The sequence below is a fragment of the Aeromonas sp. QDB56 genome (genome assembly GCF_027705505.1).
In the GTDB taxonomy this organism is placed as follows: domain Bacteria; phylum Pseudomonadota; class Gammaproteobacteria; order Enterobacterales; family Aeromonadaceae; genus Aeromonas; species Aeromonas caviae.
In genome coordinates this window covers 1-52271 of the sequence record NZ_JAPDBZ010000011.1, presented here as the reverse complement: position 1 = coordinate 52271, position 52271 = coordinate 1, and the positions used below count along the sequence as shown (strand labels likewise).

At 62.9% G+C, this 52271-nt stretch carries 46 protein-coding genes, 1 tRNA gene and 4 pseudogenes; 25 read left to right on the top strand and 26 right to left on the bottom strand.

Annotated elements, in window-relative coordinates; genetic code table 11:
* Window positions 1-77: 77 nt before the first annotated feature.
* Window positions 78-179: pseudogene (locus tag OKB81_RS20775) on the top strand (tRNA-binding protein); the annotation flags it as partial.
* An 83-nt stretch (window positions 180-262) separates the two neighbouring features.
* Here the strand turns inward: OKB81_RS20775 and OKB81_RS03405 are convergent.
* The 3 genes from OKB81_RS03405 to nudE form a co-directional block, all read right to left on the bottom strand.
* Window positions 263-1531 carry an aromatic amino acid transport family protein gene (locus tag OKB81_RS03405; RefSeq protein WP_029314815.1) on the bottom strand — a complete coding sequence of 423 codons (1269 nt, stop codon included), beginning with the start codon at window positions 1529-1531 and terminating at the stop codon, window positions 263-265.
* A 411-nt stretch (window positions 1532-1942) separates the two neighbouring features.
* Entirely contained in the window at window positions 1943-2755 is an 813-nt protein-coding gene (cysQ, locus tag OKB81_RS03400; RefSeq protein ID WP_270661784.1) for a 3'(2'),5'-bisphosphate nucleotidase CysQ, read from the bottom strand.
* 44 nt (window positions 2756-2799) lie between these two features.
* Window positions 2800-3408 carry an ADP compounds hydrolase NudE gene (nudE, locus tag OKB81_RS03395; RefSeq protein ID WP_160836634.1) on the bottom strand — a complete coding sequence of 203 codons (609 nt, stop codon included), beginning with the start codon at window positions 3406-3408 and terminating at the stop codon, window positions 2800-2802.
* A 147-nt stretch (window positions 3409-3555) separates the two neighbouring features.
* Between nudE and yrfG the strand changes: the two genes are divergently transcribed.
* Window positions 3556-4224 carry a GMP/IMP nucleotidase gene (gene yrfG, locus OKB81_RS03390; RefSeq protein WP_160836636.1) on the top strand — a complete coding sequence of 223 codons (669 nt, stop codon included), beginning with the start codon at window positions 3556-3558 and terminating at the stop codon, window positions 4222-4224.
* Between the two features lie 79 nt (window positions 4225-4303).
* Here yrfG and OKB81_RS03380 read toward each other — a convergent pair.
* Window positions 4304-5408 (bottom strand): annotated as a pseudogene (locus OKB81_RS03380) (NADH:flavin oxidoreductase).
* 116 nt (window positions 5409-5524) lie between these two features.
* Between OKB81_RS03380 and OKB81_RS03375 the strand changes: the two are divergent.
* Window positions 5525-6430 carry a LysR family transcriptional regulator gene (locus OKB81_RS03375; RefSeq protein ID WP_270805123.1) on the top strand — a complete coding sequence of 302 codons (906 nt, stop codon included), beginning with the start codon at window positions 5525-5527 and terminating at the stop codon, window positions 6428-6430.
* Here the strand turns inward: OKB81_RS03375 and tyrS are convergent.
* Entirely contained in the window at window positions 6425-7690 is a 1266-nt protein-coding gene (tyrS, locus tag OKB81_RS03370; RefSeq protein WP_160836638.1) for a tyrosine--tRNA ligase, read from the bottom strand. The genes OKB81_RS03375 and tyrS overlap by 6 nt on opposite strands.
* Before the next feature lie 145 nt (window positions 7691-7835).
* On the opposite strand from tyrS, the gene OKB81_RS03365 reads away from it, so the two are divergent.
* Entirely contained in the window at window positions 7836-8645 is an 810-nt protein-coding gene (locus OKB81_RS03365; RefSeq protein WP_128312964.1) for a helix-turn-helix transcriptional regulator, read from the top strand.
* Between the two features lie 48 nt (window positions 8646-8693).
* On the opposite strand, the gene exeN is transcribed toward OKB81_RS03365, so the two are convergent.
* From exeN to exeC, 12 genes and pseudogenes are all read right to left on the bottom strand, one after another.
* Window positions 8694-9452: a GspN family type II secretion system protein ExeN gene (exeN, locus tag OKB81_RS03360; RefSeq protein WP_160836640.1), complete on the bottom strand. Its 759-nt coding sequence runs from the start codon at window positions 9450-9452 to the stop codon at window positions 8694-8696.
* Entirely contained in the window at window positions 9449-9940 is a 492-nt protein-coding gene (gene exeM, locus OKB81_RS03355) for a GspM family type II secretion system protein ExeM (RefSeq protein WP_010675717.1), read from the bottom strand. Before exeM ends, exeN begins: the two co-directional genes overlap by 4 nt.
* Entirely contained in the window at window positions 9937-11121 is a 1185-nt protein-coding gene (exeL, locus tag OKB81_RS03350) for a GspL family type II secretion system protein ExeL (RefSeq protein ID WP_080767872.1), read from the bottom strand. The genes exeM and exeL overlap by 4 nt, the downstream gene beginning before the upstream one ends.
* Window positions 11122-11233: 112 nt before the next feature.
* A complete protein-coding gene (gene exeK / locus OKB81_RS03345; RefSeq protein ID WP_104452241.1) occupies window positions 11234-12259 on the bottom strand; it encodes a GspK family T2SS minor pseudopilin variant ExeK in 1026 nt (341 codons plus the stop codon).
* Window positions 12260-12348: 89 nt separating this feature from the next.
* The gene (exeJ, locus tag OKB81_RS03335) at window positions 12349-12990 is read right to left on the bottom strand and encodes a GspJ family T2SS minor pseudopilin variant ExeJ (protein ID WP_160836642.1); all 642 of its coding nucleotides are present in this window, start codon (window positions 12988-12990) and stop codon (window positions 12349-12351) included.
* 44 nt (window positions 12991-13034) lie between these two features.
* Window positions 13035-13379: a GspI family T2SS minor pseudopilin variant ExeI gene (gene exeI / locus OKB81_RS03330; RefSeq protein WP_010675721.1), complete on the bottom strand. Its 345-nt coding sequence runs from the start codon at window positions 13377-13379 to the stop codon at window positions 13035-13037.
* Window positions 13380-13453: 74 nt separating this feature from the next.
* The gene (gene exeH / locus OKB81_RS03325; RefSeq protein WP_160836644.1) at window positions 13454-14017 is read right to left on the bottom strand and encodes a GspH family T2SS minor pseudopilin variant ExeH; all 564 of its coding nucleotides are present in this window, start codon (window positions 14015-14017) and stop codon (window positions 13454-13456) included.
* A 47-nt stretch (window positions 14018-14064) separates the two neighbouring features.
* Window positions 14065-14496: a GspG family T2SS major pseudopilin variant ExeG gene (gene exeG, locus OKB81_RS03320; RefSeq protein WP_010675723.1), complete on the bottom strand. Its 432-nt coding sequence runs from the start codon at window positions 14494-14496 to the stop codon at window positions 14065-14067.
* Window positions 14497-14647: 151 nt separating this feature from the next.
* Window positions 14648-15868 (bottom strand): GspF family T2SS innner membrane protein variant ExeF, encoded by a 1221-nt coding sequence (gene exeF / locus OKB81_RS03315; RefSeq protein ID WP_045522076.1) that lies wholly within the window; start codon window positions 15866-15868, stop codon window positions 14648-14650.
* 1 nt (window position 15869) lies between these two features.
* Entirely contained in the window at window positions 15870-17375 is a 1506-nt protein-coding gene (exeE, locus tag OKB81_RS03310; protein WP_041211720.1) for a GspE family T2SS ATPase variant ExeE, read from the bottom strand.
* Window positions 17375-19429, bottom strand: a complete 2055-nt coding sequence (exeD, locus tag OKB81_RS03305) for a GspD family T2SS secretin variant ExeD (RefSeq protein ID WP_010675726.1) — start codon at window positions 19427-19429, stop codon at window positions 17375-17377. Before exeD ends, exeE begins: the two co-directional genes overlap by 1 nt.
* Window positions 19430-19450: 21 nt before the next feature.
* Window positions 19451-20299, bottom strand: a pseudogene (gene exeC, locus OKB81_RS03300) (GspC family type II secretion system variant ExeC).
* Between the two features lie 216 nt (window positions 20300-20515).
* Here exeC and hslR point away from each other — a divergent pair.
* The 7 genes from hslR to OKB81_RS03265 all read left to right on the top strand — a co-directional run bounded on the left by hslR (window position 20516) and on the right by OKB81_RS03265 (window position 27545).
* Window positions 20516-20914, top strand: coding sequence for a ribosome-associated heat shock protein Hsp15 (gene hslR / locus OKB81_RS03295; protein ID WP_010675728.1), 399 nt, complete (start codon window positions 20516-20518; stop codon window positions 20912-20914).
* Window positions 20915-21018: 104 nt separating this feature from the next.
* Window positions 21019-21903, top strand: a complete 885-nt coding sequence (gene hslO / locus OKB81_RS03290; RefSeq protein WP_160836648.1) for an Hsp33 family molecular chaperone HslO — start codon at window positions 21019-21021, stop codon at window positions 21901-21903.
* A 149-nt stretch (window positions 21904-22052) separates the two neighbouring features.
* Window positions 22053-23678 (top strand): phosphoenolpyruvate carboxykinase (ATP), encoded by a 1626-nt coding sequence (gene pckA, locus OKB81_RS03285; RefSeq protein ID WP_069784268.1) that lies wholly within the window; start codon window positions 22053-22055, stop codon window positions 23676-23678.
* A gap of 173 nt (window positions 23679-23851) precedes the next feature.
* Window positions 23852-24517: a GntR family transcriptional regulator gene (locus OKB81_RS03280; protein ID WP_029314822.1), complete on the top strand. Its 666-nt coding sequence runs from the start codon at window positions 23852-23854 to the stop codon at window positions 24515-24517.
* A gap of 33 nt (window positions 24518-24550) precedes the next feature.
* Entirely contained in the window at window positions 24551-26353 is a 1803-nt protein-coding gene (locus tag OKB81_RS03275) for an aminopeptidase P family protein (RefSeq protein WP_160836650.1), read from the top strand.
* 137 nt (window positions 26354-26490) lie between these two features.
* Window positions 26491-26943, top strand: a complete 453-nt coding sequence (locus tag OKB81_RS03270) for a GNAT family N-acetyltransferase (protein WP_041211723.1) — start codon at window positions 26491-26493, stop codon at window positions 26941-26943.
* 131 nt (window positions 26944-27074) lie between these two features.
* A complete protein-coding gene (locus OKB81_RS03265; RefSeq protein WP_010675734.1) occupies window positions 27075-27545 on the top strand; it encodes a glycine zipper 2TM domain-containing protein in 471 nt (156 codons plus the stop codon).
* 77 nt (window positions 27546-27622) lie between these two features.
* On the opposite strand, the gene OKB81_RS03260 is transcribed toward OKB81_RS03265, so the two are convergent.
* A complete protein-coding gene (locus tag OKB81_RS03260; protein WP_160836652.1) occupies window positions 27623-28576 on the bottom strand; it encodes a CYTH domain-containing protein in 954 nt (317 codons plus the stop codon).
* Window positions 28577-28745: 169 nt separating this feature from the next.
* On the opposite strand from OKB81_RS03260, the gene OKB81_RS03255 reads away from it, so the two are divergent.
* Entirely contained in the window at window positions 28746-29426 is a 681-nt protein-coding gene (locus tag OKB81_RS03255) for a TIGR00153 family protein (protein ID WP_010675736.1), read from the top strand.
* Between the two features lie 25 nt (window positions 29427-29451).
* Window positions 29452-30717: an inorganic phosphate transporter gene (locus OKB81_RS03250; protein WP_010675737.1), complete on the top strand. Its 1266-nt coding sequence runs from the start codon at window positions 29452-29454 to the stop codon at window positions 30715-30717.
* Window positions 30718-30818: 101 nt separating this feature from the next.
* Here OKB81_RS03250 and OKB81_RS03245 read toward each other — a convergent pair whose 3' ends face one another.
* Window positions 30819-32057, bottom strand: coding sequence for a multifunctional CCA addition/repair protein (locus OKB81_RS03245; RefSeq protein WP_045522083.1), 1239 nt, complete (start codon window positions 32055-32057; stop codon window positions 30819-30821).
* A gap of 229 nt (window positions 32058-32286) precedes the next feature.
* Between OKB81_RS03245 and OKB81_RS03240 the strand changes: the two genes are divergently transcribed.
* From OKB81_RS03240 to mltC, 5 genes are all read left to right on the top strand, one after another.
* The gene (locus tag OKB81_RS03240; RefSeq protein WP_160836654.1) at window positions 32287-33930 is read left to right on the top strand and encodes an ExeA family protein; all 1644 of its coding nucleotides are present in this window, start codon (window positions 32287-32289) and stop codon (window positions 33928-33930) included.
* On the top strand, window positions 33930-34613 hold the full coding sequence (gene exeB / locus OKB81_RS03235) for a GspB family T2SS assembly factor variant ExeB (protein ID WP_042882413.1): 684 nt from the start codon (window positions 33930-33932) through the stop codon (window positions 34611-34613). The genes OKB81_RS03240 and exeB overlap by 1 nt, the downstream gene beginning before the upstream one ends.
* A gap of 167 nt (window positions 34614-34780) precedes the next feature.
* Window positions 34781-35866: an A/G-specific adenine glycosylase gene (gene mutY / locus OKB81_RS03230; protein ID WP_042014850.1), complete on the top strand. Its 1086-nt coding sequence runs from the start codon at window positions 34781-34783 to the stop codon at window positions 35864-35866.
* Window positions 35863-36135: an oxidative damage protection protein gene (locus OKB81_RS03225; RefSeq protein WP_010675742.1), complete on the top strand. Its 273-nt coding sequence runs from the start codon at window positions 35863-35865 to the stop codon at window positions 36133-36135. Before mutY ends, OKB81_RS03225 begins: the two co-directional genes overlap by 4 nt.
* Before the next feature lie 119 nt (window positions 36136-36254).
* Entirely contained in the window at window positions 36255-37358 is a 1104-nt protein-coding gene (gene mltC, locus OKB81_RS03220; protein WP_010675743.1) for a membrane-bound lytic murein transglycosylase MltC, read from the top strand.
* Between the two features lie 57 nt (window positions 37359-37415).
* Here mltC and OKB81_RS03215 read toward each other — a convergent pair whose 3' ends face one another.
* Window positions 37416-37796: a YgiW/YdeI family stress tolerance OB fold protein gene (locus OKB81_RS03215; RefSeq protein WP_039040598.1), complete on the bottom strand. Its 381-nt coding sequence runs from the start codon at window positions 37794-37796 to the stop codon at window positions 37416-37418.
* Window positions 37797-38030: 234 nt separating this feature from the next.
* Between OKB81_RS03215 and OKB81_RS03210 the strand changes: the two genes are divergently transcribed.
* Window positions 38031-39038, top strand: a complete 1008-nt coding sequence (locus tag OKB81_RS03210; RefSeq protein WP_160836656.1) for an SGNH/GDSL hydrolase family protein — start codon at window positions 38031-38033, stop codon at window positions 39036-39038.
* A gap of 279 nt (window positions 39039-39317) precedes the next feature.
* Window positions 39318-40349, top strand: a complete 1032-nt coding sequence (ompA, locus tag OKB81_RS03205; RefSeq protein ID WP_160836658.1) for a porin OmpA — start codon at window positions 39318-39320, stop codon at window positions 40347-40349.
* A gap of 55 nt (window positions 40350-40404) precedes the next feature.
* Here the strand turns inward: ompA and OKB81_RS03200 are convergent, their stop codons facing one another.
* From OKB81_RS03200 to OKB81_RS03190, 3 genes are read right to left on the bottom strand one after another with little or no spacing between them, the layout of a single operon-like run.
* Window positions 40405-40974, bottom strand: a complete 570-nt coding sequence (locus OKB81_RS03200) for a PqiC family protein (protein ID WP_160836690.1) — start codon at window positions 40972-40974, stop codon at window positions 40405-40407.
* On the bottom strand, window positions 40974-42620 hold the full coding sequence (pqiB, locus tag OKB81_RS03195; RefSeq protein WP_160836660.1) for an intermembrane transport protein PqiB: 1647 nt from the start codon (window positions 42618-42620) through the stop codon (window positions 40974-40976). Before pqiB ends, OKB81_RS03200 begins: the two co-directional genes overlap by 1 nt.
* A complete protein-coding gene (locus tag OKB81_RS03190; RefSeq protein WP_160836662.1) occupies window positions 42613-43884 on the bottom strand; it encodes a paraquat-inducible protein A in 1272 nt (423 codons plus the stop codon). The genes pqiB and OKB81_RS03190 overlap by 8 nt, the downstream gene beginning before the upstream one ends.
* 176 nt (window positions 43885-44060) lie before the next feature.
* Between OKB81_RS03190 and hfq the strand changes: the two genes are divergently transcribed.
* A complete protein-coding gene (gene hfq, locus OKB81_RS03185) occupies window positions 44061-44420 on the top strand; it encodes an RNA chaperone Hfq (RefSeq protein WP_039040603.1) in 360 nt (119 codons plus the stop codon).
* Between the two features lie 136 nt (window positions 44421-44556).
* Here hfq and OKB81_RS03180 read toward each other — a convergent pair whose 3' ends face one another.
* The 3 genes from OKB81_RS03180 to dapA form a co-directional block, all read right to left on the bottom strand.
* On the bottom strand, window positions 44557-45147 hold the full coding sequence (locus OKB81_RS03180) for an HAD family hydrolase (protein WP_128341788.1): 591 nt from the start codon (window positions 45145-45147) through the stop codon (window positions 44557-44559).
* A 182-nt stretch (window positions 45148-45329) separates the two neighbouring features.
* Window positions 45330-46976, bottom strand: a complete 1647-nt coding sequence (locus OKB81_RS03175) for a sensor domain-containing diguanylate cyclase (protein WP_160836664.1) — start codon at window positions 46974-46976, stop codon at window positions 45330-45332.
* A 95-nt stretch (window positions 46977-47071) separates the two neighbouring features.
* Complete coding sequence (gene dapA, locus OKB81_RS03170) at window positions 47072-47944, bottom strand: 4-hydroxy-tetrahydrodipicolinate synthase (RefSeq protein ID WP_039040606.1); 873 nt, start codon at window positions 47942-47944, stop codon at window positions 47072-47074.
* Window positions 47945-48221: 277 nt separating this feature from the next.
* On the opposite strand from dapA, the gene rsmC reads away from it, so the two are divergent.
* From rsmC to OKB81_RS03150, 4 genes and pseudogenes are all read left to right on the top strand, one after another.
* Entirely contained in the window at window positions 48222-49250 is a 1029-nt protein-coding gene (gene rsmC, locus OKB81_RS03165) for a 16S rRNA (guanine(1207)-N(2))-methyltransferase RsmC (protein WP_160836666.1), read from the top strand.
* Window positions 49251-49397: 147 nt separating this feature from the next.
* A pseudogene (gene glgC / locus OKB81_RS03160) lies at window positions 49398-50618 on the top strand (glucose-1-phosphate adenylyltransferase); the annotation flags it as partial.
* Window positions 50608-52068, top strand: coding sequence for a glycogen synthase GlgA (glgA, locus tag OKB81_RS03155; protein ID WP_160836670.1), 1461 nt, complete (start codon window positions 50608-50610; stop codon window positions 52066-52068). The pseudogene glgC and the gene glgA, both read left to right, overlap by 11 nt.
* Before the next feature lie 116 nt (window positions 52069-52184).
* Window positions 52185-52270 (top strand) — tRNA-Leu (locus OKB81_RS03150).
* The last annotated feature ends 1 nt before the right edge of the window (window position 52271 follow it).

The window sequence follows — 52271 nt, the reverse complement described above, 5'->3', positions numbered from 1 at the left end:
AAACAGCCTTGCTCCCCCAACTCAAGTCGCATTTATGAATAATTAGTCAAAAATGTGCTTATCTGAACAGCATTGCCATCCAGTCGGAGTTTCTGCTGACCGGCTTCTATCGCCCGGATGGCGCCGTGCTGATCGTCATCCCCGAGCAGGCGGTGGAGAACGGCGCCAAGCTGGGGTGAGACGACGGCAAGGCAACCAGAGAGCAGAAGCAAGAGAGGCGACCCCCGGGGTCGCCTCTCTTGTTTGATGCTGACGGCCTGGCTTATTTCAGCAGGCTGAACAGCAGGGCCGAGACCGCCAGGGCACCGGTCAGCAGGATGAAACCGTTGACCCAACGGTGACGGAAGCGGGCCAGCGCCTCCACCTTGTAGATGGCCACCACCGGCATGATGAAGAGGATCATGGCGATGACGGGGCCGGAGAGGGTCTCCATCAACCCCAGAATGCCCGGGTTGATGATGGCGGCGCCCCAGATGGCGAAGAACATCAGGGCGATGCCGAGCTTGTCCGCCTTCGCCAGCGGCAGGCCGGTGGGCTTGGCGATCAGGCTTTTCAGGCTCTCGCGGGCACCGAGGAAGTGGCCGAGGAAGGAGGAGCTGATGGCGATGAAGGCGATGAGCGGCCCCAGGGTCACGATCACCGGGTTGTCGGTGATGTTGGCGAGATAGGAGAGCACGGAGACGTTCTGGGCCTTGGCCTCGGCCAACTGAGCCGGGGAGAGGCTCAGCACGCAGGAGAAGACGAAGAAGAGCACGAAGCCCACCAGCATGACGGTGGTGTTGCGCAGGATCAGGCCGCTCTTGGTTTCGGCCTGCTCCCCGTACTCCCGGCGCTGCACGTTGGCAAAGCCCGAGATGGCGGCGGCGTGGCTGAAGGCGAACACGGTGACCGGCAGCGCCAGCCAGACGGTGTTGAGGAAGCTGGTGCCTTCAAAGGCGGTCACTTCCGGCCACTGCCACTGGGGAATGAGGTAGCAGGAGAGGGCCAGCAGGATCGCCGCCAGCGGGTAGACCATGACGGCGAAGGCCCGCAGCATCGCCTTCTCGCCGGCCAGCATCACGGCGATCATGGCGAACACCAGCACGCCGGAGAGCATCACCCGATCCGGGGAGGCCAGACCGAGCTGATTGACCATGAAGCTCTCCACCGTGTTGGTCAGCCCGACACCGTAGATGAGCAGGATCGGGAAGATGGAGAGGAAATAGAGCGCCGAGATGAGGCGCCCGGCCATCTTGCCGAAGTGCTCCTCGGCCACCTCGGTGAAGTCGGCCTGGGGGCGCGACGACGAGAGCACGAAACGCGCCAGCCCGCGGTGGGCCAGGAAGGTCATGGGACCGGCCAGCACGGCGACGATGATGAGGGGCCAGATCCCCCCCAGACCCAGGTTGATGGGCAGGAACAGAATGCCGGCGCCGACGGCGGTGCCGAACAGGCTGATGACCCAGTGGGTGTCGTGGCGACGCCAGCCGGTGCTGGCCATGGTGGAGGGGGAACCGGACAGCTCCCGCGAGACGTCTGCAGATAAACTCATCGATAAATCACTTTTACGTAGTATTAAAATCTAAAAACATTGTGCTCCTTTAGCATTTAATTCTCAAAAGTGGAGGCTGGCAGATCTCACTGGCAAAGCCCTGTTCCACCAGTGAGATTGGGAGGAAATCTCACCCCGAATTATTCAATTAATCCTGATACAAACCAAAAGTTAGGAATATAAAACCAAAATTAAAACCCACGCCGATTTTTTGTTTCGATGAAATGCATGTTTTCAGAATTAACTGAAAATTATGCCAGTGCAGACAGATTGGATGTGATGATCCACTGCCGTTATCGCCATCACTAGCGAATCTCCCTGAAATCCCCGTAACCAGCCAGTGGATCACACCAATGCAATCAGGCGACCCTGTGGTCGCCTGATTGCATTCTCTGCGAGCTGGTCGACCCGTCAGTGGGCCAGAATGCGACCCCAGGCGAGATCCGGGTCCCCCATCACGATGAAGTCCGGGTTCTCCAGCGACTCGGTCTCGTTGTAGCTCAGCGGTTGCAGCGCCAGGCTGAGGATGCGGCCCCCTGCCGCCTCCACGATGCATTGGGCGGCAGCGGTATCCCACTCCCCGGTGGGGCCCAGGCGCACGTAGCAATCCGCCACGCCTTCCGCCACCAGGCAGGACTTGAGGGAGCTGGAGCCGAGCGGGATCAGCTCGTAGTGGATGGCCGGGTTGAGACGACGGGTCAGGTTCTCCAGTTTCTGGCGGCGGCTGATGGCCACCACCAGGGAGTCAGGCTGATCGTGTTCATGATGGATGGCGCTGATGGGGCGGCTCTCGCCGTTCGCCTCCTTGAAGGCGCCGTGACCACGCACCGCCCAGTAGAGCAGATCGGATTCGGGGGCGTAGATGACCCCGAGCACCGGGACATTGTCCCGCACCAGGGCGATCAGGGTGGCGAAGTCGCCGCCACCGGCGATGAACTCGCCGGTGCCATCGAGGGGATCCACCAGCCAGTACTGGCGCCAGTTCGCACGCTGGCTGAAGGGGATGTCGGCCGCCTCTTCGGTCAGCACGGGAACGTGGGGAGTGAGCGCCGCCAGCGCCTGTTTGAGGTAGGCATCGGCAGCAAGATCGGCACTGGTGACCGGGGTCGCATCCTCCTTCAACTGGCGTTCGAACTGACCGCCGCGATAGATCTCGTGAAGGATCCTGCCCGCCTCACGGGCGATCTCCTTGACCTCGGGTATCCAGGCCAACAACTCCTGCATGGTGCTTACCTCTGCCTCTGATTGCCAAACAGACCCTCTGCGGGCTAATTTCCCTGCTCCGCCAGCCATTTGCTGGCCAGCAGCAGGGCACTGATGCTGCGCGACTCGGTGAAGTCCGGTCGTGCCAGCAACTCGTCGATCCGGTTGAGGGGCCAGGGGATCACCTCGAGAGGCTCGGGCTCGTCACCGACCCGCTGCTCGGGGTAGAGATCCCGCGCCAGCAAGATGTCCATCCGGCTGGAGAAATACCCCGGCGCCAGCGACACCTGCTTGAGCAGGGTCAGGCTGCTCGCCCCGAAGCCCGCCTCCTCCATCAGCTCCCGGTTGCCCGCCTCGAAGGCATCTTCACCGGGGTCTATCAATCCCTTGGGGAAACCCAGCTCGTAGGAGTGGGTGCCCGCCGCGTACTCGCGCACCAGCAGCAGGGTGTGGGCATCGAACAGGGGCACCACCATGACGGCACCCCGATTGCCGCCGCGCATCCGCTCGTAGACCCGCTCCTCGCCGTTGGAGAATTTCAGGTGAAGGGACTCCACCTTGAACAGCCGGCTCTCGGCCACGATCTCGGCCTTGAGGATCTCCGGCTTGCTCTTGTCATGGGCCATGGTCTCGACACTGAGGTGGACGGGATTGCGCTTGTGGGGATCGCTCATCGGGGGCTGACTGCTCGTTAAAAAATCGTGTTTCAAGAGTAAACGACTCCCCTGCCGAACACCACGGGGCAAAGAGGGGAAAGATGTCTGAAAAATCCGTTATAATGCGCCCCGTTTTTCCCATCACCACAGACATCGCGAGGCCCCATGTCGACTCCCCTGCCCTGGCACCAGATTGATACCGTGTTGCTCGACATGGATGGCACCCTGATCGATCTCCATTTTGACAGCCATCTTTGGCAAACACTGGTGCCGGCGCGCTACGCCGAGCGACTCGGCCTGCCGCTGGCCGAGGCGAAGGCGCAGATAGACACTCACTATCATGCGGTCAACGGCACGCTCGACTGGTACTGCGTGGATTACTGGACCCGGACGCTCGGGCTCGACATCCGCGCCCTCAAACAGGAGATCCTGGAGAAGATCCAGTGGCGCCCCAACGTCATTCCCTTCCTGGCCGCACTCAAGGCCGCCGGCAAGCAGGTGGTACTCTTCACCAATGCCCATCCCGCCAGTCTGTCGGTGAAGGATGCACGCCTCGGCCTCGCCCAGCACCTCGATCTGATGGTGAGCACCCATGAGCTCGGGTGGTCGAAGGAGAGCCAGCACTGCTGGCAGGCACTGGCAGAGCGGCTGGCGTTCGACCCGGCCCGCACCCTCTTCGTGGATGACAGCGAGCGTATCCTGGCCGCCTCGGCCGAGTTCGGCATTGCCCACCAGTTCGGCATCCGTCACCCCGACAGCCAGATGCCGCCGCTCACCTTCCAGCACTTCCCGGCGCTCGAGGACTACGCCGACCTGCTCCCTCTCGGCGCCTGACACGCACAAGGCCCTCTTCACGAGGGCCTTGTCACATCAGCTCAACAGCCTGCCGAGCGCATACCGTTCATGAAAGCCCTCAGGCCGCATCGCGCGGGGCCAGCACCCCCATGCTGGCCAGGTAGTCGAGGACGCTTGGGGTGAAGCCAACCTCCGTGAGGTGCGCCGCCGTGAAAGGGGCTGCATGCAGAGGCAGGCCGCGGCTCACCCGTTCCATCCAGTCCGGATTGCCAAGGGCCGCCGTGCCCACCGCCACCAGATCGGCGCCGCCGGCCAGAGCCCGCTCCGCCGAATCTGCGTCGCTAATCTTGCCCGCCACCATGAGCGGCACCCGCCCGGCCAACCCGACCCTTACCGCCTCCAGCAGGGCGCCGCCGTCGGGATCCCCCGCCACCGCCTTGAATCTGTCCCCCATGGAGAAGTGCAGGTAGTCGAGCCCCTCGTCCGCCAGCAGGCGCGCCACCGCCAGCTGATGGGCCAGTTCGATGCCCTGGATATGGGCATAGCTCTCGGGGGAGACGCACCCCGACCAGGACGCCCCGGGGTAGACGGGCGCGAATGCCGCGCACTATCTCCACCAGGATCCGCCCCCGGTTGGCGAGGCTGCCCCCCCAGCGGTCGGTGCGCCGGTTGTGCAGGGGGTTGAGGAAGTTGCAGAGCAGGAAGTGGTGGGCTGCGTGCAGCTCGACCCCGTGCAGGCCGGCACCATGGGCCCGCTCGGCAGCGATCACAAAGGCGTCAATGAGCGTCAGAATCTCCTCCTCGCTCAGCCCCTTGACCCCGAGGGGGTAACGCCCGCCCGGCGCCAGCGCGCACGGGCCGACCGGCGCCCCGTCGTTCAGCTCGGGCAGAGCCCGCATCCCCCCGTGATGCAGTTGCACCACCGCCAGCGCCCCGGCCTGCCGCGCACTGTCGGCCAGGGCCGTGAAGACCTGCTGCTGAGCGTCCGTCATCAGGGCAGGCTGCCCCGCCCAGCAGCGCCCGCCGGGCTGCACCTGGGTGGCGGCGGCGATGAGCAGGCCGAAGCCGCCACGGGCGCAGCGCGCCAGCCAGTCGAGCTCGGCCTGGCCGGGATCACCGCCTGCGCCGCTCATGTTGTGGGTCAAAGGGGCCAGCACGGCCCGGTTCTTGAGCCGCAATCCGGCTCGCTCGAAGTGGAAGCTGTCGCCCAGTGTCTTGTTCATCGTCCTCTCCCGGGATCGCAATGGCATGGCGGCCACTATAAACCCGGGCCAGGAGGATATAATCAGGCACACAAGCAAGACATTCATTCCCAGCAAGACACAATAGGCCACCCCTCATGAGTCACCACAAGCTCGACACCCTCTACCTGATGCGCCTGCTGGTCGCCATCGTCCGCTGCGGATCCTTCGCGGCGGCGGCGGCCCAGCTCGGCATCACCCCGAGCAAGGCGTCAAAAGATCTGCGCCACCTGGAGCAGAGCCTCGGCAGCGTGCTCCTGAGTCGCACCACCCGCCGGGTGCAACTGACCGACGCAGGAGAGCTCGCTTACCGCCAGGCCGACCAGATGATCGCCCTGCACGAGCAGTTGCTGGACGGCCTGCAGCGCCGCCGCTCGGCACTGTGCGGGGAGCTGCGCATCACGGCGCCGGATCTCTGGGGAGAAGTGGTGCTGACTCCGGTGCTGCTGCGCTTTCGCGCCGACCACCCGGAGGTGCGGATCATCGCCGACTTCAGCAATACCCCGGCCGACCTGCTGCGCGACAACCTGCACGTGGCGTTTCGCAGCACTGAGCTCGGCACCCAGCCCTACCTGGCGCGCCCCATCGCGGTGGACGATCTGGTGCTCTGCGCCAGCGCCGACTACCTCGACCGCCACCCGCCCCTCACCACACCGCAGGATCTGCACCAGCACAGCCTCATCACCCGCAGCCAGGAGTACGGCCGCCACGAGCGCTGGCCCCTGCTTGCCCAGGGGCGCGAGATCCCTCTCGAGGTAGCGGGCGAGCTGTCCTTCAGCAGCAAGAAGGCTGTCCACCAGGGGATGCGCCAGGGACTGGGGATAGCCCGCCTGCCGCGCTACCTGGTGGCGGCCGAGCTGGCCGAGGGGGTGGTGCGCGAAGTGCTGCCGGACTATCGCCCCAAGGGGGCCTATTTCTACGCCCTCTATACCCAGCGCCGGGCCGAGTCGGCCCTGGTCGGCCACTTCCTCGACTACGTCATCGAGGCGCTCACCCCTTCATGAGCGGATCACCAGGTGGTACTGCTTCTTGCCCCGGCGCAGCAGCAGGTAGCGGCCGAACAGCCGATCGTCGGCGGTGAGCGGCTCATCCCGGCGGATCGCACCGTTGACGCTGACGGCCCCCGCCGCCAGCAGCTCGCGGGCGATCCGCTTCGAGTTGGCCAGGCCGCACTCCACCAGCAGGGTCACCAGATCCGTTTCCCCCTTGATGGGGCTGCTTGGCATGCCATCTTGCGCCAGCTGGGCCAGATCGCTCTCCCCAAGGCGCGCTACCTCGCCACTGAACAACGATTCGCTGATGCGCTGCGCCGCCGCCAGCGCCCCCTTGCCGTGTACCAGTTCGGTCAGCTCGTCCGCCAGCACCTGCTGGGCCAGCTTGCGCCCCTGCCGCTTCGCATCCTCCGCCTCCAGCGTCTCAATCTCGGCCAGCGGCACAAAGCTGTAGTAGCGCAGGAAGCGGTAGACATCCTCGTCCGCGGTGCCGAGCCAGAACTGGTAGAAGGCGTAAGGGGAGGTGAGCGCCGGGTCGAGCCAGATAGCGCCCCCCTCGGTCTTGCCGAACTTGGTGCCATCGGCCTTGGTGATGAGCGGCAGCGTCATGCCATAGACCTGGGCCTGATGGAGGCGGCGGGTGAGGTCCATGCCGCTGGTGATGTTGCCCCACTGGTCGTTGCCGCCGATCTGCAGGGTGCAGCCGAGGCGCTGGTTGAGCACGGCGAAGTCCTGGGATTGCAGCAGGGCGTAGGAGAACTCGGTGAACGAGATGCCCTGATCCGGACGGGCCAGGCGCTGGCGCACCGATTCGCGGGCCAGCATGGCGTTGACCGAGAAGTGCTTGCCGATGTCCCGCAGAAAATCGAGGGCGGACATCTGCCCCATCCAGTCGGCGTTGTTGACCAGCAGCGGCGCCTCCAGCCCGTCGCTCGCCGGCAACAGTGCGCTTATCTGGGCCGACAGGCTGGCGACCCAGCCCTGCACCGTCTCGGCGCTGTTGAGGGTGCGCTCGCTTGCCTTGAAGCTGGGATCGCCGATAAGGCCGGTGGCCCCGCCCACCAGAGCCACTGGGGTGTGGCCCGCCAGCTGGAAGCGGCGCAGCATCAGCAGTGGCACCAGGTGGCCGATGTGCAGACTGCCAGCGGTGGGATCGAAGCCGCAATAGACGGTGCGCGGAGTGGCAAGATGGTCGGCCAGCGCCACCGGGTCGGAATTCTGGGCCACCAGGCCGCGCTGGGTCAGCTCATCGAGCAGGTGAGGATTTGTCATGGGGGGCTCCAACAGCAAGAGAAAGAGGGCCATCCTCGCCGTTTGCAGTGCTGGCAGATATGTCCCCCAGGGGACAGTTTTGCCACTCCCGTGCTAGCATCCTGCCATCGTGGGGAAACCATTCCCTGACCCGGAGCCCATCGCCATGCCCCCGTCTCCTGCCACGGATACCCTGAGCCTGACCGCCGCCGTCGATGCCCTGCACGGCAGCGGCTTCCCGGCAGCCCTGGTGCGCCTCATCCAGCAACAGGTGGCGTTCGACTGTGCCCTGCTGCTCGGGGTGGGGCTGCGCCCCGTCTACCTCTACGACAACCTGCATCATCAGCGGGCCCTATTGTTCGACCGCTACCTCACCCGCCACTTCAGTCAGGATCCCTTCATGCAGGCGCTGGAGCAGGGGCTGGGTGCCGGGGTCTGGACCCTGGCGCAGGTGTCGCGGGGGCGGCTCGACCCCGAGTATCGCCACCACTTCTATCAGGCCACCGGCTGGCAGGAAGAGGTGGGGCTGATCCTGCCGGTGCGCGGCGGCCTCACCCTGATGCTGTTTCTGGGCCGCCTCGACAAGCGCAGCTCCCTCAGCCGTGACGAGCTGGTCAGGCTGGAGGCACTGTTCCCGCTGGTCCACTCCCTGTGTCGCCAGCACTGGCGGGAAGAGACACCCCGCCTGGCCCGCAGCCCGGCCAGGTCAGATGGCACTGACCTCAAGGGAGCCGTGGAGCAGGCTATCGCCAGTGTGGGGGGAGATCAGCTAACCCGGCGGGAGCGCCAGGTGGCGGGTTTGCTGTTGCAGGGGCTGGATACCGAGGCCATTGCCGGTGCGCTCGGCATCGGCAGCGGCACGGTGAAGAATCACCGCAAGCATCTCTACGCCAAGTTGAACCTGCACTCCCGGGCCGAGCTGTTCAGCTTCTTCCTCAATCACCTCATCACGGCGCCAGCCGGCGCGCCCCCATAACGACACCACCCCGCCGGGGCGGGGTGGTTCAAACCATGGGCAACGCCGTCAGATGCGGCCCTGATAACGCAGCGGGAAGCGCCCCTGCCCATCGGGCTGGCCGAGGAAGGGGAGCCCCTGTTTCATCTGGTCCGGCAGCTCGGGACCCGGTTTCAGGGTGCCCTGGAACAGGTACTGGCGATTGGCCTGCAACTCCAGCTTGCCCAGCACCTGCACCGCCTCCGAGCCCTGCTTGATCTCGGCCACCAGCCGGGAGTCGAGACAGGTGAGCGTGATCTCGGGATCCCCCAGGGTCAGCTTGCCCGCCGGGGTGTCCGCCTGCGCGTCATACCAGTGAAGATCCCCGTAAAGGTTGTCACACCAGGGAGTGCCCTGGGCAAACTGGTCGATCTTGAGCTGCAACTGACCCGCCGCCGTCAGCGGGAAGGGAGGTCTCATCGGCACCCGCTCCAGCACCCAGGGGGCCGGCGCATTGAGGGTGATGTCGCGCCCGAAAGCAGCACCGTTCCAACCCAGGATCCCCTGCCCGTTGAGTCCGCTGCGCTCGCCAAAGCGCACCGACACCTCGGGCGCCAGCCGCAACAGGGACCAGCCATCGAGATCCCAGCGCAACTGGGTGAGGGACTCGCTGGCATATTGCACCCGAGCGGCCTGACCGCTCCAGAGGGTGCCGCTCACCCCCTCCAGCCGCACCAGATTGGGGGGCAGCGGCAGATGGCGCACCACCAGGGATGCAGGCAACTGGGCCAGCAGGAAACCGAGATAGGCCAGCAGGAAGAGACTGGCGATCACTATTTTTCGCTTCATTGGGAACGACTCAACTGCAAACGTCTGACCTTGACCAGCCCGGGGGCCAGCCCCTCGCGGGCCAGCTCGATGATCTGCACCTGGACGCCGTATTGATCCGAGAGGGTCGCAAGCCAGATCAGCAGATCATCGAACGGCACCGTGTCTATCCATACCTGCAGCTCCTGACCCTGGGGCTGCAAGCGGGCAATCTTGATCTTCTGGTTGAAGGCGGTGCGGTTCACCACACCGTCCAGGGTACCGCCGGTATCGATCTGGCGCCCCTGTCCCCCCTGCATCGCCAGCACCTCCTGTCCCTTCTCCTTGAGCCAGGCCAGGGTCTGCTGCTGGTTCACCACCTGCCGCTCGCGCTCGGCAATGCGATTTGCCACCGGCTGCCAGATCGCCCAGTAGAAGAGCCCGATGAGCAGCACGCTGCCCCCCACCGCCACCAGCCGCTGCTCGCGGGCACTGATGCCACGCCACCAGCTCTGCAGTTTGTCCATCATGACGACCTCCCCTTGAGCACCAGCGCCCCTTCGACCTTGCCTTCGGTGCTTCGCACCTCACCCTGCTGCACCTCGAAGCGCTTGCCCGCCAGCTCGCGGAAACGTTCGATCTCGGTGAAGCCGGGGGCCGTCACCTGCAACCTCAGCTCGCCCCGGGCTGCATCGAAGCGCAGCACTTCGGGCTTGAGGCCGGGCACCTCGGCAAACACCGGGGCCAGCTCGGTCAGGAGCAACAGGACGCCATCCTGCGGAGCCTGCCCCAACTGCTGGAGGTGCTGGGTCATCTGGCTGCGCACGTTGACGATACGCGTCTCCCCCGGGAAGATCCGGGTGTAGACCTGCCGGATCTCCGCCTTGAGGGCCTTGTCCTGTTCCGCCAGCTGGTGCAGATGCACACCGCGCTGCACCAGGGCCACCAGCAACAATACGCCTGCCAGCACCGCCACCTTGCGCCACTGCAACCAGTAGCGGGCGTATTCGGTCTGGGGACGATAGGGCCCCTGCAACAGGTTGGCCTGGCAGGTCAGCGCCCCTTTCGCCAGCAACAGCATGGGCAGTTCCGGGTCAGCCCCCTGCCAGTTGCCCGCCGCCATGGCGGGGATGGGAGTATGGCAGTGAAGGGTGACGGGTTCGGTCTGCGCTGCCAGCAGCATGGCCAGCAGGGATTCCTCCGCCACTATGCCCTGACGGGGGCCCTGGCGGACCAGCCACTCCTCCCCCAGTTGCAGGGCTGACCAGCCATCGGCGGCGAGCGGCAGCGCCAGCACGTCGGGCAGCAGGTGCAAGGTCTTGAGCCCTGCCTGCTCCAGCCAGCCGAGCCAGGAGTGCATCTTCCCCTTGTCCACCGCCATCAGATCCACCTCGCGGCCCTGATGGCCGAGCACCACCAGGTGCAGATCGTCCACGTCTGAGGCGATCTGCTCCTCCAGCAGATAGGGCAGGGCCGCCGCACTCTGGCGGCTGTATTTGCCCGGCAGATTGACCCGCCGGAAGATAAGATCGCTGCCGGGCACCAGGGTCACCACGGGGCGACCACCGGCACGCTCCTGCAGCTCGCCGAGGGCGTGCGCCGAGGCCAGGATGCCGGAGGCGATGATCTCCTGCTCCTGCGCCGACCAGACCAGCCAGTGCACTGGCTGCTGCGCATTGGTCCCCAGACGGATGACCAGACTCTCGCTCACTAATGTCTCTCCTGCCATGCCCGCACCTCCCTCAGGGGGCGGGCGCACAGCCATGGGTTGCAGTCCAATCGGGGGATGCGCAGGTCAGCTGAAACCGCCCCACGCCCCCTTGTTATTCGGCGCCGCCGCTCAGGCGACGCAGCATCACCAGCTTGTTGTCCTTGCCACGCTGGAAGACGGTCTCAAGCCTGGCGCGGGTCTCCCCCACCTCCGCCAGCAGGCGGGCCTCGAAGAAGCTGCTCTTGATGTCCAGGGCGCCATCCAGCCCGGTGATGGCACCCGGCTGAACCTGCAACTGCTCCGTCATCTCCTGCTTGTTCTTCCACCCCTTCTTGGGGCGGCTGGTCAGCACCCGCTTGGCATCGTCCAGCCCGATCTTCCCCTGGTAGAGCCCCACCAGCAGGGCCGCCTGCTCCGGCCGGATGGTGTTGATGTTCACCACCAGCTTGTCATTGGGCAGGGAGCACACATAGGGGGCCAACCGGGCGTACAGGCTGGCGCTCACCCCGCGCACTGCCCGCAATTCGTCGGTGCCCAGCATCCGCTGGTTAGCCACCAGGTAGGGGGGATTGAGTCCCTCGTAGTAGGCATCCTCGGCCCCGTTGCTCGAGACCAGCTGGGTATCCTTGTCGGTCCAGTCGCGGATGGCGTCCGTCAGCTGTACCGCTTCGTAATCATCCACCTCGAGCTGGGCGAGCAGGGCCCGGAACACCTTGAACTGGTAAGGCTGGGCCTCGAGATCGTCGCCGTTCTCCCCCTCCTTGAGGGGCACGCTCAGGCTGTTGAGGTTGAAGCAGGATTGCAGATCCCGCACCCGGCCCGAGAGAGTGCCATCCTCCACCGGGAAGACCCCGTCCTCCCGCGCCCAGTTCTGTCCCAGACTCACCCGATCCGGGTCGTCCTTGAAGTCCTGGTTCAGCACCTTGATCACCAGGGCCTCCGCCGACATGGCATACCACCAGGCCTGCTTGCCCAGGGTGAGGTTGGCGGTGCGGCGCAGCTCCAGTTGCAGGCGGCCACTCATGTTGCTGGCGACGATCACCATCACCGCGAGGATGAGCAGCACCACCAGCAGGGCCATACCCCCCTGGCGGCCCAGTGTAGTGCGGGATCGGCCCCGGCCGCGCTTAATTGCCATTGTCCGCTCGCTGGCCACCAGCACCGATCAGGAACTGGCGACGTCGAATAGTGCCGTCATCCTCCGTGACGGACAGGGGAAAACGACGATCAGTTACCATTCTCTGCCCTCTGGCCACCAGCACCGATCAGGAACTGGCGGCGGATGGTGCCGTAGTCTTCAAGCTCCAGCTCCACCGCCAGCCCGTAGGGCAGCAGGTCGCGCTGGGTCCACTCCTCCTTCCACTGTCCCTTGTCGTAGAAATAGAGGCGCAGCGCCGTCACGCCGGTCAGCACGGGCTGAATGCGCGGCTCGGTGCCAATGGCCGGATCCGGATAGAGGTAGCTCAACCGCTCCAGGGTCTGCCCCTTGAGACGCCAACCCACCCGTTGCAGGCCGGAGCGTGGCAGTATGCCGTCCGGATTGAGCCAGCCGCCGCGAATGAAGGCCATGCCCCAATCGTCGCTCTGCTGGCCGAAGCGGGACGCCGCCAGCAGCACCTTGTTGTTCTCGCCGTCGATGCGACCGCTGCGCGGCACCATCTGGGTGACGTCCCGCTCCAGCAGGCTGAAGGCGAGCTGCAGTTCCGAGAGGCGGGCCTCCTTGCGCTTGGCCACCTCGTCGCTGGTCAGCACCCCTTGCAGCACCTGATAGGCCCCCAGGCTCAGGGTGGCGAAGATGGCGATGGCCACCAGCATCTCAAGCAGGGTAAAGCCGCGGTGGTGCGATGGGCGGGTGTTGCTCTGGAGCATCGGCTGACACCGGCTCCGGATCATGGACGCACGTTGATGAATGTTCATCGGCTGAGATAGGTCCGGATCATGGCCACCGGGCTGTCGGCCTTGGGCGCGGTGCGCACTTCCATGTCCAGCGCCCTGAAGTTGCTGTCCGCCGTGGCGACGCCGCGATAGCGCCAGTACCAGGTCTGCCCGGCCATCTCCTCGTCCCCTTCCACCCAGCTGTCTCCCGGCCACTTGCCTTCGAGCTTCTGCTGCACCAGCTGATTCTCCACCACCCAGGTCGCCAGGGTCTTCTGCTCCAGATAATTGAGGCCGGCCAGGTGTTCGCTCGCGGTCTTCATCACCGCCAGCCCGGCGATGGCAAACACCGCCAGGGCCACCATGACCTCCAGCAGCGTCATGCCGCGTCCCCGGGCGGGGCCGCCCGACAGAGCGGTGCGACGCGCTAGAGCGCCCCCTGCGGGCCTGGCGCTCTTCACTCTTCTTCCTCTTCATCCTGCAACAGGGAGAGACGACCGAACTCGTCCCCCCTGACGGTGCGCAGGTAGTGCAGATCCTCGTCCTGCTGGCTCAGGGTCAGCACGAAGGGAGAGAGCTCTCCCCCCGGAAAGACCAGGATCTGGGGTGTCCGCTCACGCTCGTCCCGACCCTGCTCCTGGCGTTCGTCCGACGCAGTGCGCCAGTTGAAACCTTCCAGCTCCGCCGCCAGGGTCATCCCCTCCGGCAACGTCACCGGCCCCAGCAGCTTGTCACCGGTCAGTGCGCGCCACTTGCGATCCTTGGGATCCCGGGACATAAACTGCCAGCCGTTCTCCTCGACCCGCAGCCCCAGCAGCCTGCCATCCATGACCGAATACTCCTGGGCCTGCTGCAGGGTCGCCATGAAGCGGCGCGCCTGCTTGTCGAGCTCCCGATCCCCCCTGGCGCCCCCCATGCTGAGGGTGACGGCGGTCGCCACCAGTCCCATCAACATGGCGACCAGCAACACTTCCAGCAGGGTAAAACCGGCCTGGTGACGGGCCCAAGACGCCGCCTTCATTCAGGCAGCCCCGGGGGGACGCAGTGAGCACGACGCGGCGGAATCACTTATTGGAAGTCCTTCAGGTTCCAGTTGCCGATGTCGTCATCGGTCCCGGCTTCGCCGTCCATCCCCATGGAGAAGATGTCGATCTTGCCGAACTGGCCCGGGCTCAGCAGCTGGTACTGGTTGCCCCAGGGATCCTGCGGCAGGCGCTTGATGTAGCCCCCTTCGCGGTAGCTGCGCGGCTCAGGGGATGCGGTCGGCTTGTTGACCAGGGCATCCAGCCCCTGCTCGGTGGTGGGGTAGCGGTTGTTGTCCAGCTTGTACATGTCGAGGGCGTTTTCCAGCGCCACTATGTCGGAGACCGCTTTCTGCTGGTCCGCCTTCTCCTTGTTGCCCATCAGGTTGGGCACCACCAGGCTGGCCAGGATCCCCAGGATCACGATGACCACCATCACTTCCAGCAGGGTAAAACCCGATTGACGACGCTTTTGCATGACTTACTCCCTCACGAAATGAGATGGCATGAACCATCAACGATAAATTGTTAAACCTCGATCGTTCGATGACGCCTGTCGGCTCATCGAACCTACGGAGTTGATTGGATTGGTAGGTTCGAATAGCGAAGCCTATTCGAACGTCCGAACCTTACAAATTCACCATATTGTTGAGCTCCAGGATCGGCTGCAGGATCGACATCACGATAAACAGCACCACCCCGGCCATGGAGACCACCAGCATGGGCTCGAACACCCCGAGGGCGATGTTCACCTGGGTTTCGAACTCCCTGTCCTGGTTGTCCGCCGCCCGCTCCAGCATGCTGTCGAGCTCGCCGCTCTGCTCGCCCGAGGCGATCATGTGCAGCATCATGGGCGGAAAAATTCTGGTTTCATCCAGCGACTTGCGCAGGCTGGTCCCCTCCCGCACCCGCTCGGTGGCCTCACCGATGCGCATGCGGGCATAGTCGTTGGAGAGCACTTCGCCGGCGATCTTCATTCCCTCCAGCAGGGGCACGGCGCTGGCGTTGAGGATGCTCAGGGTGCGGGCAAAGCGGGCGGTGTTGAGACCGCGGCTGACCCGACCGATCACCGGCAGGCGCAGTATCACCTGGTGCCAGCGACGACGACGCTTGTCGTCGGTCAGCCACCAGCGCCAGATCAGGCCGCCAATGCCAAGGAGCAACAGGAACCAGAGGCCGTAGTGCTGCAACAGCTCGCTGGTGCCGATGAGGAAGCGGGTGGTGCCCGGCAGTTGCTGGCCCATGTGTTCGAACTGGGCCACCACCTTGGGCACCACGGCGGTGAGCAGTATGGAGATGACCCCCACCGCCACCAGGGTGAGGACGATGGGATAGATCATCGCCTGCAGCAGCTTGGTGCGCATGTGCTGGCGCTGCTCGGTGTAATCGGCGAGACGGTTGAGCACCTTCTCCAGGTGACCGGACTTCTCGCCGGCCGCCACCATGGAGCGGAACAGCTGGTCGAACACATGGGGGAAGGCCCCCAGCGAATCGGCCAGGGAATACCCCTCCACCACCTTGCTGCGCACCGTCGCCACCAGGCTGCGCAGGTGGGCCTTCTCGCACTGTTCGGCGACCGCCTTGAGGGCCTCCTCGATGGTGAGACCGGCCCCCACCAGGGTCGCCAGCTGGCGGGTGATGAGGGCAAGCTCCGAGGTGGAGGCACCACGGCGAAACAGCACGAAGCGGTTCGCCTCCCGTTTGGCCTTCTCGGTGGTCTCGTTCACCTCGAGGGGGGTCAGCCCCTGCTCGCGCAGCAGCTGGCGCACCTGGCGGGCAGAATCCCCTTCCAGCACGCCGCTCTTGTTGCGCCCCTTGCCGTCGAGGGCCTTGTATTCAAATGCCGCCATCTCAGTCTTCCCGGGTCACGCGCAGCACCTCTTCGAGGCTGGTCTGCCCCTTGAGCACCTTGTCGATGCCGTCGCGGCGGATGCTGGGGGTGTGACCCCGGATCAGCCGCTCGATGGCGAGCTCGCCGCTGGCGCTGTGGATCGCCTCGCGCACCGCTTCGTCCACCACCACCAGCTCGTGGATGCCGGTCCGGCCGCGATAGCCGGTGTGGTTGCACTGCTCGCAGCCCACCGGACGCCAGATCTGCTGATCCGGCGCAAGCTCGATGCCCATGGCCAGACGCTCCTGCTCGGTGACAGGGTGCGGTGCGCGGCAATCCGGGCAGAGGGTGCGCACCAGCCGCTGGGCCAGTACCGCCAGGAGCGACGAGGAGAGCAGGAAGGGCTCGATCCCCATGTCCCGCATCCGGGTGATGGCGCCGATGGCGGTGTTGGTGTGCAGGGTCGACATCACCAGGTGACCGGTGAGGGATGCCTGCACCGCGATCTGGGCGGTCTCGAGGTCACGGATTTCCCCCACCATCACCACGTCCGGATCCTGGCGCAGAATGGCGCGCAGGCCCCGGGCGAAGGTCATGTCCACCTTGCTGTTGACCTGGGTCTGGCCCACCCCTTCGAGGTCATATTCGATGGGGTCTTCGACGGTCAGGATGTTGCGATCCCGGGAGTTGATCTCCGAGAGGGCCGCATAAAGGGTGGTGGACTTGCCCGAACCGGTCGGGCCCGTCACCAGGATGATGCCGTGGGGCTTGCGAATGAGTTCGCTGATGATGTTGCGGTTGGCCAGCGTCATGCCGAGCTGCTTGAGCTCGAGGCGCACGTTGTTCTTGTCGAGCAATCGCAATACCACCCGCTCGCCGTAGCTGGAGGGCATGGTGGAGACCCGCACGTCCACCGCCCGGCCGCCGATGCGCAGTGAGATGCGGCCATCCTGGGGCACCCGCTTCTCGGCGATGTCCATGCGCGACATGACTTTGATGCGCGACACCAGCAAGGAGGCGAGTTTGCGATGGGGGCGCAGGATCTCCCGCAGCACCCCATCGATGCGAAAACGGATCACCAGGGCCCGCTCGAAGGTCTCGATGTGGATGTCGGACGCCTCTTCTTTTATCGCCTCGCTCAACATGGCATTGATGAGGCGAATGATGGGGGCGTCGTCGTCGGCATCCAGCAGATCCTCGCTCTGGGGCAGCTCTTCGGCCAGGGCAAAGAAGTCCATCTCGTTGCCGAGATCCTCCATCAGCTGACGCGCCTCGGAGGAGTCACGCTGATAGTGGGCCATCAGGAGCGTCTCGAACTCGTCGTTGCCAAGCTGCTCCACCGCGAAGGCACAGCCCGCCACCCGGCGCACCTCCAGCAGGGTCTGGGGGGAGATCCCCTGACGACAGAGCAGCACCGGGGCACCCTGGCGCTCGGTCAGGATGGCCCCGAAGTTGCGGGCAAACGCGAACGGCAGTTCCGGCAGGGGAGCCGGCAGCTCGCTGCCATCGAGCTGGTAGGCGGCCATCAGGGCTTGCTCTGCACGAAGGGCTGCTCCTGCACCTGGGCGCGCACGCCGGTGGCGGTCGCCTGCTGCTGGGCCTGCATTCTCTGGATCTGCTGTTGCACCTCGGGGGACATCATCACGTCCTGGCCATAGGCGGGCAGCACCTGGCGAGCCGGCGAGGTGGCATAGCCCTCTTCCGCAGCCCGGCTCAGCTGTTCGGCCCTGAACAGGGTGTACTTGTTGCTGGAGACCCCGGAGTAGACATTGGCGTCACGCAATATGGTCGGGCGGATGAAGACCATCAGGTTGCGCTTGGCGGTGGAGGTCTTGGAGGAACGGAACAGGTAACCCAGCACCGGAATGTCCCCGAGCAGGGGCACCTTGGAGATCTGCTCCTGGGTCTGTTCGTCCATCAGGCCACCCAGCACCACTGTCTCGCCGCTCTTGACCAGAACGGCGTTCTTCACGGTGCGGGTATCGAAGGTGGGGCCCAGGTTGGCGGTCCCGGTCGCCTGCTTCTGTGCCACGCTGGAGACTTCCTGCTCGATGTTGAGCAGCACGGAATCTCCTTCGTTGATCTGGGGCGTCACCACCAGCTTGGTCCCCACCGTCTTGCGCTCTATGGTGTTGAACACCTGATCGCTGGTGGTGGAGCTCTGGGAGCCGCTCTGCACCGGCACTTCCTGACCGACGTTGAAGGAGGCTTCCTTGTTGTCCATGGTGACGATGCTCGGGGTGGAGAGGATGTCGTTCTTGCTGTTGGTGGAGAGCGCCGTCACCAGCGCCGCCCAGTCCCCGTGATAGAAGCCTGCCGCCATGCCGCTGAAGCTACCCGCCAGGGATGACAGGCCGTCGGTGTTGCCGTTGTCTTTGTAATCCTTGGCGGCGATGGCCAGGGAGCCGATGGGCAGACCGGTGTCGGTGAACTGGGTGCCGCCGCCATTGGTGTTGGCCCACTGCACCCCGAGGTTCATGCCGTCACCATCCGATATCTCGACGATGATGGCCTCCACCAGCACCTGGGCACGACGAATGTCGAGCTTGGCGATGACCTGCTCCAGCTCGGCCATCACGTCCGGCTGGGCGGTGATCACCAGGGCATTGGTGGTCTCGTCGGCGGAGATGGCGAGCTGGCCGCCGCCGATGCTGGCGCCGCCCGTGGCCGTGGCAGCCGCCCCGCCCTTCTTGTCGGCGGCGATGCTGGAGCTGACCCCCTTGAGGACGTCCACCAGATCCTTGGCCTTGCCATATTTCAGGTAGAAGACCCGGGTGTTGCCCTGGCTCTGCAGATCCCGGTCGAGCTGGCGCACCATCTGGATGATGCGGGCACGGGCCTTGGGCTCGCCGCTGATGACCACGGAGTTGGTGCGCTCGTCGGCCACCACCTTGGGGGAGAGCAGCAGCGAGGCGTTGGCCCCCTGATTGCTGCCATCCTTGTTGAGATTGGTCACCAGCCGCACCATCTCGCCGGCGGAGGCGAACTTGAGCTTGATGACGTCCATGTCCTGATCCCCCGCCTTGTCCACCCGGCGAACCACCTCCACCAGGCGGTTGACCACGGCGGCGCGGCCGGTGATGAGCAGCACGTTGGAGGGTTCGTAGTGGACCACGTTGCCGCCGCCGGCGTTGTCGTTGAGCTGACGCAGCAGGGGGGCCAGTTCACGGACCGAGACATTGCGCACCGGTACCACCCGGGTCACCATCTCGTCACCCACGCCGGGGTTGGTGTCATCCACCACGGGGATGGCCGAGGTCTTGGCATCCTTGGAGCGCACTACCTTGAGCACGCCGTTGTTCATGGGCACCACGGCAAAGCCGTAAACGTCGAGCACGCTCAGGAAGAACTGGTAGTACTGATCCTCGTTGAGCAGGTCATAGCTGCGCACGTTGATCTTGCCGCGTACCGATGGCTCTATGATGATGGTTTTGTTCAGGTTCTTGCCGACCGTGTTGATGAACTCCTCGATGTCGGCGTTCTTGAAACTGGCGGAATACTCGGTGGCCCAGGCAGAACCGGCCATCATCAAGGCTGCCGCCATGGTGGCCAGACGCCAGCCCTTCCCTTTATTTGTCATTCTTGGTGCTACTCCAATTCATTATTCTGACAAGCCGACATAGACGTCGTAGAGCTGTCCTTGCCGCTCGACGGTGACGGTCATTTCCGTGGCGCCCGCCACCTGCTGCATCGCCTGCATGGCCTGGGCATTGTCACGCAGATCCAGGCCGTTGATGCTGACCGCCAGATCGTTGGCGACCAGTCCGAGTTGATTGAACAGTTCCGGATTGCGACCCGGGTTGAGGCGATAGCCGGTCATGCGACCGTCCACCCGGACCGGAGAAATATTGAGGTAATCGGTGATCTTGCCCGGGTTGCCCAGCAGTTCGCTGCGCACGGAGGAGAGTCCCTCCTAGCGGGCCGGTTTGGGCAGGGGCTTGCCATACTCCTCCCCGTCCAGCATCAGGGTCTCGTCACGGCCGTCCCGGGCGATGATGACCCGATCGGCAAACACCTGGCGTATCCTGGCCTGGGTACCGTCGATGTAGTCCCCGATGCCGTAAGAGTTCTGTGTCCCGTTGTGGGCGATGATGGCGATGGACTTGGCGGGATCCGAGCTTGCCAGCACCCCGTTGAGCTGGGCGTTGAGCTGGGTTTTCGGGGCATCCGCCGCCACCGTCTCTGCCGCCTTGTCCGCCTGGGGTTGCAGCGCCTTGCCAAAGAGAGAGAGGCGGCTGAGGTTGCCCAGATCGAGGCGATCGCCGCCACTCCCCTGCACCGAGGTGACCGAGGGTTGCCAGGGGGTCAGGGGAGCGTGCTGGGCCAGTTCGTACAGGCGCCAGGTGAGCACGGCACACTGCTGGGCCAGCAACAGCAGCAGAAGCCAGAACAGGGGCTGGCTGAAACGGGAGAGTGGCATGGCCTTGCAGCGAGCCAGAAGGGAAGTCAACAAATCATCCCTGAACGGTAGCGTCATCTTTCTCAAAATTGTCTGGCATCCAAGTCGGTTGGCTATTGTGTACGGCAATGGACCCAGAGACAACCGACCGGATGGGACCAAGGGGTGAAAATTCAGTTTCCGTCACACCCGGATGCCCCCTGTTTCTATCCCGGGGCCCGCCTCTGGTATAATCAGGCACCTTTTCAGCCATCCCGGAGCCGATCCATGTCGAATCCAGCACAAAGCAGCACTCAGGTCCGTCTCGACAAGTGGCTGTGGGCCGCCCGCTTTTACAAGACCCGCAGTCTGGCGCGGGATCAGATCGACGGCGGCAAGGTGCACTACAACGGCCAGCGCACCAAGCCGGGCAAGGCGGTCGAGGTCGGCGCCCTGGTGCGATTCTGGCAAGGCCAGGACGAGCGGGAGGTGCGGGTGCTCGAGGTGAGCGAGCAGCGCAAATCCGCCCCGCTGGCCCAGCAACTCTATGAAGAGACAGAGGCCAGCCTGAAGAAACGGGCCGAAAACAGCGAAGCCCGCCGCTTCAACAGCCAGTTTGCCCCAAGCCCGGAGCGCCGACCTGACAAGCAGGAGCGACGCCAGCTTATCCGGGTCAAGCAATCCTAATCCGCGTCTGTGGCCCCTTTATGACGACAGGTGGAGGAATTAGTTCCTAACCACCTGTTTAACAATGTGTTTATTTTCCCCCAAGAACATCCTAGGAAACCATGATGAGTAACCAAGACCTCCTGTATCGCTATCTGTTCGAAGAGTACGAAGTGCGTGGGGAGCTGGTCCAGCTGGATCGTACCTACCGCCACATCATCGACGCCCAGAACTACCCGGTACAGGTGCAGCACCTGCTGGGCGAGCTGCTGGTTGCCACCAGCCTGCTGACCGCCACCCTCAAGTTCGAAGGCTCCATCACGGTGCAGCTGCAGGGGGACGGTCCGGTACGTCTGGCCGTCATCAACGGCGACAACAACCAGCAATTGCGCGGCGTGGCACGCTACGAAGGGGAACTGCCGACGGACGGCAAGCTGCAAAGCCTGATCGGCAACGGCCATCTGGTCATAACCATCACCCCGGATCAGGGAGAGCGCTATCAGGGCATCATCGCCCTGGAGGCCGACACCCTGGCGGCCTGTCTGGAGCACTACTTCGCCCAGTCCGAACAACTCGCCACCCGCCTCTGGATCCGCACCGGCCACCACGAGGGCGAGCCCCGTGCTGCGGGCATCCTGCTGCAGGAGCTGCCGGCCCAGAGCGAGGATCACAGCGAAGATTTCGACCACCTGGTCCAGCTCACCACCACCATCAAGGACGAAGAGCTGTTCGGTCTGGACGCGGAAGAGATCCTCTACCGCCTCTACCACCAGGACAAGGTACGGGTGTTCGATCCCCAGGCCATCGAGTTCCGCTGCACCTGCTCCCGCGCCCGTTGCGAAGGGGCCTTGCTGCAGATAGACAAGGAAGAAGCGGTATCCATGGTGCAGGAGCTCGGCAAGATCGACATGCACTGCGATTACTGCGGCGCCCACTACGAATTCGACGGGATAGACATCGAAACCCTGTTCAGCAGGGCTCCCGGTAATGATGTAAACCAGTTACACTAATCAAAGGCGGGCAAAACCCGCCTTTAACTTAAATAACAAAAAAATACCCTATTTTATAAAGTTTGATGGCGATCGCTAAAAACTACCACCTAGGTGGTAGCATGAACGTCAGATAGAACCCTACACACCTCTGAACCCAGGAGAATACAATGACAATCGTGGTAGAACCCACCCTGGCCCAACAACTGAAGCTGGACCAATACGGTATCAAAAACAGCCAGGAAATCGTTCGCAACCCCTCCTATGAGCAGCTTTTCGCTGAAGAGACCCGCTCAGACCTTGAGGGCTTCGAGCGTGGCGTCGTCACCGAGCTTGGCGCCGTCAACGTCAACACCGGCATCTTCACCGGCCGCTCACCTAAAGATAAATATATCGTCAAAGATGCCACTACCCAGGATACTGTGTGGTGGTCTGACCAGGGTAAAAACGATAACAAGGCGATTACCCCGGAAGTGTGGTCACATCTGAAAGGGCTGGTCACCAAACAGCTCTCCGGCAAGCGTCTGTTCGTGGTGGACGGCTTCTGCGGCGCCAACCCGGACACCCGCCTGGCGGTGCGCATCATCACCGAGGTGGCCTGGCAGGCGCACTTCGTGAAGAACATGTTCATCCGCCCGAGCGAAGAGGAGCTGAAGGCCTTCAAACCGGACTTCGTGGTGATGAACGGTGCCAAGTGCACCAACCCGAACTGGAAGGAGCAGGGTCTCAACTCCGAGAACTTCGTCGCCTTCAACATGACCGAGAAGATGCAACTCATCGGCGGCACCTGGTACGGTGGCGAGATGAAGAAGGGCATGTTCTCCATGATGAACTACTTCCTGCCCCTGCGCGGCATCGCCTCCATGCACTGCTCCGCCAACGTGGGCAAGGATGGGGACGTGGCCATCTTCTTCGGCCTCTCCGGCACCGGCAAGACCACCCTCTCCACCGATCCCAAGCGTCAGCTGATCGGCGATGACGAGCACGGCTGGGATGATCACGGCGTGTTCAACTTCGAAGGGGGCTGCTACGCCAAGACCATCAAGCTCTCCGAAGAGGCCGAGCCGGACATCTACCACGCCATCCGCCGCGATGCGCTGCTGGAGAACGTGACCGTGGCCGCCGATGGCACCATCGACTTCGACGACGGTTCCCGGACCGAGAATACCCGGGTCTCCTACCCCATCTATCACATCGACAACATCGTCAAGCCGGTCTCCAAGGCGGGTCACGCCACCAAGGTGATCTTCCTGACCGCAGACGCCTTCGGTGTGCTGCCCCCGGTCGCCAAGCTGACCAAGGAGCAGACCAAGTACCACTTCCTGTCCGGCTTTACCGCCAAGCTGGCCGGTACCGAGCGCGGCATCACAGAGCCGACCCCGACCTTCTCCTCCTGCTTCGGCGCGGCTTTCCTCAGCCTGCACCCGACCAAGTACGGCCAGGAGCTGGTGAAACGGATGGAAGCGGCAGGGGCTGAAGCCTATCTGGTCAACACCGGCTGGAACGGCACCGGCAAGCGGATCTCCATCAAGGATACCCGTGGCATCATCGACGCCATCCTGGATGGTTCCATCGAGAAGGCGCCGACCAAGGTACTGCCGGTGTTCAACCTGGAAGTGCCGACCGAGCTGCCGGGCGTCAACCCCGCCATACTGGATCCGCGAGACACTTACGCCGACCAGGCCGAGTGGGATGCCAAGGCGGCCGATCTGGCCGGGCGCTTCATCAAGAACTTCGAGCGCTTCACCGACAACGACGAAGGCAAACGCCTGGTCGCGGCGGGCCCGCAGTTGTAAGAAACGCGCCTCGCGTCTCACAATCCCGTACCGGTCAGCCCTGCTGGCCGGTATTTTTTTGGCCGATGCGCGGCATATGGCTCCCGCCAAGCCTTGCCTTGACGGCCCTTGCGCGTTAGATTCAGCCAAACTTTATACAATATACAATTTTGCAACCTGCCCGTGACCCCAGCATGACCCCACCTTACAAGACCCGAACCCAGATGGTGATGGAGAACCTCCGCGGCCGGATATTGCGTGGCGAGTTTGCTGCGGGCGCCCCCCTGCGCCAGGACGCCATCGCCAAGGAGCTGGCGGTGAGCCGCATCCCGGTGCGGGAAGCCCTGATGCAACTGGAAGCCCAGGGGCTGGTGAAGTTCGAGGCCCATCGCGGCGCCGTGGTGACCATGCTGGATGCCTCGGCCATCGAGGAGCTCTTTTATTTGCGGGCACTGCTCGAAGCCGATACCCTGTTCCACGCTGTCGACCTGATGACGGAGGAGACCTTCGCCCAGGCGCAAGCCATCCTCGCCCAGTTTGATCTGGCGCTGGAGTCTGGCACCCAGATCGAACACTGGGCCGAGTTGAATCACCGCTTTCACGCCACCCTTTACCAGGCAGCCAATCGCCCCCAGGCACTGGAACTGATCGCCCAGATCAATCTGAGCTGCGACCGCTATGTGCGTTTCGAACTGCTGTTCGCCCAAGGCGGCGTGGACAAGGCCGAGCGGGAGCACGCCCGACTCCTTGAACTGTGCCGCGCCCGGCGCAAGCACGAGGCAGTGGTACTGCTCAAGCAACACATCGAGGCGGCAGGCCAGTCGATCAGACAGATCCTGGCAAGCGGCCACCATCAATGAACACTCACATCACCACAAGCTGGCAATAACGACATGAACCATTTCGAGATTATTGAAACCCGCGTCGCCCAGGTCAGGGCCACACTGGCCACGCTGGAGCTGGACGCCTTCATCGTTCCCCACGACGACGAGCATCTGGGGGAGTACATTCCCGCCTATGCCGAGCGGCTGGACTGGATCACGGGTTTCAACGGCTCCGCCGGGCTCGCCATCATCATGGCGCATCGGGCGGCCCTGTTCATCGACGGTCGTTATACCGTGCAGGCGCGCATGCAGGCGCCGGCCGAGCTGTTCGAGTTTCTCCACCTCAATGAAGACCCCCACGTGCAGTGGCTGGCGGAGCAGTTGCCCTCAGGCTCCCGGGTCGGTTTCGATGCCCGCCTGCACAGCCTGGCCTGGTATCACAATGCCAAGGCGGTGCTGACCGAGCGCGGCATCGAGCTGGTGCGCATCGACGAGAACCCCATCGATCTGCACTGGAGCGATCGTCCCGCCCCGACCAAGAGCCCTGTCATCCTCTACAGCGAGGAGCTGGCGGGCCAGTCCAGCCAGGCCAAGCGCGAAATGCTGGCCAGCGATCTGCGCAAGCGCGGGCTGGATGCGGTGCTGCTGACCCAGGCCGAGCCCATCAACTGGCTGCTCAACCTGCGTGGTCGCGACGTGGAACGTCTGCCGGTAGTGCTGGGCTTTGCGGTGCTCTACGCCAACACCACCATGGATTTCTTCGTCGATACCGACAAGATCGACTGCTTCGCCTTCAGCCAGCACGTGGGGCAGGATGTCTCCGTCTACCCCATCGACAAGCTGGGTGACGTGTTGCAGCGCATCGGCGAGGATCAGCAGAAGGTGCTGGCCGACCCCAACACCGCCAACGCCTGGACCCAGCTCGTGATGGAAGAGGCGGGTGCCATTCTGGTGGCCGGCCAGGATCCCACCATGCTGCCCAAGGCGTGCAAGAACCCCGTGGAGCTGGCCGGCATGCGTGCCGCCCACCTGCGCGACGGCGTTGCCGTCACCCGCTTCCTGGCCTGGCTGGATCGGCTGATCGCCAGCGGCGAGTTCGACGGTGTGGACGAAGGCACCCTGGCCGACCAGCTGGAAGCCTTCCGCCACGAGCAGGAGCACTATGTGGAGCCGAGCTTCGACACCATCTCGGCACTCGGCCCCAACGCCGCCATGTGCCACTACCGCCACACCAACGGTACCCCGCGCGCCTTCGGCCAGGACAGCATCTATCTGGTGGACTCCGGCGCCCAGTACCTGGACGGCACCACCGACATCACTCGCACCGTCAAAGTGGGTGAGGTGACCGACGAGCACAGGGCCATGTTTACCCGGGTGCTGCAGGGTCATATTGCCCTGGATCAGGCCCGCTTCCCCCGTGGCACTGCCGGCATCCAGCTCGACGTGCTGGCCCGCATGCCCCTGTGGCAGGCCGGTTACAACTACGATCATGGCACCGGCCACGGGGTCGGCCACTTCCTCAGCGTGCACGAAGGTCCGCAGCGCATCGCCCCCAAGGGCAGCCTGGTGGCCCTGCAGCCGGGCATGGTGCTCTCCAACGAGCCGGGCTACTACCGGGAAAATGCCTTCGGCATCCGCTGTGAAAACCTGGTGGTGGTGACCGAGCAGGAAGCCCGTGGCGAGCTGACGATGCTGGGCTTCGAGCGACTGACCTATGTGCCGTTCGATATCCGCCTCATCGATCGCAGCCTGCTGAGCCCGGCGGAGTTCCGCTGGATCAACGAATACCATGCGGAGGTCTACCGCCGTCTGAGCCCGCTGCTGGAGGGCGAGGATCTCGCCTGGCTGGAGCAGGCGACCAGCCTCCTCTGATGACACAGGGCCTGCGGGCCCTGTTTCTTTATCCGCGGCATGCCACAAATGCCCCCCTTGCATCGACTCCCCGCCCCTTCTACCCTGTGCCTCCTTTTTGGCTGCCCCGCAGCAGAGACCCGATGAGAGGAGCCCCGATGCACTCGTCCCCCGTATTGCGCCTTGCCACCCACGCCGACATGCACGCCATCTGGCAGATAGATGCCGATGTCTTCGGCGAGGATGTCTACCCCGGTTTCTTCTTTCGCCAGGCCATGGATCTGTGGCCGGAACTGCTGGTCGTCGCGGAGCGGGAAGGCCGGCTGATGGGCTATGCCCTGGGGGGGCTTGGTCAGGATCGGTCGCAGGGCTGGCTGCTCTCCCTCGCGGTGCGTCCCGAAGCGCGCGGCTTCGGCCTGGCCGAGCAAATGATGTTGCAGGTGGAGCAGGCTCTGGCGCATTTGCAGGTTGCCCGGGTGAGGCTGACCGTGGATCCCGCCAATCCGGCCCAGCGCCTCTACTTAAGGCTGGGTTATCAGCAGTTGGCAGAAGAGAGAGGCTACTTCGGGCCGGGCGAGGATCGCCTGCTGCTGGAAAAAGCCCTGATCTGACCATCCACCACCGGCACGGGAGTCTTCCGGCCACATAATTGGTTACACTTTGCGGGTTTAATGCGCAATCTGGTTGGCGTAAAGTGCAATTCATCACCATATTAATCCGATGCCCGCCCAGGAGGCCCATCATGTTCAAACGTATTGCTCTCGTCACCCTGCTGGCGGCCACCACCGCCATCACCGGCTGTGCCAACAGCGACGTCTACTCCGGCGATGTCTACACCAAGGATCGCGCCAAGCAGGTACAGACCGTCAGCTATGGCACCATCCTCTCCACCCGCCCCGTCAAGATCCAGGCCGATGAGAACTCCCTGATCGGCACCATTGGCGGTGCCGTGGTCGGCGGCCTGCTCGGCAGCACCATAGGCGGCGGTCGTGGCAGTGACATCGCGGCGGCCGGTGGCGCCATTGCGGGTGCGGCGGCCGGCAAGGCGGCAGGGGACAAACTCAACCAGGTAGACGGGGTCGAGCTCGAGATCAAGAAAGAGAACGGCGAATCCATCGTGGTGGTACAAAAGGCCAGCCCCACCTTTGTGCCTGGTGCCCGGGTCCGCATGACCCAGGGCAACGGCACCATCAACGTGGCCGTGGTGAACTAATAGCGCCGCTCAAGGTGCAACTGCCATAAAAAAGGTGAGCCCGGGCTCACCTTTTTGCGCTCTGCACCACCGAGGATTCACTCCCCCAGATGCAGCCAGGCCGCGATGGACAACTGCAGGCCCACCAGGTCGGCATGGTGGAAGAGGGCATGCAATGATGCACGATCCCCGGCCACCTGCATCATCAGACGCTGTTGCGCCTGCAGGTCGGCCAGCCAGGAGGGTGGCACCGTCAGCGTGCCTGCCGCCTCGGCAACCAGGGATACCCCCTCGAGCAGGGCATGCAGCGCCCGTTGTTGTTCGCCAGCATCGCCACTCTCGAGCCAGAGCTGCTCATGATGCTGCCAGTGCTGCAGACCCAGGGTAATGCTGGCCTTCTGATCTTTGCCCTCAATCCTTTGCAGGGGCTGCACGGCCAGTGGCTTGCCAAGCCCAGCCAGCCTGTATCCGCGCTGCGCCTTGGACTGGGCACCCAGCCGCAATCCTCCCTGCGCCGCCAGCTTGCTCGCCAGGGTGAACAGGGCGCGGGCATCGCCGGATTTCAGCTCCAGCTCCAGTTCGTCGATCCCGGTACGCCCCAGGACACCGGCAATCTCCCCCTGATCCCAGGCCAGCTCGATCTCGGCATCTCCGAATGCGATCAGCCAGTGGCGGCGCAGGAAATCGGTGCTGAACTGGGCCACCAGACGGCTCTGGAGTTCATCGCGCACCGCCAGACTCGGCCAGATATCGGTAGGAAAGGCAGACAGGGTCGGAATGGTTCCCTCTACCGGGGTGTTGTACTCGGGTCTGGCGTGCAATCCGCCCACGACCTGCCCCCGGCACTTGATGGTCTGCTCGGAAAAATCATCGCTGCGACGAATGCGCAACCCCATCTCGAGCCCACGCAAACCCAGATCGGGCGTGTCGAAATAGACGTTGCCAAGAGCGGCTTGATTGGAAGAGATAATTTCTAGTGAATTCAGAAGGTTGGATAGGGATTCTTGAATATTGCTGGTGACGAAAAACTTTATCTCGATCTCAGTTTGCATAGTCATTCCGGGCTGGCGGGCAACTTTGGGGGGCATGTTCAGGGTCGCGAGGATATAATGCCAGCGACAGTTCACGATTAATTCACGGTTTTATTGATGGCACAGTTCGGTTACCATGCGCCCCTCATAAAATCGTATCGAGTGTTTTTTCACCGACACAGGTTTGGCCATGCCAGTAAATACTATTTTGGGTCTTTTTGCCAAGTCCCCCATCAAGCCGCTGCAGAAGCATATCGTCAAGGTTCACGTGTGCTGCGAACAGCTCATTCCCTTCTTTGATGCCGTTGCCGAAGACCGCTGGGAAGATGCCGAGAAGATCCGGCAACAGATCGCCCAGCTGGAAAAAGAAGCGGACATCCTCAAGCGCGAAATCCGCTTGAAACTCCCCCGCGGCCTGTTCCTGCCGGTCGCCCGTACCGATCTGCTGGAGCTCTTGACCCAGCAGGACAAGATTGCCAACCGTGCCAAGGATATTTCCGGTCGCATGCTTGGCCGCAAGATGGAATTCCCCACCGAGATGCGCGCCGATTTCATGGCCTATCTCAAACGCTGTATCGATGCGACCGCCCAAGCCGAAAAAGCCATCGGAGAACTCGATGAGCTGCTTGAAACCGGCTTTAAAGGACGTGAAGTTGAAATGGTTGCCGAGATGATCCACCAGCTGGATCTCATCGAGGACGATACTGACACCATGCAGATCGGACTGCGCCAACAGCTGCAAGCCGTTGAGCACAAATACAATCCGATCGACGTTATGTTCCTCTACAAGATCCTCGAATGGGTAGGTGACCTGGCTGATCAGGCAGAGCGCGTTGGCGCCCGTCTGGAATTGATGCTGGCTCGTTCGTAATCGACTGACTGGGTAAACACTACTAATGGACATTATCGCAAATTACGGCACCACCCTGGTGCTCGTGGCGGCCTTGTTCGGCTTTTTGATGGCCTGGGGCATTGGTGCGAACGACGTCGCCAACGCCATGGGCACATCGGTCGGCACCAAGTCCCTGACCATCCGTCAGGCGATCATCATCGCCATGATCTTTGAATTTGCCGGTGCCTATCTGGCCGGTGGCGAAGTGACGGCCACCATCCGCAGCGGCATCATCGACAGCAACGCCTTTGCCGACACGCCGGATCTGCTGGTGCTCGGCATGATCGCCTCCCTGCTGGCTGCGGGTCTGTGGCTGATCCTGGCCTCCTATTTCGGCTGGCCCGTCTCCACCACCCACTCCATCATCGGCGCCATCGTGGGCTTCGCCGTGGTGAGCATAGGTCCGGAAGCGGTACAGTGGAACAAGTTTGGCGGCATCGTCGGCTCTTGGATCATCACGCCGGCCATCTCGGGCATCATCGCCTACTTCATGTTCATCAGCGTGCAGAAGCTCATCTTCAACACGGACAACCCCCTGGACAACGCCAAGCGCTATGTCCCCTTCTACATGTTCCTGACGTCCCTGGTCATCTGCCTGGTCACCATCAAGAAGGGGCTGACCCACGTCGGTCTGCACCTGAGCAATGGCGAGGGCGTCCTGCTCTCCGTCGCCATCTCCATCGCGGTGGCGTTTGCCGGCTGGATCTATATCCGCGGCCAGCAGTACAACCCGAAAGATGACAGCAAGATGCACTTCGCCAACGTGGAGAAGGTGTTCGGCATCCTGATGATCATCACCGCCTGTGCCATGGCCTTCGCCCACGGCTCCAACGACGTGGCCAACGCCATCGGTCCGCTCTCTGCAGTCGCCTCCATCGTGGCGGCCGGCGGCGAGATCGGCGGCAGCTCCCACATCGCCTGGTGGATCCTGCCCCTTGGCGGCATCGGCATCGTCATCGGTCTTGCCACCATGGGCGAGAAGGTGATGGCGACCGTCGGCACCGGCATCACCCACCTGACCCCGAGCCGTGGCTTCGCCGCCCAGCTGGCCACCGCCGCCACCGTGGTGATCGCCTCCGGCACCGGTCTGCCCATCTCCACCACCCAGACCCTGGTCGGTGCCGTCATGGGCGTTGGTCTGGCACGGGGCATCGCGGCCCTGAACCTGGGCGTGCTGCGCAACATCGTGGTCTCCTGGGTCATCACCCTGCCCGCGGGCGCCATCCTGGCCATCGCCATCTTCTACGTGTTGCAGGCCTGCTTCTCCTGAGCAGCCTACGCCGCACGACAAAAAGCCCGGGTCATTGACCCGGGCTTTTTTATGCTTCGCCCATATCACGCCGTCGATTGAGCGTCGATCGGCTGCGGCGTTTACTCCTCGATAAAGGTCCACTCGTCGCGCACCCGGCTGATGGCATCGAGCCGCCGCTTGGCAAGCTGCTCGCGGATTGCCTCCCCTTTGAAGCCTGCCGCCACTATCTCCTTGACCGGCACAGCCTGCGCCGCCTCCAGGGCCTCGGCGACATAGTCCGGCTGACTGTAGACCTTCTCTTCGAAGCCGGTACGACCGTGGAAGTCGGCGCGACAGGCATCGAGCAGCTGGGCAAAGCGCTCCGGTCTGCGCCAGGCATCGGCCTTGTCGAATACCTTGAGCAGGGTCGCGGGCTTGAGCTCGAAGGCAATGTGGATATGGGTGTGCAGGTCGCTCACCAGCAGCGCCAGATCGCGACACTCGTTCGGCACCCGGAAGCGCTCGCAAAAATCCCGAATGAGCGGCAACCCCTTCTGGCCATGGCCGTGATGGCTCGGCCAGAAGGCGGGCGGAGTCAGCCCTTTGCCAAAGTCGTGGCAGAGGGACGCGAAGCGCACGGTCAGTTCGGGGGAGAGACGACATGCCTGCGCCAGCACCATCATGGTGTGGATGCCGGTGTCGATCTCCGGGTGCCATCTGGCAGGGGCCGGCACCCCGAACAGGGCATCGAGCTCGGGGAAGAGCGCCTTGAGTGCGCCGCATTCGCGCAGCACCTCGAAGAAGATCTGGGGTGTCGGCCCCAGCAGCACTTTTTCCAGCTCCTTCCAGACCCGCTCCGGGGTCAGGTGGGCCAGCTCTCCAGCCTCCGTCATCTCGCGCATCAGCCCCAGCGTCTCGGGGGCCACCACGAACCCCTGGGCATGGAAACGGGCGGCGAAGCGCGCCACCCGCAGGATGCGCAGGGGATCCTCGGCAAAGGCCGGCGAGACATGGCGCAGCAACCGCGCCTCCAGATCCTGCACGCCGCCGTAGGGATCGTGCAGTTGCCCGTCCTCATCTTCGGCGATGGCGTTGATGGTGAGATCCCGGCGCAGCAGATCCTGCTCCAGCGTCACCTCGGGGGCGGCATGGCAGACGAAGCCGGTGTAACCCTGCCCCTGCTTGCGCTCGGTGCGCGCCAGGGCGTACTCCTGCTGGGTTTTGGGGTGAAGAAAGACCGGAAAGTCTCGGCCCACCTGGGTGAATCCGAGACCCAGCATCTGCTCCACCGTGGCGCCGACCACCAGGTGATCCCGATCCCCCTGGGGCAATCCCAACAGGCGATCCCGTACCGCCCCTCCTACCAGATAAATCTGCACGCGCACTCTCCCTCGATAAACTTGCCCCGATGATACCGCTTTTGGCCAAGAGAGACGATGTGCCCCCGCCGCACCGGGCTCGTCATCACTCGGCCGGGCGGCCGCTTTCCGCCATCGTCCTGGGTGAGTCAGCCCGTGGTTCGAGCCAGCTCCCCTTATGGTATCCGGGTCTTTGACATCCCTTTTGGGAGGCTTTAACCTGCCGCCCATAACAATGGAATAGATCCTTATGTACACACAGTTCTTCGGTCTGTCGGAGCCCCCGTTCTCCATCTCGCCCAACCCCAAATACCTCTATATGAGCGAGCGTCACGGGGAGGCCCTCGCCCACCTCAACTACGGGTTGCAGGACGGTGGTGGTTTCGTGCTGCTGACCGGGGAAGTGGGTACGGGAAAGACCACCGTCTCCCGCTGTCTGCTGCAGCAATTACCCGCCGACACCGAGATCGCCTACATCCTCAATCCCTCTCTGACCGAGCGGGATCTGCTGGCCGCCATCTGCGACGAATTCCAGTTGCCCTACGGCGAAGAGGCCAGCCTCAAGCAATTGTTCGACCTTATCCGGGATCATCTGCTGGCGAATCTGGCGGCAGGCAAGCGCAGCGTGGTGCTGGTGGATGAAGCCCAGCACCTGCTGCCCGGCGTGCTGGAGCAGTTGCGACTGCTCACCAATCTGGAGACAGACGAGAAGAAACTGCTGCAGGTGGTGCTCATCGGCCAGCCCGAGCTGCAACAGATGCTGCGCCAGCCCCTGCTGCGCCAGCTGGCGCAGCGGATCACCGCCCGCTATCACCTGCTGCCGCTGTCGCGCCAGGATGTGGATGCCTATGTCCGCTTCCGGTTGCAGGTGGCAGGCTGCGTCCAGCCCATCTTCACCCCCAGGGCCATCCAGACCCTGCATCGCCTCTCCGGGGGCATTCCCCGTCTCATCAACCTCATCTGCGACCGCGCCCTCATCGCCGCCTTCGCCCGTGGCAGCCACAAGATAGTGCACGGGGACATCAGCCAGTCCGCGTATGAGGTGAGCGGCATTCGCGACGAGGGAAGCTGGCAATCCGGCCTCACGGTCGCCCTGGTGGGCGCCCTGCTGGTCGCCACCGGCTGGTGGGGCTGGCAATTCTTCGGATTCTTCCCAACCCGCCCCCTGGTCAAGGTCGAGGTACCGGTCAAGGTGGATGACACGCCGGAGCAGCAAGCCCAGCTGACCCGCGCCATCAATCAGGCGCTGGAGCCGGACGTCGCCATGCAGAATCTCTACAAGGTATGGGGCTACCAGGCCGAGCTGGAGGAGGCAACCTGCGACAATGCCCCCCGTGCGGGCCTGCGCTGCCAGGAGGGAGAAGCCTCCCTGGCACAATTGCAGGCGCTGCAATACCCGGCCCTCATCAGTCTCACCGACGAGACCGGCGGCCTCTATTACGCCACCCTGGTCAGCCTGGGGGCGGACAAGGCTTCCCTGCTCATCGGCAACCAGAGCTGGCAGGTGGACAGGCAGTGGCTCTCCGACGCCTGGGGCGGCAGCTACACCCTGCTCTGGCGCATGCCCAGGGGCAACGTGCCCCTGATCGCGAGCAATGCCGGGGCTGCCCAGGTGCAGTGGCTGGACAACGCCCTTAGCCGCGCCATGCAGCAACCCGATCGCAAGGTGAGTCGATTCGATGCCACTCTCAAGAACAAGCTGCAACAGTTCCAGCGCGAGCAGGGACTGACCCCGGACGGCATCGCCGGCAGCAACACCCTGCTGCGGCTGAATGTGGCCTCCGGCGAACCCATGCCCAGGCTGGAGGATGAATCCCTGCGAGCCAGTACGCCGGTCGATCTCGACAGCGTGGCGGATGATGAGACGGATCCCATGGTCGAGGAGGCCTCCTGATGTCCACCCTGCTCAAGGCCCTGCGCCGGGCCGACCAACCCCAGTTCACCCCCCATATGCCGCTCATGGGTCTGCCCGTGAGCCAGGAAGAGGAGCCCAACCGCCGCTGGATCTGGTGGGCCCTGGTGCCCCTGGCCCTGGTGATGGGCGCCGCCGCCAACTATGGCTGGCACCTCTATCACCTCAAACCCGTGGAACAGCAGGTCGAAGTGAAGGAAGTGGTGACTCCCCCCTTCGTGCGGGTCGAACCCAGGCCCATGATCACCCGGCCGCTGCCGCCCCCCCTGCCGGAGCCCGTGGTCGCTCCAAGACCTGCCGCAACCCCGGCTGCGACTACCGCAAACCAGGGGGGACAGAGTCTGGCAGAACGGCTGATGGCCGCCCTCAACAACACGCCGCTGGTGGAAGAGAGTGCGCCCCAGGCTCAGGTCCAGACCAGTGCCATCCCCCTCGGCGCCCTGGCCCCGGCCCTGAAACAGCAGGTACCGTCCCTGACCTATGGTGCCCACAACTACTCCTCCGACCCGGCCAAGCGGGCCGTCGTGCTCAATGGACGGGAGTGGCGCGAGGGGAATGAGATAGCCCCCGGTGTCATCCTGGCAGCCATCGCCCAGGACTACATCGTCCTGCAGGTCGACGGCCAGTATGCCAGCCTCAAGGCGCTGCAAGACTGGCGCGGCTGATCTGCCGGCATCCGGTGGCCCTCCCCCGGGAGGGTCACCGCCCATTCTGAGGGAGCCCGAGAGCTCCCCTTTTTAATCAATAACCTACACTCGACCATTGCCATGCGCCGGGTCGGGGATCGCCCTCCTGATGGCGGGCGGACTTATCATCAGAACATGAGCACACTGTGAGCCACTCAGACAACACCACCTTCGCCACCCGCATTCTGGACTGGTACCAGATCCACGGCCGCAAGACCCTGCCCTGGCAGCAGGACAAGACCCCCTACCGGGTCTGGGTCTCCGAGATCATGCTGCAACAGACCCAGGTTGCCACTGTCATCCCCTATTACGAGCGGTTCATGGCCCGCTTCCCCGACGTGCTGGCCCTGGCCAACGCCCCCATCGACGAGGTGCTGCATCACTGGACCGGGCTTGGCTACTACGCGCGCGCGCGCAACCTGCACAAGGCTGCCCAGCAGATCCGCGATCTGCACGGCGGCCTCTTTCCGGAACAACTGGAAGAGGTGATGGCCCTGCCCGGCATCGGTCGCTCCACCGCCGGGGCCGTGCTCTCCCTCTCTCTGGGCCAGCCCCACGCCATCCTGGATGGCAATGTGAAGCGGGTACTCACCCGCTGGCTGGCGCTGGCGGGCTGGCCGGGCCAGAAGCAGGTCGAGCACGATCTCTGGGAGCTGGCGACCCGCCTCACCCCGCGCGTCGGGGTGGCCCAGTACAATCAGGCCATGATGGACATGGGGGCCACCGTCTGCACCCGCAGCAAGCCCGCCTGCGAGCGCTGCCCGGTGCAGGCCGATTGCCAGGGGCTGTCGCAGGGCAACCCCACCGCCTACCCTCACAGCAAGCCGAAGAAGAGCATTCCGGCACGCAACGGCATTATGCTGATCATCCGCCACGGCGATCAGCTGCTGCTGGAGAAGCGTCCGCCGCAAGGGATCTGGGGCGGGCTTTACTGCTTCCCGCAGGTGGAATCCCTCACCGAGGTGACCGGACGACTGCGGGAGTTGGGGCTGGAGGATGCCGCCTATCAGGAGCTCGCTGGATTTCGTCACACTTTCAGCCACTTCCACCTCGATATCCGCCCTTTGCTGATCGAAATGGCTGTTCCGCCCGCCCCCCTGCTCATGGAAGCGGATACCCGACTCTGGTATAACTTACGCCATCCTGCCGAGGTGGGATTGGCGGCGGCCACGGCCCGTCTGCTCGCCTACCCGGACTTACAACCAGACTTGCAACCACAGAGGTCAACATGAGCCGTACCGTATTTTGCCTGCGCCTGAAGAAAGAAGCGCCGGGTCTCGATTTCCAACTCTACCCCGGTGAACTCGGCAAGCGGATCTTCGACAACATCAGCAAGGAAGCCTGGACCGAGTGGCAGAAGAAGCAGGTCATGCTGATCAACGAGAAGAAGCTGAACATGATGAATCTCGAGCACCGCCAGTTGCTGGAAAAAGAGATGGTCAGCTATCTGTTCGACGCGGGTGAAGTCCAGATCGACGGTTACACCCCTCCCAGCCAGTGAGCGGGGATCGAGTCAAAGGGCCAGCGTCCCCCTGAGTCGTCAATATGCCGCAGGGTGACACCAATCCTGGCTCAGGCCAGTCAGTGACGGGCGGCCCCACCGCCCGGTTTGAGGATCTTATGGGTCGTTTTTTTGGGCTGCTGTGCGCCCTGCTGTTTCTCTCTGCCTGTTCATCCACACCCCAGACCAGCGGGAGTGGCGATGATGATCTGGTCAACGGCAAGGACGTGCGCGGTTTTGAACACATGATCAGTGCGCTCTCCCATAACGTGAACGAGATATGGGGGCGCGAGGCGCTGTTCGCGGGCAAGTTTGACTACGTCAAATACACGGATCAGTACAAGAGCCGCGCCCACATCGATTTCTCCAGCGGTCACATCATGGTGGAGACCGTCTCGGGTCTAGATCCCCGCGCCCACCTGCGTCGCGCCATCATCGAAACCCTGCTGACCCCGGACGATCCGGCAGAGGTCGACCTCTATTCGGACCGTGAGATCATGCCAGGTGGCGAGCCCTTCCTCTATGGCCAGGTGCTGGACAACCAGGGACAAGCGATCCGCTCCAGCTGGCGTGCAGAGCGTTATGCCGACTATCTGATCGCCAACGCGATGAAGAAGCGCACCCTCGGGATCCGCAACATCTTCTTCATCGACATTCCCATGGTGGCCAACCACGAAGACAGGCGCGGCTACAAATACGCCAGCATCATCCGCGACGCCTCCCGCAAGTACGGGGTCGCCGAGAGTCTCATCTACGCGGTGATCAAGACCGAGAGCAGCTTCAACCCCTATGCGGTCAGCCACGCCAACGCCTATGGCCTGATGCAGGTGATCCCGGCTACCGCTGGGCGGGATGTCTATGTGAGGGTCAAGGGCAAGGATGGCCAGCCGACCAGGGAAGATCTGTTCAATCCGGCCTACAACATCGATGTGGGGACCGCCTACCTGCACCTGCTGCAGACCGTCTATCTGGCGGATATCCAGGATCCCCAGTCCCGCCGCTATGCGGTGATCTCCGCCTACAACGGTGGTGCGGGAGGGGTGCTCAACACCTTCTCCAACGATCGCAAGGCGGCCCCCGGCATGATCAACCGCCTCTCCCCCGAGGCCGTCTATCAGGTACTGACCGAACAACATCCCAAGGCAGAGGCTCGCCGCTATCTCTACAAGGTCAATCAGGCCGAGAAGGGGTTCAAGCGAACCGTCGCAAGCCGGGCTGGCTGATGGCATGCAAGAAGGGCGCTCCTGGAGCGCCCTTCTCATTTACTGTGGCCTGAAAGCTTACTTGGCGATGAAGCCGCCCTTGCTCAGGGGCGCTGCCCCCACCTTCTCCAGGTGTTCCACCTCGACTTCGGTCTTGTTCCAGCTGTGGTCCACCTCGCCGCGCACGCGGATCAGATCGTCAGGGCCCACCTCGGTACCGCGCCACACGTCACCGTCCACCTCCACTTCCACCTCGCCGCTGTCGTCACGGAACAGGTAGTTTTCGCCACCCAGGTGTTTGACCAGCTTGCCTTCCAGGGTCACCCACTGATCATCGGCCACGTCTTTCAACTGGGCGACCGATACCTTGTTCTGCTCCTTGGGGCCGGTGTAGGCCGCCATGGCGAAGGAAGAGACGGACATCAGGGCCACCAGGGCGATTGCTTTTGCGTTGTTCATTTCATGCTCCTGTCTTTGCGGTATGAGGGCATCTTGCCCGGGGGCGCGTGAAACAAACGTGAAGCCTCCCCATTCAGGGAGGAGTGATGTGATCGCAAGCGATTAAATGGCCACGGCATGCTGCAAAAATGTATTCGAGTGGATACCTTTTCACCTGGCCATGCGGGTTCCCAGCCCGCCGCCATTGAGGAACAGCCCGCAGGCCCGTCCTGCCCCATCCATGAGAACAGCTACATGAACAAATGGCTTTTGTGTTTATTGGGACTCTTCGCCCTCACGGCCCATGCCGCCGAGACGCGTCCCCCCTTCTCCCGCATCGTGATGTTCGGCGACAGCCTCTCCGATACCGGCAAGATGTACGACAAGATGCGCGGTTACCTCCCCTCCAGCCCGCCCTACCATCAGGGCCGCTTCTCCAACGGCCCGGTCTGGCTGGAGCAGCTCACCCAGCACTTCCCGGGCCTCGCCATCGCCAACGAGGCGGAAGGGGGCGCCACTGCCGTGGCCTACAAGAAGATCTCCTGGAATCCCAAGTATCAGGTCATCAACAACCTGGATTACGAGGTGACCCAGTTCCTGCAAAAGGATGGCTTCAAGCCCGACGATCTGGTGATCCTTTGGGTCGGTGCCAACGATTACCTGGCCTATGGCTGGAACACCGAGCAGGATGCCAAGCGGGTGCGCGACGCCATCAGCGATGCGGCCAACCGCATGGTATTGAACGGTGCCAGGCAGATTCTGTTGTTCAACCTGCCTGATCTGGGCCAGAACCCCTCGGCCCGCAGCCAGAAAGTGGTCGAGGCAGCCAGCCATGTCTCCGCCTACCACAACCAGCTGCTGCTGAACCTGGCACGCCAGTTGGCTCCCACCGGCATGGTGAAATTGTTCGAGATCGACAAGCAGTTCGCCGAGATGCTGCGCGAGCCGCAGAACTTCGGCCTGAGCGACACCGAGCACGCCTGCTATGGCGGCGGCTATGTGTGGAAGCCGTTCGCCTCCCGCAGCGCCGCCACCGACAGTCGGCTGGCCCCCTTCAATCCCGAGGAGCGCCTTGCCATCGCCGGCAACCCCCTGCTGGCTCAGGCCGTCGCAACGCCCATGGCGCGCCGCAGTGCGGGCGAGCTGAACTGTGAAGGCAAGATGTTCTGGGACCAGGTCCACCCCACCACAGTGGTACACGCCGCCCTGAGCGAGCGGGCTGCCGCCTTCATCGAACAGGAGTACGAATTCCTCCCTCGATAACGGAGGCCATCCTGCCAGGGCCGGCGCTTCGCCGGCCCTCTTGCCGACAAGGGCAAGCAACCCCATATGACACCCATCACAGATTCGAGTCACGGTTCCCCGGCGGTCTTCTGTCTCCACTATGATGCAGATGGATATCACAATATGTTTTATATCAGTTGCTTGTAGATCGAGAAAAGCGAGCTACGTTTAAACGTGTTGTGGTCGAACACAGGCCCAACCCACGAGGCGAGGCGACATGAATTCGCGCTCCCCACACACAAGATTGCAGAGGCATCTATGAACAAAACACTGATTACCTTGCTGGTTTCAGGCTTGCTTGCGGCCAACGCCCAGGCAGCCGGACAAGACAACACCTGGTATGGCGGTGCCAAACTGGGTTGGTCCAACTTCTACGGTGTCGATGAAAGCAACGCCATCGCCATCACCGACAAAGACGACGATGAAGTCGGCGCCGGTGCGTTCGCCGGTTACCAGATCAACCAGAATCTGGGTGTCGAACTCGGTTATGACTACCTTGGCAAGCTCAAGTACAGCGGCACCCGCAATGGCGCGGCCTTCAATGACTCCGTGCAAGCCCAGCTGGCCCAGCTCACGCTGAAACTGGGCTTCCCGGTTGCGGACAATCTGGACCTTTACGGCCGTGTCGGGGGCGGCTATGGCTGGACCGACAGCGATCAGCTGGAAAACGACAGCCGCTTCACCTTCGTCGGCGCGCTCGGTGCGGAGTATGCCCTGAGCCTGGATTGGGCAGCCCGCCTCGAATACCAGTACAGCACCCCGTATGGCAGCCGTGACGATACCGGCCTGCGCATGGACAACGGCCTGCTCTCCCTGGCCGCCGTCTACCGCTTCGGTCAGGTTGCACCGGCTCTGCCGGTCGCAGCTCCCGCCCCCGCGCCCGAGCCCGTGATGGTCGACAAGCAGTTCACCCTGAGCTCGGACGTGCTGTTTGACTTCAACAAGGCCACCCTCAAACCCCAGGCCGGGCAGGCGCTGGATACCCTCTACAGCCAGATTGAAGAGGTCAGGCCCAAAGACGGGTCGGCCACCGTCATCGGCTATACCGACCGCATCGGTTCCGAGGCCTACAACCAGAAGTTGTCCGAGCAGCGTGCCCGGACCGTGGCCGATTACCTGATTGGCAAGGGCCTGCCTGCCGGCAAGGTCAATGTGGAAGGGCGTGGCAAGCAGTCTCCCGTCACCGGCGACAGCTGCACCAGCAAATCCAAGCGCGAGCTGATCGTCTGCCTGGCCCCGGATCGCCGGGTAGAGGTCAAGGTACAGGGCGTCTCGGAAGTACAGCAATAACGACGACCCCAAACAAAACGGGAGGCCATGGCCTCCCGTCTTTTTTTATGCTTCCTCAGATGCGCGTGCGCACATCCGCCGCAATCTGATCGAGCAACAGTTGCCAGCCCTGCCCCAGCTCGTTCACCAGGGCGCCATACCCATCGGCAGGCAGCACCCGCTCCTGCTGGAAGGGAACATCTCTCAACACGACCCCCTCCTCCGTCAGCAGGCGCCAGCGACCGCTAAGCAGGGCCCGGCCGTCGTGCCGCCCCTGGAAACGCTCGACCGAGATGCTCAGCACAGGCCCCTTGCGGGCCCCGTCTTGACGCACCACCCAGCCAGGCAAGCGGCTGGAGAGGCCATTGAGGGTCAACTGGTTCAACTGGGCATCGAGGGAACCTGCCCAGCGATGGTACTCGGCAAAGTGCAGCTCCTTTCCCTCCAGCTGATAGACCAGGCTCATCCGGTCAAGCTGACCGGACAGGGCGACGGGGCGCAGCACCAACTGGTGCTGCGGCTGCGCCGTGGTGACACTCGACGGCGCCGTGTCGGCATCCAGCGAATAGTAATGCAGCGTCGTCGGCGCACTGCCACATCCCGCCAGCAGGCCCAGCAAGGCCAGCGTTATCATCCGTTTTTTCATCATTTTCCTCGCTTGGGCTCGGGATCCCGCGGACGAGCGCGGTCAAAGATCAGCGAACTCGGCTGCTCGTTCAGTGAATGGACCAGAGGTTGCAACTCGCTCATCAGCTGGTTGAGGGATTGCACCGACTGACGCAGCTCCTGATTGGTCTGGGAACCGGCATCATAGGTCTGCAACGTCTCCTGCAACTGCTTGAGGCTCTGGTTGAGGGAGGCCGGCAACTGCTGGGTCGACTGCTGACCGGTAAACTGCTCCAGATTCGCACTCACGGCACTGACATGCTTGAGCGTCTTGTCCAGCGTCATCAGGGTGCTGTTGACCTGAGTGAGGGTGGTGGCCATGTCCATGTCGACGAACTTGTCGAGGATGAGGTTCACCTTGCGCTCGATCTGATCCAGCCCGGCCTGGGCGGTCGGGAAGACCTGATAGCCCGCCATCTTGAGCGGCTGATAGACAGGCGCATCCGGATAGAAGTTCAGATCGATCACCTTGCCCCCCGTCAGCAGGCTGGCGGTCTTGAGGCTGGCCCTCAGCCCTTCCTTGAACTGCTTGTTGAACAGGGCCCGCCACTGCTCCTTCTCCGCATTGGCATAACGGTGGGAGAGACGCTGCACCTCGATGCGCGCCAACACCGGGATCTGTCGGCTCTTGAACAGCTGGACGCCCTTGTCGTCGATGAGATAGGGAGCCGAAATGACGGTACCGACCCGGATGCCGCGATACTGTACCGCCGCGCCGGGATGCAGCCCGCCCACATCATTGTCGAACAGGAAGACATAGTCGATGAACTGATCCAGGCTACCGGCCAGCACGCTCTCCTCGTCCTTGAACAGCACGAACTCGTCGTTCTGTTTCACCGGCTCCCCCGGCAGCCAGCCGGGAGGCAGCCCCATGGTGATGCCGCCGTTGATCAGGCTCTCCAGCGAGTCCATCTTCACCTTCATCCCCTCGCTGCTCATGGAGACCTCGAAGCCGGGCGTCAACCAGAACCGGGAGTTGCTGCTCACCAGGACGTCATAAGGCGCGTTGATGAAGAGCTGGTACTGCATCTCGCTCTTCTCGGGCAGGAACTTGGTCTCTTCGACCTGGCCGATGGTGAATCCCTGATAGCTGATGGGGGAACCCGCGCCCAGCGCGTTGGCATCCCGGCTGGACAGGGAGAGCCGCAATCCCTTGGCATCCAGGGATGCCAGGGGTGGCCTGTCCAGCATGGCGTATTCGCTTCGCGCCCTGCCCTTCTTGCCGGGAGAAAGCTCGATATAGGCACCGGAGAGCAAGGTGCCAAGACCGGAAACGCCCTCACGCCCGACCCTGGGCTTGACCACCCAGAACTGGCTGTCTTTCTTGAGCATGCCGGCGGCGGCATTGGTCAGGCGAGCCTTGAGCACGGCATGGCTGTAGTCCTCGCTGAGCTCCACCGTCTCGATACGGCCCACCTCCACTTCACGAGAACGGATCACCGTCTTGCCCGCCACTATGCCCTCGGCGGTCGCCACCGTCAGGGTGAAGCTCGGCCCTTGTGAATACCAGTGCTGGAACAGCATCCAGGCGCCGATGAAGAGCGCCAGCAAGGGCACCATCCAGATAGCGGCAGCCGAACTCATAAAATCAGAGCCCGGTTTCCACCTTGTCTTACGCTCACTCACGTTCGCGTTCTCCTTGTTGTAAATCCCAGATCAGGCGGGAATCGAAACTCATGGCAGCCACCATGGTGACCAGTACGACCCCGGCAAAGGCGACGGCCGCAGGGCCAGGGTAGATGGTCATCAGATTGTCGAGCCGGATGAGACCGGCCAGGATGGCCACCACGAAGACGTCGATCATCGACCAGCGCCCCACAAATTCGGTCATGCGATAGAGTTTGAGCTTGCCGAGGGGAGATGTCCCCTGGCCGCGCTGCACCACGTAGCAGAGCCACAGCAGCGCCAGGATCTTCACCAGCGGCACCACCACGCTCGCGAAGAAGATGACGGCGGCAATGGGGTAGGAGCCCATGGCCCACAGCAGCACCACCCCGCCCATGATGGTCGAGGGGCTGTCATCCCCCAGGAATACGGTGTCCATGATGGGATACAGGTTGGCTGGGACATAGAGGATCACCGAGGTGATCAGCAGGGCCCAGGTGCGGTTCAGACCACCCGGCTTGCGGCTGTGCAGGTGATCCCCGCAGCGAACGCAACTATGGGCATCCTGCTCGTTCAGGGCGCCGCAGATGTGACAGCCCACCAGACCGCACGACAGGGCGCTCTCCTCGGGATCCAGCTCCCTCGCCGCCGTCGGGCCGAACAGCCGCTGCCACAGCCACATCCGATCCAGGGAGGAGATCATCTTGATGAGCAGCAGGGTGTAGCCAACGAACGCCCAGAACGACAGCCCCATCTTGATGTCGGCCATCCCCATCAGCTTGACCAGAGAGATGAGCACCCCGATGAGGAAGACGTCCACCATCAGCCAGGGCTTGATCCGGCACAGCAGGCGGCCAAGGGAGCGCAGGGCCTTGCTGTGCAGTTCCTTGTCCAGGCGCCACAGCACCAGCATGATGGAGCCGATATAGACCAGCGGCAACCCGATCAGGGTAATGCTCAGCACGGCCCCGAGGAACAGGTAGCCTTGATCCACCAGGGTGGTGATGCACTGCAGGAAGGTCATCTCCTGCCCCACCCCCTTGGCCGAGAACGACATGAAGGTAAAGGCGTTGGAGAGCACGAACATGATGATGGCCGCAAAGCCATAGGCGATGGGCCTGCGCTCCTGCTCCGGCAGATGACGAGTCAGGGTATGGCCGCAGCGCGGACAACTGCTCGTCTCCCCCACGGCCAGCTCGGTGGCCGGCACCAGCAGGTCACACTCTTCGCAGGCGGTCGCGTCATGGGTATAGGTGGGTGGATGTTGGTGTGAAACCGGATGCAAGATAAGACCCCAGCATGAGGCCCGCCACGGGGCCAGAGCCGCCAATTATTGCAGCAGCGGCCCCTGCCGACCAGCCCTGTCGTTGTCCATCCTGCCCGGGAGTGAGAATGACTTTGACAAGGCAGTGACCATTTAGCACAATCAAACGCCACTTTTTTTCCGCGGGACAATAATTTATGACAACTGAATCCCCAAGCTACTCCACTATCGAGCAGGCCTTCTCCCTCGGGAACGGGCAAGATTCTGCCCTCAACTGGTTGCGCAAAAACCGTAGCCAGGTCGCCATCTTCCTGGTGAGCGGCATCAAGCTGGAGGGGACCATCAGCGGTTTTGACCAGTACAGCGTGCTGTTGACCGATGCCCATGGCAATCAGCAACTGGTCTACAAGGCCAAGATTTCCACCATTGCCATGCACTCCGGCCGTCCTGCCGTCAGCATCCAGCGAGCCCGCAAGCCACGGGTTTCCATGGCGCCGCGCCCCCATGGCGCCCCCAGCCGTTATGACGACAACCAGGGTGGTGGCAGCGAGCAGTAAATCTCGCCCCCGCCCATCCTGACGGTGTTGCTGCGTCAGCCAGTGACATCTGCTCCCCACTCTCATGTTTCGCCTGTCCCGTATGAGAGTGGGGCTTCTCTCCCGAGCCGGTTGTTGACCCGCTCGTCTTCGTCACTCAGCAGGTCAACCCGACCGGTTTTCCCTCTCTGACCATGCAGACCTGCATGCCGGCCGCTTCACCGGCCTGTGCGCCTATGCCCGTGTCCTCGAACACCAGACATTGACCGGGCTCGATCCCCAGGCGTCGCGCCACCAGCAGGAAGGTGTCTGGATGGGGTTTGTGCAGCTCCACGTCGTCGGCGGTGACCACCACGGGGAAATACCGATCCAGCCCTGTGTTGCGCAGCACCGCTTCGGCATTGATACGGGGAGAGCCTGTCCCTATGCCCATGGGGATCCGGCCGTGATAGCGTTCCACCAGATCCAGCATGGCCGGGAAGGGGGTGGCCTTGTGCAGGTTGGCGACATAGTGTTCGGTCTTGCAGCGTGTCACCACCAGGGGATCCAGCGCGATCTGCTGCACTTCGGCCACCAGCAGGGCTATCTTGCGGCTGGGCATGCCTCCCAGCTCATAAAACCAGTCGGCGTCGAACCGAAAGCCAAACTCGCGGGCGGTGTGCTCCCAGGCGGCCAGGTGCAAGGGCATGGAGTCCACCAGAGTGCCGTCGAGGTCGAAAACCAGGCCTTGAAATCCGGATAGGGTCATGGTGCAGGATCTGTCTGTGAAAAATGGGCCTTCATTCTAGCCAGAGCGCGGGCGCATCGCCATGCGCCAGATGGCGAGAAACGCTTGCCACCTCATTTATACAGGGCGGCGTGGATCTGAAAGCCCGCACGTATACAGATCAGCATGGATCTGATGCCGGGCAGGCAGCCTCCACGCAGGTGTCAGCGATAGGCCAGGGTACAGGCCCGCCCTTGTGATTTGGCGTGATAGAGTGCCTGATCCGCCTGCTCGGTCAGGGTTTGCCACTCCTTGTCCGATGACGGAACCAGATAGCTGAACCCGATGCTGACGGTGAGTGTCGCCGCCACCCGGGAGGCCGGATGGGGAATCTGCAAGGCGTCAAGGCCGTGGTGGATCTGCTCCGCCAGCCGCTCCGCCTCTCCCGGCTGCGGTGAACACAGCAGGATGACAAACTCCTCCCCCCCATAGCGGGCCACCAGGTTGGTGCGCCGCCGCTCGGTGTCCTGCAGCAGTGCCGCCACCCGCTGCAGGCACTGATCCCCCTTGCCGTGGCCGAAGTGATCGTTGTAGGACTTGAACTCGTCCACATCGATCATCAGCACCGCCAGCACCCCCTGATGGCGGCGAGCCCGCTCCCACTCCCGTTCCATGGTGATGTCCCATTGGCGGCGGTTGGCGATGCCAGTCAGGGGATCTTCCAGAGACAGCAGGGAGAGGCGCCGGTTGGCCTCCTCCAGCGCCCGGTTGGTATCGGCCAGTTGCCGGGTCCGCTCCTGCACCCTCAGCTCCAGCTCCCGATTGAAGCGCTCAAGCTTCTCCTGGGTGCGCTGGCGGATCAGCAACTGGGAGAGCACGGCGGCATACTGCTTGAAGATCTCGCTCTGATACGCCTTGAGGGGGCGCCGCCAGAGCAGGTTGTCGGCGGCGATCCAGCCGATGGGGGTACTCCCGTCCCAGAGCGACACCATGGCGTTCCAGCCGCGACCCACCTCCTGCTTCTCGTAATAGAGAGGCGTGTCCTCCAGCACCAGGACATAGTCCTTGCGACGCAGCGCCTCCTGCACCGTGGGGTGATCCGGAATGGGGCTGATGAAATGGCGCTCGTCGATGAGCTCACCCGCCTCGTTGGTACCCCAGGTACCGTGCATGGTCTTGAATTCACTGTCAGTCAGGAAGATGGCGATGCGATCGAACTGCAACTCCTGGCGGGCCAGTGCCACCGCGTCGTGCAGCAGACGATCCTCGCTCTCGCAGCGGGAGAGCTTGACCCCCACCTGATGCAGCGCCTGCAGCATGCTGAGGAAAGAGTCCTGCAGGGCCTGGCTGCGCACGAGGTCTGCCTGGGTGTGGAGCCGCTGATCCCGCTCCAGATCCACCTGTCCCGCGAGTCGCCGACTCTCGAGCTCGGCGGCGAGATAATGCATGAGCAGTTGGATGCTCTGTTGCTGGCGTCTTGGCAGGCGATCGAGACGACGGCGGGTTTCCAGATAGACCACGGCCTCCAGCCCCTTGTGACGCTTGAGGGGGAAGCTGGCGCGCAGGCGCGGGGTCTCGGGTTCGACGCTCTCCCGCTCCCAGATGGTACGGGTCGGCGCGATGGGCTCCACCAGCAACTGGCCGAGCGCAAGGGAACGTTCGATGAAGAGGATGGGCAACTCGAGGGAAGAGAGGATGTCGGCGCTCAGGCAGAGCAGACCCTGTTCCGGGCGATAGTGATAGAGCTGGGGCGTCGGAGCACGCAGCCACAGATAGATCTGTTCAGCCTCTGTTTTTTCCCTGACCGCAGATAAGGTCACTTCACAGAGATGTTCAAAACTGGTGAAGTGCTCCGGATCCCATTCCTGCATGCCAAATCATCCTTGGTTGTATCCAAGCGAGTATATCGGCAAAGCCCGGCCATTAATTGACCGGGCAATCAAAAGCGAGATCCAGAGCCCAGTTTTTACAACAGATTCAATGCCTGCATGGCACTGCGGATGCGCTCGCGGGTGGCCTCGGAGAGCGGCATCACCGGCAGACGGCACTCTTCGCTGCACAGACCCAGCAGGGAGACCGCATACTTGGCCCCTGCGGGGCTCGGCTCGGCGAACATGGCCTGGTGCAGCGGAATGAGCTTGTCCTGCAATTCGCGGGCAGCTTGCCACTCACCGGCCAGCGCCAGGTTCTGCACCTCGGCCACCAGCTTGGGGGCCACGTTGGCCGTCACCGAGATGCAACCCTGGCCACCACCGATGTTGTAGGCCACGGCGGTGGCGTCTTCACCGGAGAGCCAGGCAAACGGCTTCTTGATGAGCTGGCGTTCAACCCAGGGGCGGGCCAGATCACCGGTGGCATCCTTCACGCCGGCAATGCGCGGCAACTCGGCCAGACGGGCCAGGGTCGCCGGCTGCACGTCAACGATGGCGCGGGGCGGAATGTTGTAGACGATGATGGGTTTGGTGGTGGCGTCGTGCACCGCCTTGAAGTGGTGATAGAGCCCTTCCTGATTGGGGCGGTTGTAGTAACCGGCCACATGCAGGGTGGCATCCGCCCCCATCTGCTCGGCATAGCGGGTGTATTCAATGGCTTCAACCGGGTTGTTGGAGCCTGCACCTGCGATCACGGGAATGCGCCCGGCCACCAGCTTGACCACCAGCTCCACCACGCGGCAATGCTCATCGTGGGTCAGGGTCGGGCTCTCCCCGGTCGTGCCGACCGGCACTATGCCATGGGTTCCCTGCTCTATGTGCCACTCCACCAGGCGAGCCAGTGCGGCCTCGTCCAGCTGGCCCTGTCGAAATGGGGTGATCAGGGCAACTATCGAACCTTGAAACATGGGATTTCCTTCTCCTAAACAGATGGATTGGTCAATAAAAAGCCCCGGTACGGGAGTCGCTACCGGGGCTTGAATCGTCTCAGGGATGAGAGGTTACGCGCGCACGCCAGCAGGCCCGATTGTCAGGCTGTGTTTATGCTTTCGTTTCGATACGCATGACCGCATTGCATCATCTCTGGGTAAATAGGCATCTGGGCATATTTCGGGAACACGGCATAAATGTCAAGGCGAAAGCGGCCATGTATAATGGCCGCCCAAAAATGCGTGGAGAGACCCAATGAGCCGTCCTGTCAGTGCCGTCAGTCAGATGCTGGAACGTAACCAAGCCCTCTTTGTCGGCAAGCGGCTGTTGGTGTGCGGTGCCCTGGAGGATGATTATCCTCGTCAACTGGCCGAGCTGGCACAAAGCCTGACCGTCTTCACCACGGATTACTGCTATTACCGCACCCAGCAGGCCGCTCTGGGAGACGCCATCCTGTTCGATCACCAGCTGGGTGGCGCCCCCCGATTCGATGCCCTGCTGCTGCTGATGCCCAAGGCCAAGGCCGAGGCGCAATACCTGCTGGCCATGATGACGCCGCTGCTCGAAAGCGGGGCCGACCTGTTCCTCGCCGGCGAGAACCGGGGCGGCATCAACGGAGCAGACAAGCTGCTGGCACCTTATGGCGAGAAACCGATCAAGCGCGACTCTGCGCGCCGCTGCTCTCTCTACCACGGCACGCTCGACAAACCGGTCGTCCCCTTCGAGCTGGACGCCTGGTTCAGTCGCTATGAGTGCCAGGCGGGCGACACCACCCTGACCGTCATGGCCCTGCCCGGGGTCTTCAGTGCAGACGGCCTGGATCTCGGCACCCAGATGCTGCTGGCGAGCCTCCCCCCCGTGACGGGCAAGCTGCTCGACTTTGGCTGCGGCGCCGGCGTCATCGGTTCCGTGCTGGCCAAGCGCAACCCGGCCCTGGCCGTCACCATGGTGGATATCAATGCACTGGCACTGGAGTCCAGCCGCCGAACCCTGGCGGTCAACGGTCTGAGCGGACGTGTTCATGCCTCCGATGTCTATTCCGACATTGCCGAAACATTCCAACAGATTGTCTCGAATCCCCCCTTCCATGCCGGGCTCAAGACCTTCTACGCCGCCACCGAAACCTTCCTGGCAAAGGCACCTGAGTACCTGACCGCAAATGGCGCCCTGACCATAGTCGCCAATGCCTTCCTGCGATACCAGCCTATACTGGATGCGCACTTCAAACAGACCGAGGTGATCGCGGGCGATGCCAAATTCAAGGTCTATCTGAGCAAAGTTTAAAGAAGTGCAACGGTTGTAATAAAACAAGTAGAGAGTGCCAGACGGGATCTGTTAAGGTGCCAAGAAAACGTTTACCTCCCCTTTAGGGATGTTTTTTTCGCAGCGACATGAAAACCTTTTCAACATCATGATCTCAGGGAGAGAACGACGATGGCAGGCATACTCACCATGATACTGGCAGGCGGTGAAGGTACCCGACTGCAACCGCTGACCACCACCCGCAGCAAACCCTCCGTACCCTTTGGCGGCAGTTACCGGTTGATCGACTTCGTGCTCAACAACTTCGTCAACGCCGACTTCCTGCGCATCTATGTACTCACCCAGTTCAAGTCCCAGTCCCTTTACCTGCACATGAAGAAGGGCTGGAACATCGTCGGCATCACGGATCGCTTCATCGACCCCATTCCGGCCCAGATGCGAATGGGCAAACGCTGGTATGACGGCACCGCAGACGCCATTTACCAGAACCTGCGCTTCATCGAGATCTCCGACCCCGAGCACGTCTGCATCTTCGGCTCCGATCACATCTACAAGATGGACGTGAGCCAGATGGTGAGCTTCCACAAGCAGAAAGCGGCCGCCCTGACCGTCGCTGCCCTGCGCATGCCCATCGAGGAAGCAAGCGCCTTCGGGGTGATCGAGGTTGATCAGGAAGGGCGCATGATTGGCTTTGAAGAAAAGCCCCGTCACCCGAAACACATCCCCGGGGATCCCACCCAGGCGCTGGTCTCCATGGGCAACTACATCTTCGAGACCGAGGCCCTCTATCGGGAGCTCAAGCGGGATGCCGCCGAGGAGAACTCCAGTCACGATTTCGGCAAGGACATCATTCCCAGCCTGTTCCCCCGTGCCCCCGTCTATGTCTACGACTACAGCACCAACGTGATCCCGGGCGAGAAGCCCAATGTCTACTGGCGCGATGTGGGGACGCTCGACTCTTACTGGCAGGCGCACATGGACCTGGTGGCCGACGATGCCCCCTTCTCTCTCTACAATCGCAAGTGGCCGCTGCACACCCATTACCCGCCCCTGCCCCCCGCCACCTTCATCGATACCGACGACTGCAAGGTCAAGATCGCCAACTCCCTGATCTCCGGTGGCTGCTTCATTCAGGGCAGCCAGATCCAGCGATCCATACTGGGATTTCGCTGCAACATAGGCCCCTGCAGCCACATCAGTGAATCCGTGCTGCTGGGGGATGTGAGAATCGGCGAAGGTTGCTCCATTCGCCGCGCCATCATCGACAAAAACGTTGAAATTGCACCCGGCACCGTGATCGGTGAGAATCTGGACCATGACAGAGAGCGGTTTACCGTATCCGAAGGCGGTATCGTCGTGGTACCTAAGGGAGCAAGAGTTGGCTATTAACCCACTGAAAATCCTGTTTGTAGCCTCGGAGGTTGAGGGGCTGGTGAAGACCGGGGGCCTGGCGGATGTGGCCAAGGCCCTGCCGCAGCATCTCGCCCGTCAGGGGCACGATGTGCGCATCATTATGCCCTTCTACAAGACCATCAAGCGCCGGGACGAGGCCACCCTCCTCGCCTCGCGCTGGCTCCCCACCCCCCAGGATCGCAGTGATATCAGCTATCGCATCCATCAGCTGGAACTGGACGGGATCTGCGTCTATCTGCTCGATTGCCCGCACTATTTCGACCGCCCCCAGCTCTATGCCGAGAACAACCAGGCCTATCCGGACAACGGCGAGCGCTTTGCCTTTCTGGCCGCGGCGGCCCTGCATGCGTGCGAACAGCTGGGTTTCGCTCCCGACATCGCCCACTGCAACGACTGGCACACCGGCCTGCTGCCGCTGCTGTTGAAAACCCGTCACGCCCACAACCCTTTCTTCCAGCATACCCGCAGCGTGATCAGCATTCACAACGCGGCCTTTCAGGGGGTATTCGAGCGCCAGCAGTTCTGGGCCGTGCCCGAGATTGCCGACTACGAACAGCGCATCAGCTACGACTACGGCCACGTCAACCTGCTCAAATGCGGCGTGCTCTATGCCGACAAGATCAACGCGGTCAGCCCCAACTATGCCAGCGAATTGCTGACTCACCTAGGTGCCCACGGCATGGCCAGCATCTTCCAGCAGCGGGCGGCGGATCTGCGCGGTATCCTCAACGGCTGTGACTATCAGGACTGGGATCCGGCGTTCGACGACTTTCTGCCGGCTACCTATGACGTCGACAACCTGGCCGGCAAGCGCATCTGCAAGCAGAGCCTGCAACAGGAAACCGGCCTGCCGGTGGTGGATCTGCCCATCTATGGCATGGTGTGCCGGCTGACCGAGCAGAAGGGCGTTCACCTGCTACTGCCGGTGCTGGACAAGTTTCTGCATCACAAGGTGCAGGTGGTGATCGTCGGCTCGGGAGATCCCTCCCTCGCAGCTCAGTTGCAGACTCTGGCGCAACAATTCCCGGACCGGCTCGCCTTCATCAACACCTATGACGACCGGCTCGCTCATCTGGTGGAAGCGGGTGCCGACTTCTTCCTGATGCCTTCCCTGTTCGAACCGTGTGGACTCAACCAGATGTACAGCCTGGCCTATGGCACCCTGCCGCTGGTGCGGGCCGTCGGCGGCCTGAAAGATACAGTGGTGGACTGGGATGCCGACCCGGAGCACGCAACCGGCTTCTGCTTCAACGATCCCACTGCCAGCACCTTGCTCGATGCCATGCGCCGCAGCCTGCTCTACTACCTGCAGGATCCCGAGCAGTTTGCCCGTGTGCAGCACCACGCCATGAACACCCGCTTCGACTGGGCAGACTCCGTCATCCTGTACGAACAGATGTATCAGGATGCGCTGGCCACCGTCTGACGCCGATTGCTGAAGTTTTGTGCCCTTGGCACGCCTTTATCCGTCAACAGCGAAAAAAGTCCCCTTTGGCTGTTGACGCCCCCCCAAAACTCTATAGAATCCCCCACCGCAGTGATGCGAAGGTGGCGGAATTGGTAGACGCGCTAGCTTCAGGTGTTAGTGTCCCACGGATGTGAGGGTTCGAGTCCCTCTCTTCGCACCAT

Bases quoted from the DNA above. Each gene is read 5' to 3' on its own strand.
- OKB81_RS03405 (WP_029314815.1), bottom strand. From the start codon at position 1,531: ATGAGTTTATCTGCAGACGTCTCGCGGGAGCTGTCCGGTTCCCCCTCC.
- cysQ (WP_270661784.1), bottom strand. From the start codon at position 2,755: ATGCAGGAGTTGTTGGCCTGGATACCCGAGGTCAAGGAGATCGCCCGT.
- nudE (WP_160836634.1), bottom strand. From the start codon at position 3,408: ATGAGCGATCCCCACAAGCGCAATCCCGTCCACCTCAGTGTCGAGACC.
- yrfG (WP_160836636.1), top strand. From the start codon at position 3,556: ATGTCGACTCCCCTGCCCTGGCACCAGATTGATACCGTGTTGCTCGAC.
- OKB81_RS03375 (WP_270805123.1), top strand. From the start codon at position 5,525: ATGAGTCACCACAAGCTCGACACCCTCTACCTGATGCGCCTGCTGGTC.
- tyrS (WP_160836638.1), bottom strand. From the start codon at position 7,690: ATGACAAATCCTCACCTGCTCGATGAGCTGACCCAGCGCGGCCTGGTG.
- OKB81_RS03365 (WP_128312964.1), top strand. From the start codon at position 7,836: ATGCCCCCGTCTCCTGCCACGGATACCCTGAGCCTGACCGCCGCCGTC.
- exeN (WP_160836640.1), bottom strand. From the start codon at position 9,452: ATGAAGCGAAAAATAGTGATCGCCAGTCTCTTCCTGCTGGCCTATCTC.
- exeM (WP_010675717.1), bottom strand. From the start codon at position 9,940: ATGATGGACAAACTGCAGAGCTGGTGGCGTGGCATCAGTGCCCGCGAG.
- exeK (WP_104452241.1), bottom strand. From the start codon at position 12,259: ATGGCAATTAAGCGCGGCCGGGGCCGATCCCGCACTACACTGGGCCGC.
- exeJ (WP_160836642.1), bottom strand. From the start codon at position 12,990: ATGCTCCAGAGCAACACCCGCCCATCGCACCACCGCGGCTTTACCCTG.
- exeI (WP_010675721.1), bottom strand. From the start codon at position 13,379: ATGACGCTGCTGGAGGTCATGGTGGCCCTGGCGGTGTTTGCCATCGCC.
- exeH (WP_160836644.1), bottom strand. From the start codon at position 14,017: ATGAAGGCGGCGTCTTGGGCCCGTCACCAGGCCGGTTTTACCCTGCTG.
- exeG (WP_010675723.1), bottom strand. From the start codon at position 14,496: ATGCAAAAGCGTCGTCAATCGGGTTTTACCCTGCTGGAAGTGATGGTG.
- exeF (WP_045522076.1), bottom strand. From the start codon at position 15,868: ATGGCGGCATTTGAATACAAGGCCCTCGACGGCAAGGGGCGCAACAAG.
- exeE (WP_041211720.1), bottom strand. From the start codon at position 17,375: ATGGCCGCCTACCAGCTCGATGGCAGCGAGCTGCCGGCTCCCCTGCCG.
- exeD (WP_010675726.1), bottom strand. From the start codon at position 19,429: ATGACAAATAAAGGGAAGGGCTGGCGTCTGGCCACCATGGCGGCAGCC.
- hslR (WP_010675728.1), top strand. From the start codon at position 20,516: ATGTCGAATCCAGCACAAAGCAGCACTCAGGTCCGTCTCGACAAGTGG.
- hslO (WP_160836648.1), top strand. From the start codon at position 21,019: ATGAGTAACCAAGACCTCCTGTATCGCTATCTGTTCGAAGAGTACGAA.
- pckA (WP_069784268.1), top strand. From the start codon at position 22,053: ATGACAATCGTGGTAGAACCCACCCTGGCCCAACAACTGAAGCTGGAC.
- OKB81_RS03280 (WP_029314822.1), top strand. From the start codon at position 23,852: ATGACCCCACCTTACAAGACCCGAACCCAGATGGTGATGGAGAACCTC.
- OKB81_RS03275 (WP_160836650.1), top strand. From the start codon at position 24,551: ATGAACCATTTCGAGATTATTGAAACCCGCGTCGCCCAGGTCAGGGCC.
- OKB81_RS03270 (WP_041211723.1), top strand. From the start codon at position 26,491: ATGCACTCGTCCCCCGTATTGCGCCTTGCCACCCACGCCGACATGCAC.
- OKB81_RS03265 (WP_010675734.1), top strand. From the start codon at position 27,075: ATGTTCAAACGTATTGCTCTCGTCACCCTGCTGGCGGCCACCACCGCC.
- OKB81_RS03260 (WP_160836652.1), bottom strand. From the start codon at position 28,576: ATGCAAACTGAGATCGAGATAAAGTTTTTCGTCACCAGCAATATTCAA.
- OKB81_RS03255 (WP_010675736.1), top strand. From the start codon at position 28,746: ATGCCAGTAAATACTATTTTGGGTCTTTTTGCCAAGTCCCCCATCAAG.
- OKB81_RS03250 (WP_010675737.1), top strand. From the start codon at position 29,452: ATGGACATTATCGCAAATTACGGCACCACCCTGGTGCTCGTGGCGGCC.
- OKB81_RS03240 (WP_160836654.1), top strand. From the start codon at position 32,287: ATGTACACACAGTTCTTCGGTCTGTCGGAGCCCCCGTTCTCCATCTCG.
- exeB (WP_042882413.1), top strand. From the start codon at position 33,930: ATGTCCACCCTGCTCAAGGCCCTGCGCCGGGCCGACCAACCCCAGTTC.
- OKB81_RS03225 (WP_010675742.1), top strand. From the start codon at position 35,863: ATGAGCCGTACCGTATTTTGCCTGCGCCTGAAGAAAGAAGCGCCGGGT.
- mltC (WP_010675743.1), top strand. From the start codon at position 36,255: ATGGGTCGTTTTTTTGGGCTGCTGTGCGCCCTGCTGTTTCTCTCTGCC.
- OKB81_RS03215 (WP_039040598.1), bottom strand. From the start codon at position 37,796: ATGAACAACGCAAAAGCAATCGCCCTGGTGGCCCTGATGTCCGTCTCT.
- OKB81_RS03210 (WP_160836656.1), top strand. From the start codon at position 38,031: ATGAACAAATGGCTTTTGTGTTTATTGGGACTCTTCGCCCTCACGGCC.
- ompA (WP_160836658.1), top strand. From the start codon at position 39,318: ATGAACAAAACACTGATTACCTTGCTGGTTTCAGGCTTGCTTGCGGCC.
- OKB81_RS03200 (WP_160836690.1), bottom strand. From the start codon at position 40,974: ATGAAAAAACGGATGATAACGCTGGCCTTGCTGGGCCTGCTGGCGGGA.
- hfq (WP_039040603.1), top strand. From the start codon at position 44,061: ATGACAACTGAATCCCCAAGCTACTCCACTATCGAGCAGGCCTTCTCC.
- OKB81_RS03180 (WP_128341788.1), bottom strand. From the start codon at position 45,147: ATGACCCTATCCGGATTTCAAGGCCTGGTTTTCGACCTCGACGGCACT.
- OKB81_RS03175 (WP_160836664.1), bottom strand. From the start codon at position 46,976: ATGCAGGAATGGGATCCGGAGCACTTCACCAGTTTTGAACATCTCTGT.
- dapA (WP_039040606.1), bottom strand. From the start codon at position 47,944: ATGTTTCAAGGTTCGATAGTTGCCCTGATCACCCCATTTCGACAGGGC.
- rsmC (WP_160836666.1), top strand. From the start codon at position 48,222: ATGAGCCGTCCTGTCAGTGCCGTCAGTCAGATGCTGGAACGTAACCAA.